Genomic DNA, 46,252 nt, shown 5'->3' on the forward strand with positions numbered 1-46,252 from the left:
CCGCCGGCCTGTGGCCCGGCAGGACCAGCCGTCACTTCGGGTCTTTAGCTCAGCTGGTAGAGCGCCACGTTTACACCGTGGATGTCATCGGTTCGATCCCGGTAGGACCCACACCAGAGAACCCCGTCATTCCAGGTTTTTCAGCCTGGACTGATGGGGTTTTTGCTGATCCGACCCTGCTCAGAGGTGGAATTCATGACCGGTGCAACCGCCGTCAGCATCAAGGACACCGGTCTCCTGTCGGCGGGAATCCGGCGTGGCATCTTCCCTGCAGCGATCCTCGGACTCGTGCAGTTCGTGATGACCCTGATCTGGATCGGAAGACCGTCGTACTGGGGTGACGAGGCGGCCACTATCGCCGCGACTGCCCGGCCGATCCAGGACCTGCCCCGCCTGGTAGCACATATTGATGCCGTCCATACGGCGTACTACCTCCTGCAGGGTTCATACATGTCGGTGGTCGGCACCTCACCGTCGCTGACCCGCCTCACTTCCGCCGCGGCGCTGGCGCTCACCGTCTCCGGCATCGTGGTCCTGGGAACCCGGTTGGGCGGCCGCCGGGTCGGCTTGTATGCCGGTGCCATTGCGATCCTCCTCCCGGGGCTCGCATGGACCGGTATGGAAGTCCGGTCATTCTCACTCACGGCGCTTCTCGCCGTCGGCACAGTCCTCGCCGTCGAAGCCGCCTCCCGGGCATCCGGTTGGCGCCTCTGGTCCGCCTACGCAATCCTGCTGGCGCTTTCCACCTGGATCTTCGTTTTCGCCGCGATGGTTGCCCTTCCGTGCGCGGTGCTCGCCCTGCAGCGGGGGCGCTTCCGTGCGTACGCAGGCGCGTCCGCTGCGGCTGCGCTGGCGTCAGCGCCGATCGTCATCGTCACCCAGGCCCAGGCGGGACAGGTCGGCTGGATCGAGAACAGTGCCGCGGGTCTCGCCTATGACGTCGCAGTGGGCCAGTTCTTCTTCGGCCAGCGCCCGTACGATGCCGAAGCCGGCATCCTGGGGTTGTGCGCCTTGGCCTTGGCGGCCATGGCGTGGGGCACGATCGCCGCCGGCATCGTCCGCGGGCACCGAAGCGGAATGGTGGACAACACTGCTGTGCTTGGAATCTGGGTAGTGGCTCCTGCGCTGATCCTCGTGGGCCTGACCCTGCTCGGTAAGCCCCTGTACCTCGAGCGGTATCTGACCTTCACGGCACCGGCGCTCTGTATCTGGCTGGGCGCCTCCTTTGCTGCCCTGAAACCCAGGGTGGGCATAGCCGCCCTGTGTGCTTTCGCGTTCCTGGCAGCGCCGATCCTGGTGCACCAGAAAACCGAAGGGGCGAAGCCCGACAACTATGCGGCCCTCGCTGAATGGGTGGCTGAGCGGAAGGAACCGGACTCGGCAGTCATCTACTCGACGATCAGGGCCCGGGGCGTGAGCGTGTCCTACCCGGAAGCGTTCGAGGGCATCGACGACGTTGCGCGGCTCACCGGTCCGGTCGACATGGGGACCTTCTGGGGGAGCGATCTCGCACCGGGAGATCTGCCCCTGGAGAAGGTGACGGGGAAGTCGGTGTTCGTCTTCAATCTCACGCAGTACCCGGGCGGCTACCCCGACGCGGCAGACCCCCTGGCGGTTGCGGCCGATGATCCGTACGTGACGCAGCTGACCGGCAGCGGCTGCAGGATCGAGGATGCATCCTCGGTGACCACCTTCACCGCCTACCTCCTGCGTTGCTGAGCCCGCGTCCGGGCACGGGCACATGCGCGCTTCGGGTCCAGCTCCACGACGGGAGATCGACAGACCCTGCCGGACTACTCCTCCGCGGCCAGCTGTCCGCAGGCTCCGTCGATCTCCTTGCCGCGGGTATCGCGCAGGGTCGTGGGGATGCCGGCGGCCCTTAGATGCTCGATGAACTCCGCTGCCACGTGCTTCTCCGACGCCGTCCAGATGGACCCGGGCGTCGGATTCAGTGGAATCGGATTGACGTGCACCCAGCCGCGCCCGCGCTTGTTGAGCTTCTTCGCGAGGAGATCGGCGCGCCACGCGTGGTCGTTCATGTCCTTGATGAGGGCGTACTCGATGCTGACGCGTCGGCCGGTGGTGCGGTAGTAGTTGTAGGCGGCGTCCAGGGCCTCGTCCACTTTCCACTGCGTGTTCACGGGAATCAGCTCGTCCCGGAGTTCGTCGTCGGGCGCGTGGAGCGACAGCGCGAAGGTGACGGGGACGTCCTCGGCGGCCAGCTTGTTGATGGCAGGGACGAGCCCCACGGTCGAGACCGTGATGTGGCGGGCGGACATGCCGAGTCCCTCCGGGGAATCGTCGACGAACCGGCGCAAGGCCGCCATGACGCGCTTGTAGTTGGCGAGCGGCTCGCCCATGCCCATGAAGACGATGTTGGTGACGCGGTCGGCGTCGTGCCCGCCGTCAGTTCTCAGGTTGCCGAGTGCGCCCTCCGCAAGTGCCCGGTTCGCTGCGACCACCTGATCCACGATCTCCGCAGTGGACATGTTGCGGGTCAGGCCGGCCTGGCCCGTGGCGCAGAAGGGGCAGTTCATGCCGCAGCCGCACTGGGAGGAGACACACAGTGTGACGCGGCCAGGGTAGCGCATGAGGACCGACTCAACGAGTGCACCGTCGAAAAGCCGCCAGAGGAACTTGATGGTGTCGCCGTTGTCGGTCTTCAACCGCTTGATCTCGGTGAGCAGCGGGGGGAACATCGCGGCAACCAGCTCGTCGCGGCCGGCCTTCGGGAGGTCGCTCATCGCGTCGGGGTCAGTGGTGTAGTGGCTGAAATAGTGGGTGGACAGCTGCTTTGCGCGGAACGCGGGGTACCCCAGCTCCTTCAGCTTCTCCTGCCGCTCGGTCAGGGTGAGGTCGGCGAGGTGCACCGGCGGCTGCTTGACCCGCGGCGACTTGAACTGGAGCAGGGGTCGGCCGTCGCTGGTGACAACCGGCTTCGCTCCTTCAACTTCAGGGCGCACCTGTGGTCGGCTGGATCCGGGCATGGGGGAGAGAATAACGTCAGACATCGCTACCATTCTTTCACGTCCGGCGCCATCCGACGACGAATAACCGCCTGGAGCCTACGCAGCCCGTGTGTTTCTGCTCTCCAGAACCCTCCGGCGACACACTGTCGCCGGAACCCAGGTTTCCCTGGCTCGTGAATACTCCACCCACTGCAGCAGCACCGCCGCAGAGGTCCAGGCCATCGCGAAACCCTTCACCGTCGCCCCTACGCCGTCGGCATACGTCACCTCCGCCCACACGGGAAGTGCCTTCAGCGGCTCGGTCACCTCGCCGGGGGCGGGCTTCGGAAGCCCGACGGGCGCAACGAAGCGGTCCGCGCTTGGGGGAATGCCGTGCCAACCCGTACCCATGCACCGCAGGCTATGCCGTGCCCCCGACATTGAGAACCGGGGCCGACATATTTCCCCGTGATCGGCGTCCGGATGGCCACCTGCTGCCCCGCGGTAATAGTGTGAAGCGGAGGAACCGGACGGCGCGCAGAGCGTTCCGGTCCAGCGAAGGCGCCCTGTGGGTTGCCGTGAATGAGGAGTGGAGATTTTCTTGAGTGCACAGATCGGTGTGACGGGCCTTGCGGTCATGGGAGCGAACCTGGCGCGGAATCTTGCCCGGAACGGGTACACGGTGGCCCTGCATAACCGGTCGGTGGAGAAGACCGACGCCCTGCTGGGAAAGCACGGGGACGAGGGGGATTTCATCCGGACCGAAACGTTGCGCGAGTTGGTGGATTCCCTGGAGAAGCCCCGCCGGGTGCTGATCATGGTCAAGGCCGGTCCCCCGGTGGATTCGGTGATCGATCAGCTCACGCCGCTGCTGGAGGCAGGTGACATCGTCATCGATGCGGGGAACTCCCACTATGAGGACACCCGGCGCCGGGAGGCGGCCCTGGCGATGAAGGACCTGCACTTCGTGGGGGTGGGGGTCTCCGGTGGTGAGGAGGGCGCCCTGCTGGGGCCTTCGATCATGCCGGGCGGATCCCGGGAGTCCTATGACTCGCTGGGCCCGATGCTGGAGAAGATCTCCGCGAAGTACGACGGCGTGGCGTGCTGCACCTGGATCGGGACCGATGGTGCCGGGCATTTCGTGAAGATGGTCCATAACGGCATCGAGTACGCGGACATGCAGGTCATCGGGGAGGCCTATGACCTGCTGCGCTCCGGGGCCGGTATCGAACCGGCCGAGCAGGCGGGAATCTTCGCTGACTGGAACACCGGGACCCTGTCCTCGTTCCTGATCGAGATCACCGCCGAGGTCCTGGCCCACACCGATGCGCGGACCGGGAAACCGTTCGTGGACGTCGTGGTGGATGCCGCCGGGCAGAAGGGCACCGGCCGCTGGACGGTCGTCTCGGCCCTGGAACTGGGCAGCCCGACCTCGGGCATCGCGGAGTCCGTGTTCGCCCGCGGCCTGTCCTCCCAGAAGGAGCAGCGTGTCCTGGCCCAGGGCATCCTGGCCGGCCACGAGGAGACCGTTCAGGTCCCGGAGTCCTTCGTGGAGGACGTGCGCCTGGCCCTGTATGCCTCGAAGCTGGTCAGCTACGCCCAGGGCATCGACATGCTCACGAACGCGGCGAAGGAATACGGGTGGGAGCTGAAACTCGATGAGATCGCGTCCCTGTGGCGTGCCGGGTGCATCATTCGCGCCGAACTGCTCGATGACATCATGAAGGCCTACGCCGAAGCCGACACCCGTCCGGCGAACCTGCTGCTCGCGCCCGCGTTCGCCGAGTCGATCGCCGGCGCCGTCCCGGCCTGGCGCCGGGTCGTGGCGACCGCCGTCCGGCTCGGCATCCCGGTACCGGTGTTCTCCGCGTCCCTGGCCTACTACGACGGGCTGCGCCGGCCACGCCTGCCCGCCGCCCTCACCCAGGGCCTGCGCGACCTCTTCGGAGCCCACACCTACCAGCGCATCGACACCGACGGCACCTTCCACACCCTCTGGGGCGAAGACAAAACCGAAATCCATGCCATCGACACCCACTGACGCCCGCTGACCCCGTGCACCTTTTTCCCCAGCAATCCCCGGGGAAGTTGCATGATTTACCGGACGTGGACGGGGCGGCCGGGTCGATAGCGTCGTTGTCATGAACCTACCTCTGATAGCAGGAAGCATCTCGACGATCCTTTTTGCACTGGCCACCCTGCCGATGCTCGTAACGGCGGTGCGCACCAGGGACATGGAGTCCTACAGCCTGGGCAACATCGCAACGAGCAACCTCGCCAACGCCGTCCACTCCGTGTACGTGTTCAGTCTGCCGGTCGGGCCGATCTGGCTGCTCCACAGCTTCTATGTCGTGGCGACGGCCCTCATGCTGACCTGGTACCTGCGCTTCCGGCGGCCGGCCGAACCCGGCCCTGCCCGGCCGCCGGCGCGCCTGGACGAGCTTGCGGGCGCTGCCGGATAAGGGGACCACTGTGGGTCCCGGAGGCGCCATCCGGGCTACCGTTAATGCATCGATGGACACGGAAATCAGCGCACTGATGCTCAGCTCCGGGCGGGCTGCCTACGCCCGGGGTGAGTGGCGTTCCGCCTACGAAGCGCTGCGCGGCGCAGCCCCGGTCTCGATGCTGGACATCGAGGACCTTGAAGCCCTTGCGAGCTCCGCCTGGTGGCTGGGCCTGGTGAAGGAGAATTTCGAACTGTCCGAGGAGGTCTTCCGCCAGCTCTGCGCCGGCGGGTCCAACGCGAAGGCGGCCATGAAGGCGCTTCAACTCGCGCTCCTCTGGGTGCTGCGGGGGGATCTGATGGTGGGTTCGGGCTGGCTGAGCAGGGTGCGGCGGATCCTGCGGGACGTTCCGCAGTGCCCCGCACACGGCTACCTCCTCTACCTCGACTCGATGATCGAACTCGAATTCTCGGGGGTACTCCCGACGCCCTCCTGCGCGGCGGAGCTGCGGGAAATGGGCCGGGGATTCGACGAACCCGCTCTCACGTCGCTGGGCCTGGTGCTCGGTGGGCTCGCCGATCTCCGGGGAGGCAACACGGCAGAAGGATTCGCCCAGCTCGACGAGGCGATGCTTCCGGTGCTGGCCGACCGGATACCGCTCGAATGGGCGGGCGACATCTACTGCACCGTGATCCACGTCTGCCATGAGCTCGCCGACGTCGACAGGATGCGAGCCTGGACCGAGGCGACGGAAAGGTGGTGCCTCCGCTTCGGCACCGCCGTGGTGTACAGCGGCGTGTGCCGGGTGCACCGGCTCGAGCTCAAGAGCATCGAGGGCGATTGGCCCGACGTCGAGCGGCTGATCGAGCTCGAAAGCGCCGACCTTGCCGACAAGAACGTGTGGGCGGCAGGCGAGGGCTTCTACCAGCTCGGCGAACTGCGGCGCCTGCGCGGTGAGGATGAGGGCGCGCGCGCCGCCTACGGTCGTGCCAGGAGGCTCGGCATCGATCCTCAGCCGGGCGAAGCATTGCTGGCGAGCGCGGGAGGGCACGCGGAGGAAGGGTGGCTCGCGTTGACGGCGGCGCTGGGTGGCAGGGACCGCGTGGGGCGTGCACGACTCCTCGGAGCCGCCGTCGAGCTGGCGCTCAGCACGGGGCGCACTGTCGAGGCGGAGAAGCTGTCCCGCGAACTCGAGGGCACCGCCCGGGACTACGCGAGCCCCGGGTTCGGCGCATGGTCGGCCCAGGCGCGAGGCCTGCTCCACCTCCACCGCGCCGAGGCCGCAGAGGCGCTTCAGGAGTTCGAGGCCGCGTCCCGGTTCCACAGCGGTATCCGGCCGCGGTACGATACGGCCCGCCTTCACGTGCTGCAGGCGCAGGCGCTCGAGGCGCTCGGCCGGGCCGACACCGCCGCCTGGAACTCCGCCACAGCACGGGCGACCTTCAAGGAGCTGGGCGCGCAGTCCTACCCCTTTCCGCCCAGTCCGGCGCCGCCGGAAACCGCGCCGGGCGGACTGACACCGCGTGAGAAGGAAGTCCTGGCCGCTGTCACTTCGGGTACGTCGAACCGGGATGTGGCCAGGCTCCTGTTCATCAGCGAAAAGACCGTGGGGCGGCACCTTGCCAACATCTTTGTCAAGATCGGCGTCACCTCGAGGACGGCGGCTGCCGCCTGGGCGAGGGATCAGTCCTGACCCCGTCCGGCCGCGGGTAGCACGTCAGATGTAGATGGCCGGATCAACGTACTCAGCCGGATCCACCGCGGGTTGCGTTTCCCGTAGCGAGTCGCGGTGCCGGAAGGTCGCGGGGATGCCCGTGACGATCGAATCCGGCGGTGTGTCCTTCACGACGACGGCATTGGCGCCGACCGCGCTGCCAGCGCCGATGGTGATCGGGCCGAGCACCTTCGCGCCGGCGCCGACGGTGACCCGGTCGCCGATGGTGGGATGCCGTTTCACCTTCTCGAGCGACCGTCCGCCCAGAGTGACGCCCTGGTAGAGCATGACGTCGTCCCCGATCTCGGAGGTCCCTCCGATGACGACGCCCATTCCGTGGTCGATGAAGAATCGCCGTCCGATCGTCGCTGCAGGGTGGATCTCGACGCCGGTCAGCGTCCTGGCGAGCTGCGCCAGGACGCGGGCGGGGAAGCGAAGGCCGGGCCTTCGCCACATGCGGTGGGTGAGCCGGTGGACCCAGATGGCATGCAGCCCCGAGTACACGACGGTGTTCTCGAAGGATCCTCGTGCTGCTGGGTCATGGGTGCGGGCGGTCTCAAGATCCTCGCGCAGTCTCGCTAGAAAACTCACCGACTACTTTCTGATGGGGACGGAACTAGCTGCGGATGTCGTCGAACAGGACGGTGGAGATGTAGCGTTCCCCGAAGTCGCAGACGATGGCCACAATGAGCTTACCGGCGTTTTCGGGCCGCTTAGCGAGCTCGAGTGCGGCCCAGACGATAGCTCCCGACGAGATTCCGCCGAGGATGCCCTCCTGCGTTCCGAGGTCCCGGGCAACCCGCACCGAGTCCTCGACGGTGGCATCGAGCACCTCATCGTAGGCGTCACGGTCGAGGTTCTCCGGAACGAAGTTGGCGCCGAGTCCCTGGATCTTGTGCGGTCCAGGCGCGCCGCCGTTGAGGATCGGGGAATCAGCCGGTTCGACGGCGACGATCTGGACGCCGGGCTTCCGCTTCTTGAGGATCTGTCCGACGCCGGTGATGGTTCCGCCGGTGCCGACACCCGCGACGAAGATGTCGACCTCGCCGTCCGTGTCCTCCCAGACTTCCTCGGCAGTGGTGGTCCGATGGATCTCAGGGTTGGCAAGATTGGCGAACTGTTGTGCCCAGATGGCGTTTTCGGTGCCGGCGACGATGTCCTTGGCGCGGTCGACGGCCCCCCGCATGCCTTCAGAGCCCGGCGTGAGGACGATTTCGGCGCCGTAGGCCCGCAGCATCACGCGGCGCTCAGTGGACATGGTTTCGGGCATGGTGAGGATGACGTTGTAACCGCGTGCCGCACCGACCATGGCCAGAGCGATGCCGGTGTTTCCTGAGGTTCCCTCGACAATCGTCCCGCCGGGCTTGAGCGCACCGGCTTTCTCGGCGGCGTCGATGATGGCGACACCGATCCTGTCCTTGACGCTGTTGGTGGGGTTGTAGAACTCGAGCTTGACGGCGACGCGCGCATCGAGGCCCTCGGTCAGGCGGTTCAATCGCACGAGGGGCGTGCGCCCTACCAGCTGGGTGACATCGTCGTAGATCTTTGCCATGGAAGCCTGTCTTCTTAAGGGTGAAATATTCTGGCTCCCCGGCGGAGCCGGGACTGATCCTAACCGCAGTGGTGCGGGAGAACTACGCGGCAAGCCACTCGGCGTAATATTTCCGCGCCTTGGCCAGCTTGGGATTGATGATCACCTGGCAATAGCCCTGCTCCGGATGCTTGCCATAGAAGTCCTGGTGGTACTCCTCGGCCACGTGGAACGTGGGCAGCCGGCTGACCTCGGTGACGATCGGGCTGGACCAGTTGTCCTGGTTGCGCCGAATCGAATTTTCGAAGAGAGTCTGCTGTTCGGTGTCCTGGTAATACATCACGGACCGGTACTGGGTGCCGACGTCGTAGCCCTGCCGGTTGAGTGTCGTGGGGTCGTGCGAGACGAAGAACATGTCGAGGACGACGTCCTCGGGGATCACCGTTTCGTCGAAGCTCACCGCGACGACCTCCGCGTGGCCGGTCATTCCCGAACACACCGAATCATAGTCGGGGAAGCGGGTATGGCCCCCGGTGTAGCCGGAAACCACCTCGGTCACGCCTCGGGTCTGCTGGTAGAGGGCGTCGAGGCACCAGAAGCAGCCACCGCCGAGTACAAAAGTCTTCATGCTCCATACAATGCGTGCGGGCACCGGAAGATTCCCGTGGTGGAACGGAGTGGTAGAACTGGAGCCATGGAGACTGACCAGCAAGGTGCCGGAGCCGGCCATGGCGGGAGCCTGGTTCCGAAGGTCCCGACCGTCGGTGACGTTCTAGGCGCCATCGAGGAACTGTGGCCCGAATCCCTCGCGGAGAAATGGGATGCCGTGGGGTTGGTGGCGGGCAGGTCGACCGCACCAGTGCACCGGATCCTGTTCGCCGTCGATCCAACCGCAGCTGTTCTTGACGAGGCGCTCGACTGGGGAGCGCAGCTGATCATCTCGCACCACCCGCTGTTCCTGAAGCCCGTCCACTCGGTGGCAGCGTCCGGGTTCAAGGGCGAGGCCGTGCACCGGCTGATCGAGAGCGGTTGCGCCCTGGTCACCGTCCACACCAATGGCGACAGTGCCGTCGGAGGGGTGTCCGACGTCCTCGCGGATGCACTCGGACTCCTGGACGTGCAGCCTCTCGTCCGGGCAGGGAACGGGCTGCCGGAGGAGGGCATCGGCCGCGTAGGCAACCTGGCGGACGCCACGACGCTCGGGGACTTCGCCGGAGTGGTGTTCTCCCTGCTGCCGGCGGTTGCGGGTGGAGTGCGGGTGGCCGGCGACAAGGACGGCCTGATCCGGCGGGTTGCCGTGTGCGGGGGCGCTGGGGACTCACTGTTACCCGAGGTGAGGGCCAGCCGGGCGGACGTGTACGTCACGGCCGACCTGCGCCACCATCCGGCGTCAGAGGTACGTGAGGCGGCGGGCAGCGGACGGCCCTACCTCATTGATGTCTCCCACTTCGGGAGCGAATGGTTGTGGCTGACACCGGCGTCCGCGGCGCTCGGAAACGTGCTCGCCGACCAGGGCTTCGGCGCCGACATCCGGGTCAGCGGCATCAATACCGACCCCTGGGACTTCGTCCTCACTCCCGGCTCCTGAACGGATTCCCCGCGGGGATCAGTTTCCGGCGGTGCAATAGGCTGAAGGGATCGTCATTCGTCCACAACGCGGAGGTAACCCGTGGCCAAGGCTGCACCAGAGGAACAATTGCGACTGCTCGATCTGCAGGCACTCGATTCACGGCTGAACCAGCTTCAGCGGCAGGCAGAAGTGGTGCAGAACAATCCGGAACTTGCGGCGCTCAGCGGACGGGTAGCCGCCGTGGACGGCGAGCTGATCCGTGCGAGCACGGAACTGGCGGATCTCGAGCGGGAGCTGACCCGTGCGGAGGATGACGTGCAGGCGGTGGTGGCGCGGATCGAGCGGGACGAGAAACGCCTCAACAGCGGCCAGGGAACGTCGAAGGATTTGACGGCACTCCAGAGCGAGGTGGCCTCGTTGACGCGGCGCCGGTCCGATCTGGAGGACGTGGAACTCGACATCATGGAACGCGCCGATACCGCGCGCGCCTCCCAGCAGACCGTCCAGGAGCGCACGGATACGGTGCGACGCGAATTGAAGGACCTTGAGGACGGGAGGGACGCGGAACTGGCCACCCTCGCCGGGCTGCGGTCCACGGTGCAGGCCGAGCGGGACGCCCTGGCGGCCACGATCGACGCCCCACTGCTCGCGATCTATGAAAAGACGCTTGCCCGGCGTGGAGTCGGTGCGGCACGGCTTTTCCACGGTACGTCCGAGGGGTCCGGGATGCAGCTCAGCCCTGGGGACCTTGCGGAAATCCTGCGCGCCGCACCGGATGACATTGTGATGTGCCCTGATTCGGGCTGCATCCTGGTGCGCTCCACGGAGTGGGGAAGCTGATCCCGGTGGTGGCTGACTACGAACTGTTCAACCCCCATGCTCCGGCCGAAGGGCAGGAACCCACCCGTGGTGGGCGGCTGATTGTCGAAGCCGACGGGGGCTCCCGTGGCAACCCGGGCCATGCGGGCTACGGAGCTCTGGTCCGTGATCCGGCGAGTGGGGCCATTCTCAGCGAAAGAGCGGCGTACATCGGCAAGGCGTCGAACAACGTGGCCGAATACTCCGGCCTCGTGGCAGGGCTGGAACTCGCGCTGGAAATCGACCCCGGAGCCCGGATCCACGTGAAGATGGACTCGAAACTCGTGGTCGAGCAGATGTCGGGCCGGTGGCAGATCAAGCACGCCGACATGCGCGTCCTGGCCGGCAAGGCACGCAAGGTGGTGGACCCGCGGAACGTCACCTATGAGTGGATTCCGCGCGAGCGCAACAAGGACGCCGACCGCCTGTCCAACGAGGCGATGGATGCGGGCATGGCAGGTGTGGACTGGGTACCGCGGAACACCGTCAGGTCCCCTGTGGGGGAAGTGGCCGAATTCCCGAAACTCGACGGCGACCCGCCCGTTGCCGCGGCCGGAAGGCCGAAGCTCTCCGGACGCCTGCACCATATCGAGATCTGGGTCGCGGATCTCGACGAGGGGGTCCGGAGCATCGGCTGGCTGCTCGAGCGCCTCGGTTTCCCCGCACGGGAGAACTGGAAGGACGGCGTCAGCTACGGAGGCGAGGGCTTCTACGTGGTGCTCGAATCCGGGCCCGATGTGGCTCCCGAAGGCCACCACCGACGTCGTCCCGGAGTCAACCACCTCGCCTTCGCCGCCGGTACCCGCAGCGAGGTCGACGTGCTTTCGCGGCGCGCAGCGAGCCACGGGTGGACACTCCTGTTCGCGGATCGGCATCCCTTCGCGGGGGGTCCCGGCCACTATGCCGCCTACCTTGAGAACGAGGACGGCTTCGAGGTCGAGCTCGTGGCCGACGAGGCCTAACCGGCCGGTGGCGCGAGGAGGACGTTGAGCTGGAAGCCCCTGCCGTTGCGGGCTGCCTCCAGCTCCGCGGTCCACCGCTCCTGAGCCGCCCTCAGCAACTGCGCGGGCGACTCCGGGGCCCTGCCGCGTCGGGTGATGAGATGCCGGACGAGTTCCCCTCGCGTGTGCTTCGCGAAGTGGGAGACGACGGTCCGCTCACCGTTGCGCTCCTGATAGACGTTTACCGCGACGGTGTTCCCCGGCGGCGGCGACCAGGCAGCTGCATAGGTGCTCGACCTGCAGTCGATGACGAGCGACGGCCCCGCGTGCGCACGGAGGGGCTCATCCAGAACGCGTTTCCAGAACGACGCGAGCCGCCCGGTCCCCGGGAGATCCACCGACATGGACAGCCGGTACGCGGGGATCGGATCGCCGAACCGTAGTGCGCCCCAGAGCGCCGAGACGATGACGATGTGCTCCCGCGCTTTCTCCTTCTGCCGGGGAGTCAGATGAGGGTAGTCGAGGGCGTCGTACAGCACGCCCGAGTAGACATCATGCGCCGGACCCGACGGCTCGACGTCGAGCCGGCGGTTCCGCTTCACGTCCTCCGCAAGCGAGGAGCCGACCCCGAGGATTCGATGCGCATCAGGATGGCCGCTCGTGTGGCGAAGGGCAGCCAGTACCTCCGTGCGGGCGTCGTTGAGCGCCGGGAAATGGAGGTTGGACAGGGAAATCGGGAGTCCCTCGGATACCGCCGTTTTTCCTTCGGAGGGGGGAAGCAGGATCAGCACCGCACCTACTTTACCGAAGGCACACCGCCGAACGGCACCGAGGGCGCAGTGCCGGCCTCCCCGGGCCTTCGGACGCCGTACAATCGAACTCGGATGGGTCGACCAGGCGGCCGCGTTGGAGGAGTGCCGTGCATTCGGCACGAAAACCACCGAGGAACGTCCGGGCTCCGCAGGGCAGGGTGGTGGGTAACGCCCACTCGGGGTAACCCGCAGGCCAGTGCCACAGAAAATAGACCGCCTTCCGCCGCATACCGGCAGGAGGGTAAGGGTGAAACGGTGGTGTAAGAGACCACCAGCGTGCCGGGTGACCGGCACGGCTCGGTAAACCCCACCCGGAGCAAGGCCAGACAGTGCGCGTGATCAGGGCTGCCCGCCCGAGTGCACGGGTAGGCCGCTGGAGGGCGTCGGCAACGGCGTTCGTAGATGGATGGCCGCCACTCCCGCACCGGCGACAGTGCGGGATGACAGAACCCGGCGTATCGGTCGGCCCATCCCCATTCCAAGTAGTCGAACGCAAAAGCAGGTAGCGCTTACTGTGTCCCTCGTGCAGCGCCCCCAGTAGTTTTCGGAGACAACGGAAACTAGTCATCTGGGGTGGCAATCGTGCAGAACTCACTCATCGGTCCGGTCTTGGCAATCAGCGGCATGCTTCTGGTGGCTCTCCTGCCGGGTACCGGCAGTACGATTCCTGGCGGGCAGTCTTCCCAGGGCGAACCGTCATCCGAGACCTCTCCTCCCGCTGCGGTTCCGGCCACTGCGCCAGCTGTGGAACCCGTGCCCGTTCGACCGGCTCCGGATACTGCAGCTGACGACGCGGGCAGTGCGATCGCTGGCGAGGCGGGCAGTGCGGTAGCAGAGGCGGGCAGCGCGGTAGCAGAGGCGGGCAGTGGAATGGGCGGCGATCTTCCTCCTGAGTTGCTTCCGAGCCCGCCCTACCCTTCCTGTCCCGTTACTGAACTGGGTAACTGGTGGACTGATCCCGCCGACCCGTATAGCTGCCTGCCTCCTGAGTCACGGGGTTTCTCCGAGCCGGTGCCGCCGGTGGGCCCGGGCGACTGGACACCCTGGGGCCCGGCGCCGGCCGAGCCCTCAGGGGATTGCCGGGTCGACGGCACGCAACGGTGTGAGGTGCTCATCATGGGGCAGACCTACGTAGTGACGTTCAGTGATGGCAAGCCCCTGCACGTCTATGAGGTGGCCCCCGGCTGAGCGGCAGGGCCCGTGCCCGTTGGAGGTCAGAATACCGTTGCCTAGGGGAACGGTCAACCCCTCTGCAGATTCTTCGTAGGAAACGGTCCTTTTGGTGAGGTGCGGTGCAACTGCTCCGCTACCCTGATCCAATGACCGCGAGCACCAGTGACACAACTCACCTTTTGGTGCGGAACCGGAACTTCCGGGCGCTGTTCATCTCGAGCACCGCGGGGATCTTTGGAAACGCCGTCGCTTCTGTTGCCCTCCCGATCATCGCGGCCGTGGAACTGCAGGCGGGTGACTTCGAGGTGGCGGCGCTCGCAGGGATGACGTTCCTTCCGTGGCTCCTGTTCGGGCTGGTCATCGGGGTCTGGGTGGACAGGCTTCCGCGCCGTCCGGTGATGGTGTGGTCGCTGGTCGTCCGCATCGCGGCCCTTGCAAGCCTTCCCTTCGCCTACTGGTCCGGTGCCCTCAGCGTCGCCATGCTGTTCATCGTTGCCTTCATCGCCGGAGTGACCTCGGTGTTCTTCACCCTAGCCGACCAGGCAATGGTCCAGCAGGCAGTCACCAAGGACGAGTTGATGGAGGGCAACGGCCTGATCACCGGGTCCGGCGCTGCCGCCGACGCGGCCGGACGTTCCATGGCGGGCTGGCTCACCAGTTCGGCGGGGGCATCCAATTCGCTCCTCATCGAAGTGGGAACGTCTGTCGTTTCGCTGCTGGCCGTGCGCCGTCTTGACGTAGTGGAGGTGGTGCCCGACAAGGCGGAGCATCGGATCCTCCGTGAGATGGCGGATGGTATGCGCTACACCTTCAGCACCGCGCCGCTGCGGGCTATCCTGTACAACGCCGCCCTGTGGAACCTCGGTGGCAATATCGCCGCCTCACTGATTGTCCTGCTGGTGCTGCGGACCCTCAACGAGTCGCAGGTCTGGCTCGGGCTGCTCCTTGCAGCAACCTCGGTCGGCGGAACCGTGGGCGGGATAACGGTCACCGCGCTGGGAAGAAGGTTTGGCTCCGGGCCGCTGTGGCGCTGGTCCATGGTGCCCGGTGTCCTGGGTTACGCCTCACTCCTCCTCATGACGCCGGGCTGGGGCATGCTCCCGGGTCTTCTCGGAATGTTCATCATGGGCGCGAGTGTCGCCTGGAACATCGTGATCGGCATCAGTTTCCGGCAGCGTGTGTGCCCTCCCGGAATGATGGGCCGCCTCGGTGCGGCGTCGAGGACGGTGAGCTGGGGCATGCTCGCCATTGCCTCCCTGGCCGCGGGAATCCTTGCCGAGCTATTCGGCGTACGGACCGCGATCCTCATCGGCATCGGAATCGCCCTTGCAGCGCCGGTGGTGGCCATGCTGGGACCTCTGCGGAATGTCCAGCGGCTGGAAGATCTCGACCAGGGACCCGACCCGGTCCGAGAATCGGTCGAGGTTCCGCCCGCACCGCGGTAACTGCCGTTCAGTGGCCGAACGGGTCGGGATCGACTCCGGGAAGCCAGGTGCGGCCCGGTACGCCCCATCCCCGGGCAGTGACCGATTTCCGTGCCTTGCGTGCATACCGCGCGTTCAACCGGTCCACGTACAACAGGCCGTCCAGATGGTCGTACTCGTGCTGGAGGCACCGGGCAAACCAACCGGTCGCCTCGAAAGCCACCGGGCCGCCGTCGCCGTCAAATCCCGAGATCTTCGCCCATTCCGCCCGCCTGAGCGGAAAGGCCTCGCCGGGCACGGACAGGCACCCCTCGGATTCCTCGGCGGGGTCGGGAGCCGAACCGGGCACCTTGGAGGTGACCAGGGTGGGATTCACCAGGACCCCGCGGGGCGGCGCGCCGTCGTCGTTCGCCATCGCATAGACGAAGATTCTCAGGCCCACGCCGATCTGCGGCGCAGCCAGGCCCACGCCGTTGGCGACGTCCATGGTTTCGAACATGTCGGCGATGAGGGCCCGGAGGTTATCGTCGAAGTGCTCGACGGGCAGCGCGCGCCGGTGCAGGACGGGCTCGCCGGTGATCGTGATGGGGTGAACAGCCATGGGTCCTTCCTGGTCCTCCGTAATCAGCCGGCGATGGAGCGGCCGACGCTCTCGCGCATGATCTCGCTGGTACCACCGAAGATGGTGAGCAGCCGGGCTGCGAGGAAGGCCTGCGCAACGGGATATTCAAGGATGTAGCCGTAGCCCCCGTGAAGCTGGAGGCACCGGTCGGTGATCGACTTGACCCGCTCGCTCGCCCACAGCTTCGCCCGGGCGGCCGACGCGGCGTCGAGCCTGCCGTCGTTGAACGCGATCATCGCGGCGTCGACGTAGGTTTCGGTCACCTCCACCTCGGTCAGGATGTCGGCCAGTGCGAAGCGGGTGTTCTGGAAGTCGATGACGCGCTCCCCGAACGCGTTGCGGTCCCTGGTATAGGCGACTGTCTGCTCATAGACTGCACGGGCTACCGCCGAGGACGCCACAGCGATCCCGAGGCGTGCCTGCGGAAGCTGTTCGAGGCTGTACCGCAGGCCCTGCCCAACCTCGCCGACGAGGTTGTTTCCCGGCACCCGGACGTTGTCGAAGAACAGTTCGGACGTGTCGGAGGCCTTGAGGCCCATTTTGTCGAGCTGGCGCCCCGTGGTGTATCCAGTGGTCTTTTCCACCATGAACAGGGAGAAAGCATCGCTCGACCCCCGGCCGGCGCTGCCGTCGGTCCTGGCCAGGACCAGCGACGCGTCCCCGCTGATGCCGTTCCCGATGAAGACCTTCTGCCCGCTCAGGAGCCAGTCGTCGCCGTCGCGCACTGCCTTGGTGCGGATCCCCCGCAGGTCGCTGCCGGCACCCGGCTCGGTCCAGGCACAGGAGGTGACCTTCTCCCCGGACACCATCCCGGGCAGCCAGCGCTGCTTGAGGTCCTCCGAGCCGTGGGCGAGGAGGTGGGGGAGGACGAGGTCATCGTGCAGATGGAAGGCGAGTCCGACGGCGAGGTGGTTGCTTCTGGCGAACTCTTCATCGAGCACTGCCCGGAAGCGGTAGTCCGCCATGCCGGCGCCGCCGAACTCCTCCGGAACCGCCATCCCGAGAAGTCCCTGTTCACCCGCTGCCTGCCAGAGGCGCCGCGGCATCAGGTGGTCAGCATCCCACTGGGCGTAATGCGGCGCCACCTCGCGGGCATTGAACTCCTGCGCAACCTCCCGGAAGAGTTCATGATCCTCCTCGAACACCGTGCGATTCATGCAGGCAGTCCTCTCCAACACTGTTCCTTGCGTACCGGACGGACCGGCACCCGACATTCCGGACGGGCAGTCAAACGTAAAGCCGCCCCGGAGAGTCTCCGGGGCGGCTTTACGTTTCGGCTGCCATGACAGCCGAACTCGACGGGTGAGTAACGGGGCTTGAACCCGCGACCTCCTGGACCACAACCAGGCGCTCTGCCAACTGAGCTATACCCACCATGCAATCCGCTCCGGCCCCACCCATTCCGGCCGGGGAATCCGGCGGGCATCGGCTTGGGGCAAGCTGCGAAAGGCAGCGGAAACAAGTTTACACACTTTTCGCGGTGCTTTTTCCACCATCCTCGTCCCGCTCCATGCGGGTCCGATCAATCAGGGAAACCCGCCTCCCGCGACGTGGGGTGGACGTCGTTGGCCACCTGCGGGCGCGGCTCACCCGGACCACGGGGTGTCCGGGCGCTCGATCAGCACTCCGTCCACAACGATGTCGACCCGCTCATTGAAGAAGCACGCCAGATCCCGGATCTTCGGGTTCTCCGGAATGGGATCGGGGTAGCTCCAGACCGCATCCCGGACGAGCACATCACCGACGCGCACGGACCAGTAGCGCGCCCGTCCCTTGTAGGGACACACCGATACGAACTCGCTGGCCTCGAGGAATTCGGTGCGTACGTCCGCGAAGGGCAGATAGTAGCGGGGCGGAAGCGGTTCCTCGAAGAGAAGGAGCGGCCGAATGCTCTCGGCAACCGCCTCGCCTGCCACCAGCACCTGCACCCGCCGGGAGCTGCGCACGGTGTCCACCCGCTTGTGGGGATCACGGGCGTGGGCGATAAGGCGTTCATCCTCCTCGTACCATTCCAGCTGCTGCCAGGAAAAGGTCACGAGGCCCGCAAGCGACTCCAGGGCACCCGTGGGGTTGGCGTGGGTCCATGCCGCAGCCTCCACTCGGGACCGTCCGCCCATTACGGACCAGGTCCGCTGGCCCTCCTTGCCGGCGGACTCATCCACGAGGACTCCCGGCCGCACGTCGTCGAGTGGAATGTAGTAGGTCGGCAGGCCTTTCGGACCATACTGGATCAGGAGTTGAGCACGGGAACTCTCGGCGATGACGGCGTCCCCCAGCCGCAGGCGTATCCGGCGGGGAGTGGGTTCCACAGAGGGCTCGGGCAACCGCATGAGCGTAATACTAGCGCTGCGGAAGGCGACATCCCAGAGCTCGTCCCGTATTCCCGGTCCCGTTTCAGCGGGGGCAGGCGGCTCCGCTCCCCGATCTTTTGCTAGTCGCCGAGTGCCTGGGCGATCGCCTTGCTGCTCGGCGAATCAGGGCCCGGACTGGGCACGAAAACGGCCTGCCGGTAGTAACGGAGCTCCCGGATGGAGTCCTTGATATCGCCGAGCGCCCGGTGGCCGCCGCTTTTCGCGGGGCTGTGGAAATAGGCGCGGGTGTACCAGCGGCGGGCAAGTTCCTTGATGGTCGACACATCGATGACGCGGTAGTGCAGGTGATCGACGACGGCGGGCATGTCCCGCGCCAGGAAGTTCCTGTCGGTGCCCACTGAATTGCCGGCGAGCTGCGCCTTCCGGGGCTCGGGAACCCACTCCTTGATGTACTCGAGGACCCGGGCTTCGGCGTCCTGCATCCCGATCCCGTGGGGAAGTTCCTCCAGCAGGCCCGAGGAGGTGTGCATCTGGCGCACGAAGTCGCCCATCTGCAGCAGGGCAGCCGGTTCGGGCGCTATGACGACGTCCACCCCGTTCCCCAGGACGTTCAGCTCCGAATCGGTCACGAGGACTGCCACTTCGATGAGGCCGTCCTTCTCCAGGTCGAGCCCGGTCATTTCGCAGTCGATCCAGACAATCGGTTCATTTGATATCGGCACCCGTCAAATGTACCGCGCACGATCCGGCCCGCCACTTCCCAGTATCCGCAGGAACCGAACTGCTAATATCGTCGAAGTCCGGCGCACTCGTTGACCCAGGTACGGCAGCCGCCGGAACACCCTCCCGCCGTACAAGGATTGGACGCACCGAGATGACCGCCCAGGTCCCTGTGACTGAGCCCTCGGCGTCGCGCCTCCAGCGCCCCAACGTGGCGATCATCCAGGGGTTTGCCGGGTCCATGCTGATGTGGCTCGGCTCCCTGGGCGTCGGCTGGCTGTCCCTGGCGTCAACCGAGCTGCGCCGGAATCCGGTCATCATCTGGCTGCGGTTCGAGCCCGAGGGAGCGGTCTTCTCCGTGCTCGTCCTGGCGATCGGCGGCATGCTGCTGGTGCGATCGTGGCTTCGCCTCGGACAGCGCCTCCGTGGCTGGGGTCCTGAGACGCGCCCCTTCGTGCTGAAAGCCGTTGCCGCGTGGGCGGCACCGATGTGCCTCGCGCTCCCTCTCTTCAGCCGCGACGTCTTCGCCTACATCGCCCAGGGCCAGGTCATGATCGCCGGACTCAACCCGTACCGTGACGGCTACTCGCAGATCTCCAACTATCTGCAGATCGGTGCCGACGACCTCTGGGCGCAGAGCCCTACGCCCTACGGTCCGGTTTTCCTGTGGATCGAGGAGGGGGTGGTGCGGATCACTGGGGGACAGCCCGATTTTTCCATCGCCCTGTTCCGCGTGGTCGCCGTCCTCGGCGTCGCCCTGTGCGTCTACTTCATTCCCAGACTCGCGGACCTCCATGGAATCAATGCAAACCGGGCGCTGTGGCTGACGGCCGCCAATCCACTGTTCCTGATCAATTTCATTGCCGCGATCCACAACGATTCCCTGATGATCGGGCTCGCTCTGGCCGGGCTGTACCTCGCGGCCACCCGCCGGCCGCTCTGGGGGATCATCCTCATCACGGCGTCGGTGGGCATCAAACCGATCACCCTGATCTTCCTCCCGTTCGTCGGGCTGATGTGGGCGGGCAAGGGCGCCTCATGGCCGCGGAAGTTCCTCTTCTGGGGTATCACGGCAGGCCTCTCACTCGGCCTCCTGTGGGTCATGGGCATGATCAACGGGTTCGGCTTCGGCTGGGTGGGCGCACTCAGCACGCCCGGCAGCGTATGGATCTGGTATGCGCCGGTGGGCTTCCTCGGGCTGATCGTGGCGACACTGGGCAACGCCGTCGGGCTGGATGGTTGGGGATTCGCCAACGCCATCCACACCCTCGCCCGCCTCGGCTCCCTGGTGATCATCGCACTGGAGATCTTCCGGGGAGACCACAGCCGGCTCGTTCGTCGGCTTGCGGTCGCCTTCGCGGCGATCGTCCTGCTGTCGCCCATGATCCAGTCCTGGTATGTGGTCTGGCTGATCCCGCTGTTCGCAGTAACCGGCATTCGAAATGACTGGCAGGTGAAAGCGCTGTACTTCACGGTGTCCTTCTTCATGGTCTACGCCATCTCGGACCAGCTCGACATTTTTCCCTACTTCGAGTTCAGCCTCATGGCAGCGCGCCAGATCGCGGCTGTGTGCGCCCTCGGCTTCGGCTTCTACCTGGTGTTCCTTGACCGCAGCACGAAGGTCCTCTTCCGTCGCAGGTTCCATAAACGGGCACCCGGGCAGCTGCACTAGCGGGAGGCGTGCCCCGCCTTTTCTCCTCCCGGGCGGCCGGACGGAAATGCACTTCCGGTCGGGCCGGGCGATACTGAGTAGATGACCGATGCAGCTGAACAGACATTTTCCGGCGAGTTCGACATCACGGAATGGGTCGCCGAGCCCTATTCCGAACCGGGCAGTACGGGCGAATTGTCGAGGGTTCGGGCCGTCAAGGTTTTTGAGGGCGGTATCACCGGGACAAGCACTGCGGAACTGCTGATGGCAGGGAACGACGTCGGCGCGGGGTACGTGGCATCCGAGCAGTTCACCGGCACCCTGGGGGAGCGCACCGGCTCCATGGTGGTGCAGCACTGGGGCGTGGCCGAAGGAACTGAAGCCGCGACCTCGGGCCACATCATCCCGGGCTCCGGCACCGGCGGCCTCGCCGGCGTGTCGGGAAAAGCCCTGTACTCGCAGGATCCGGACGGACAGCACCGCCTTGAACTGCGGGTCACCTTCACCCAGGGACCGGAGTAGACCCGGCTCGTCCCGGGGTGGCGGGGCCATAGTAAACTGGGCGAACTGCCTCCGTAGCTCAGGGGATAGAGCAGGGGCCTTCTAATCCTCTGGTCGCAGGTTCGAATCCTGCCGGGGGCACCACCGAAGCGGCTCCGGCTGACACAGCGTCAGGCGGGGCCGCTTTCTGCCGGCCGGGAACCCCGGGTAGGCGGATCGTCGACGGGCGGCCGGCTGCCCGTTCCGTGGGCATTCCTGCTCGAACGCTACGCTGGGACGATGACATGGCCTTCCCGTTCTGCACGGATTTCCTTCATCTGTGCTGCGGGTGCGTTCATCACCGCCGCGCGGGTGCAGGTGCTCTTCCGGGGCGAGGAAGGATTGAACGCCGTCGTGGTGACGGTCGGCATCACCGCCCTGGTGATCGGTGGGGTCGTTGCCCTGCTGGTCGGCATCCTCACCTATTCGCGCAGAGCCCCGTGACCGGCTTCCGCAGGCCGCCGCCTCGCGGCCGCTTGTCCACATAGCAGTGCCCGTCGATTCCTCCCGCGGCACCGGCTCCGAGACTTGAAGGAGAGCAGCGGTCCGCCGCTCGTATTCGGGTAGCCGAGGGAGAGGGAATTTCCATGAACGACATCATCACGGTCCGGGGGTACGTAGCCACTGAGGTGCGGCTGACACTTGCGCAGAGCGGGCTGCCGATCGCCGGGTTCCGCATGTGTTCCACCGATCGGCGCTTCGACAAGGAATCGAACGCCTGGATCGACGGGAACACCAACTGGTACTCGGTCTCCATGTTCCGCCAGCTCGCGACCAACGGCGCCGCGAGCCTCAGGAAAGGGGACCGGGTGGTCATCGCCGGTCGTCTCAGGGTACGACCCTGGATAAACGCCGAAGGAAGGACGGGCACCTCCGTCGACATCGACGCCGACACCGCCGGCCATGACCTCATGTGGGGCACGGCCAATTTCAAGCGGACCTCCACGGACCGCACCGATGTCCAGGGGCAGGTGCCTGCAGCGCTTGAGGACATGCCTGCCGGAGTGAATCCCGCGACGGGCGAGATGCTCGGCGCCGAGGAAACCGACTACCCCGTCGACCCGGATCCGGACGGAACTCCGGAAGGCGACGACGGGGCACACGGGGCGGCGGCGAACGCGAAGGAACTTGATGCTGCCGGCGCTCCCTTCTGATCGGTCATCACCCCGCAGGCGCCCGTACTGTACTGCGGCATGACGGTGACGGTGACGGTAGCGGTGGCGGTGGCGGTGACGCGGCCTGGGGCCCGGCGGCAGGGGAGCCCGAAATGTGAGTTAAGGGTGCGTACGCACTAGCCTTGATGGCATGGCGGAATTTATCTACACAATGACCAAGGCTCGCAAGGCTGTCGGCGACAAAGTCATCCTCGACAACGTCAGTATGTCCTTCATCCCGGGGGCGAAGATCGGCGTCGTGGGTCCGAACGGGTCCGGTAAGTCCACCATCCTCAAGATCATGGCGGGGCTGGACACGCCCTCGAACGGTGAGGCGCGGCTCAGTCCCGGCTACTCGGTGGGCATCCTGCTCCAGGAGCCACCCCTGAACGAGGAAAAGACAGTGCTCGGCAACGTCCAAGAGGGCGTGGGGGAGATCTACGGGAAGATCCAGCGCTTCAACGAGATCTCCGAGGAGATGGCGAATCCGGACGCCGACTACGACACGCTCCTTGACGAGATGGGAAAACTCCAGGAAGCGATCGACGCCGCAGACGCGTGGGACCTCGACTCCCAGCTCGAGCAGGCCATGGACGCACTTCGCTGCCCGCCACCCGACGCCGATGTGACAGTGCTCTCAGGCGGAGAGCGCCGCCGCGTCGCACTCTGCAAACTGCTGCTCCAGAAGCCGGACCTGCTGCTCCTCGATGAGCCCACCAACCACCTCGACGCGGAAAGCGTGCAGTGGCTGGAGCAGCATCTTTCGGCCTACGCCGGGGCCGTTCTCGCGGTGACACACGACCGGTACTTCCTCGATCACGTCGCCGAGTGGATCGCCGAAGTGGACCGCGGTCACCTCTACCCCTACGAGGGCAACTACTCCACCTACCTGGAGAAGAAGCGTGCCCGCCTCGAGGTGCAGGGCAAGAAGGACGCCAAGCTCTCACGTCGCCTCACCGAGGAGCTCGAGTGGGTGCGCTCCAATGCCAAGGGCCGTCAGACCAAGTCCAAGGCACGCCTGAGCCGTTACGAGGAAATGGCGTCGGAAGCTGACCGCACGCGGAAGCTGGACTTCGAGGAGATCCAAATTCCGATGGGACCGCGCCTCGGAAGCCAGGTCATCGAGGCGCGCAACCTGAAGAAGGGCTATGACGAGCGCGTGCTCATCGACGGACTTTCCTTCTCACTGCCGCGCAACGGGATCGTCGGGGTCATCGGCCCCAACGGTGTCGGCAAGACCACGCTGTTCAAGACCATCGTCGGGCTTGAACCTTTGGACGGCGGGGAGCTCCGGATCGGCGATTCGGTCAAGATCGCCTATGTCGACCAGTCCCGCGCCGGCATCGATCCGAACAAATCCCTGTGGGAGGTTGTTTCGGACGGGCTCGACTTCATCCAGGTGGGACAGGTCGAAATGCCCTCCAGGGCCTACGTCTCGGCCTTCGGCTTCAAGGGCCCGGATCAGCAGAAGAAGGCCGGGGTGCTCTCCGGCGGTGAGCGAAACCGGCTGAACCTGGCCATGACCCTCAAGCAGGGAGGCAACCTCCTCCTGCTCGATGAGCCCACCAACGACCTCGACGTCGAGACGCTGTCCAGCCTCGAGAATGCGCTGCTCGAGTTCCCCGGATGCGCCGTGGTGGTCTCGCACGACCGTTGGTTCCTCGACCGGGTGGCGACCCACATCCTGTCCTACGAGGGAACTGAGGACGACCCCGACGCCTGGTACTGGTTCGAGGGCAACTTCGACGCCTACGAACAGAACAAGATCGAGCGTCTGGGCCCCGACGCAGCCAAACCGCACCGGGTGACACATCGCCGCCTGACCCGCGACTGAGCCCGAACCGGTCGGCCGAGCCACGGAGGACCGCGCGACGCTGGTTCTTTCCCCTCATCGTGGGATGGAGTCGGGGGCGCGGGCCTGGTCGGCCTTCGCGAACTTTTGACGGACCGGGGCCGCGTGGGCGATGAGGGTGACGAGGATGATGGCCGCTCCGGTGACCTGCCCGGGGGAGAGGGTCTCGGAAAGGAGGGCCCACCCGCACAGGGTCGCGACCAGGGGACTGAGCAGCCCGAGGAGAGCTGTGGTGGAGGCCGGTAGGAGATGGACGCCGCGGAACCACAGCGTGTACGCGAGTGCAGTGCCGATGATGCCGAGGTAGGCGTAGCCGGCGATGTTGGATGGCGTGAGTGAGTCCGGCAGGGGACCTTCCAGGAGGAGGACGAGGGGGGCGAGGACGAGGCCGCCACCAATGAGCTGCCACGCCGTGGTCGCCAGGAGCGTATCCGGTCGTCCCCACTTCTTCGTGAGGACCACACCGCAGGCCATTGCCAACGCACCTCCAAGCGCTGCGCCGACGCCCAGCAGGTCCAGCCGTGCCTGGGCCTGGAGGACCAGGAGGGCGACGCCGGCCAGGCCGGCGAGCCCTGCTGCAACTTTCCTCACCGTGAGTTGCTCACCGATCCAGCGTGAGGCGAGCACCGTGATCAGGATCGGCTGGACGGCCCCGACGGTCGCCGCTACGCCGCCGGGCAGTCGATACGCAGCGATGAAGAGCAGGGCGAAGAACACACCGATGTTCAGAGCTCCCAGCAGGAGAGACCTCCACCACCAGCTACCGCGAGGCACCCGCCGGACGATCAGGAGCAGGACCAACCCTGCGGGAAGTGAACGCAGCACCGCGGCCAGGAGGGGCCGATCGGGTGGAAGGAGTTCGGCGGTCGCGATATACGTCGTCCCCCATACACCGGGGGCGACCGCCGTCAGAAGGAGTAGGACCCATCGATTACTAAGCACTTAGCTATAATAGCTTAGTGCTTAGCCAATTGGTAGGGTGATCGAATGACTGATCATGTGGAAAGCGTGCTGCAGCAGTGGAAGAGGGAGCGTCCAGACCTGGACGTTTCTCCCATGGCGGTGGTGGGTCGAGTCTCCCGTGTGGCGCGCCGGTTCGATGCACGATTGGGGCGGACCTTCGCCGGGCACAACCTGGATGCTGCGGCTTTCGATGTGTTGGCAACCCTGCGGCGACACGGGTCGCCCTACACGTTGAGCCCGAAAGACCTCACCAACGGTGCAATGGTGACGTCCAGCGCTATCGCCCAGAGACTGAACCGGTTGGAGGTCCAGGGACTCATTGCCCGTTCCCCGAGCTCCGTGGACGGGCGCGGGAAGAACGTCGTACTCACCGACCTTGGGAGGACGACCGTGGATTCGGCCCTGCCCGACCATCTCCGGACTGAGAATGAGCTACTGGATCCCCTCGACGATGCGGAGCGGCAAACCCTCGCCGCGCTCCTGGCCAAGCTCGACGTGCCCTAGGAATTCCGGTCCGCGATCGTCCCCAGCCGGGCGACGATTACACGTCAATCGCGTTCCAGTGAGGTGCAGATGCAGACCCGGTTCCCGTCGGGGTCGGCAAGAACGGTGAAGGATGGTGCGGCAGAGTCGTCGACGATGGACCCGCCGCCGGCCACCGCTGCTGCAATTCGATCGTCGGCAACCTCGGGGGCGAGCCAGAGGTCGAAGTGCCAGCGCTGGCGCGGAGTTTCGCGTTCCTCGGTGGTTTGAAACCACAGTACCGGGACCCGTCCGGTGGGATCGAGGATCGAGTCGCGGACTCTGTTGTTCGGGCTGCCGGTCAGCAGGACCGACCAGAAAGCTGCAACGCTGTGCTCATGCGCGGTGTCGAGCGCGATCTCGAGTTGGGCCACGCCTGTCGGCTGTGGCTCAAGCCCGTGCTCACGGGCAGTTTCGCTGATCTTCAGCGCCATGTCGATGTCCAGCCGTGTGACCCACCTACCGCCCTCATGGGTGCACAGTGAGACGTCGATGACGCCGTAGGTCAGCCTCAGGTCGGGGTGGTGGCCGTCGTTCTCCGCGGCCCGGGCCACGGCGGTGATGAACTCCGCCGCCTTGGTGTAGTTCCGGATCGAGTAGCGTGCGTGAAGGGCCTGGGCCAGCATGCGCCAGTCGCTGAGACCCGCATCGGTGACCTGCTGGTTGCTGAGCTTTTCCATAGCCAGACTCTGCCATAGGGGCCGGCCGGCCGGGGGTTTTCACTCTCCTGACCGGCCGCGGGTAGAACAGTTGCGCACGGCCGGCGATCAGGATTGCGTTCCCGGAACCCGGATCATTCCTTCCTGCGCCACGCTCGCCACCAGTTCACCCGCCCGGTTGTAGATGCGGCCCGCGGCCAGGCCGCGCGCACCCGAGGCGCTGGGCGAGCTCTGGATGTAGAGGAGCCACTCGTCAACCCGCACGGGACGGTGCCACCACATGGCGTGGTCAAGGCTCGCCACGCTCATTCCCGGGTGGATCCAGCTCAGCCCGTGCGGCCGGAGGATCGACTCCAAAAGGGTGTAATCGCTTGCGTAGGCGAGCGCCGCGCGGTGCACGTGTTCGTCGTCGGGCATGGGTCCGAAGGTCTTCATCCAGACGGCGTTCCGTGCCTCGCGTGAGCCGGTGTTCCCGACATACAGTGGTGCGTCGATGTGCCGCACGTCGAAGGGCCGCTGGTAGGCCCAGGCGCGGGCCACGGGGTGGTCGAATCCGCCCAGGAGATCGGCCGTGGTGGGCAGCGACTCCGGATCGGGCACGTCATGGGGCATCGGGTCCTGGTGCGCGACGCCGTCGTCCGGTTCCTGGAAGGACGCAATCATGGACAGGATCGGCACACCGTCCTGGTAGGCGTGAGCGCGGCGTGCCGAGAAGGACCGTCCGTCACGCAGCCTTTGGACACCGAAAGTGATGGGCTGATCCGCGTCTCCGGCACGCAGGAAGTACCCGTGCATCGAGTGCACCGAGCGGCTCGGCTCCACGGTCCGCATGGCCGCGATCAGGGACTGCGCAAGGACCTGCCCGCCGAAGACCCTCTTTCCCGGTTGCGGAGCGGAGTTGCCGACGAAGATGTCCTCATCGGTATGGGCGCCGTCGGCGCTGCTGAGGTCGAGGAGGCCCAGCAGCGCCTGGGTGGGATCCGCTGGAAAGCCGGTGGTACCGGTGGTGCTGGCGGCGTGCGGCTGATCGGCCATGGGTCTCCTTGCAGGGGTGGTCGCTGCGGAGCATCGGCTCCGGGAAAGCATTCTTCGACAGTAGACCGACACCTCGGTTCCCCTCAACACGCCGACGGCTCCCCGAGGGACCCGGGAGCGGCGGCCGGGCGAATCGCCTGGCGGCTGGACTTTTGAGAGGATTGGACCATGGCTCCCATGCTCACTGTCCCTCTTCAGCTGCGCTTCGGCGACGAAGATTCCTACGGCCACGTCAACAATGCGCGGTTCGTGCAGTTCCTCGAGGATGCCAGGGTGCGCCTCCTTTCCGAATCGGGCGGCGGCTCCACCTTCCTGCAGGTGTCCGACCCGGGCCACTACACGCTGGTGGGCCGCCATGAAATCGAGTACCTCGCCCCGCTGAACTTCAGCACCGAGCCCGCCGGCGTGGACGTATGGATCACCGCCGTCGGCTCCTCGAGCTTCACCCTGGGCTACGCGGTGCGCGACACCGACGCGTCCGATGCCGGCATCACCTGCGCAGTGGCGTCCACCACGATGATCCTGGTTGACCGGCAGTCCGGCCGGCCGGTCCGACTCAGTGCTGCCCAGAGAACTGCGCTGGATCAGTGGACCGGCGCAGGGGTGCCTTTCCGCCGCCCGCGCGGCGCCTAGGGGCGGACCGTGTCAACACCCGCCCCAAGCAGCCGGCTCGTGCTTGCCGATGCCCACGTGGCAGCCGACTTCCGGACCTTCACGGCGCGGGCGCGCGCCAACGACGACGGTGCCATCCGGCTCCAGGCGTCCGGTCCGGTGCTCGCCGCGTACGTCTGCACGCTGCGCGCTCTCACCCTGGGGGAGTCGACCCCTACCGTCCTCGGCCTGAGGACGATGCTCCTGGCGGAGCCGGCCTCCGTTGATACGACGGTTGGCCTCGGCTCGGTTGCCGACCGTCTGGCACACCTGAAGGACGACGGCGTCTTTCCGGTACCCACGGTCACGGTGACCGAGAGCTGGGCCGGTGTTCTTCCCCCGCGTGCTGGATGGGTGCGTGCGGGCGCCGTACCGCCCGGTCTCCTCGAGGAGGCAGCCCACAACGGAATCCGTGAGGTGGCAGCGCTTGTTCCCGACCGTGCAGGTGCCCCCGTGGTCGCCACGGCCCGGGGAGCCGTCTGGGGAAGACCCCTTCGAGGGCTGCCCGTCGAGCTGGCCTCCGGCGCGGCGTTCGGTGCCCTGAGCCTCGGTTTTTTGGTCGCGGCCGAAGCCCCGCTCCTGTTCACCAACGGACGATGGATCAGGTTGAGCACCAGCCGGGGCCACATCCTGGTGCGGGCGGCAGCGATCCTCTGACGGGCCGGCGCGGCACCAACTGATTGTCCTACCCGGTCCTAGCGCCGGATCTGGCGGTCCCAGCTCGTCGACGGCCGATCAACCCGCCGAGGAGCCCTGTCAGTGCTGCAGGCAGGGCGAGGAGGCCGGCGGCCTGAGGGATCAGTGTCAGGGGCATCAGGAAGAACAACCCGCCGGCGACAGCCGGAGCCGATACGCCTGCCGTGACCCAAATCGGGTGCCTCCGACGGTGCGACCAGAGGGCCGATATGACTGATGCCGCGGTGCCGGCCTGCAGCACCAAGGTACCGACCCGCAGTCTCTCGACGAGCAGGGGCTCGGGGGAGGACACGAAGAAGAGCGTCCTTTCCAGGCCGATGGCCGTCAGCGCGACAGCGGCAGACACCGTAGCCGCCCAGAGCAACGCCGCCCTCCACCACCGGCGGCGGAGAGCAAGGGGATCCTTCGGCATCCTCGAATCAGCAGAGACGCCGCGAGTCATTCCGACGCTGCATTCACCATCGATTGCGCAGCACGGTCCAGATAGTCCCACAGGGTTGCCTCGTGGAGCGGCGCCAGGTCCAGGGAGTCGACGGCCGCCCGCATGTGCCGAAGCCAGGAATCCCGCGCTTCCGGCGTGACTCTGAAGGGCATGTGGCGCATGCGGAGCCGCGGATGTCCCCGCGTCTCACCATAGGTCTTCGGGCCGCCCCAGTACTGCTCGAGGAAGAGCAGCAGCCGCTCCTTCGCGGGTCCCAGATCTTCCTCCGGGTACATGGGGCGCAGCAGCTCATCCTGGGCCACCCCCTCGTAGAAGACGTCCACGAGCTTCACAAACGTGTCATGGCCGCCGACCGACTCGTAGAGGTTGTACTCGGGCTGCACGAACTGCTGGCCCGCAGCCAGGAGCCGGTCAGCGGGCAATGGCGGACGTGCACGGCCCGTGCGCAGTTCAAGGGGCGCGCGCCCGACGGCGTCGTTCTCACTCATGATGCCTCCTCCTGGTGGGCGGCCGCCGGAACCGTCGCTGGAGCGGGTTCGACGTATGTTCCCTGGGACCGGTTGCCGACCTTCGTGATGTCGCCGTTGCGCACGTACCAGATGGTCCCGTTCGCGTCGATCATGCGGGTGATCCGGAGGCCGAGGGACTGCACTACTCCTACCGTTTCACCCACTTCGATGGTGTCACCCACCCCGTACTGGTCCTCGATGGTGATGAAGATCCCCAGGAAAGCGTCGCGGATGATTTCCCGGGCGCCGAAGCCGATGGCAATACCTACGATCCCCACGCTGGCGAGGATCGGGCCGATCTGGAACTGCAGTTGTTCAAGGGCCATCAACCCGGCGACAACGGCGATCGTCACGCCGGCCGTGCTGGTGAGCAGTCCGCCGATGGTCTCGGCGCGCTGCGTGCGCCGCGCGTGGTCCAGGGACCGCAGGACCGGCTGGGCCCACCGGAAGTGGGGCTTGCTGAAGACGCTGTACCCGTTCTGCACGCGTCGAACAGAGCGTGCCACGAGGTACCGCACCGCCAGCCAGAGGAGGAGGGCCAGTAGCAGGATAAGGCCTGCGCCGAGAATGTGGCTTCCGTAACCGAGCTCCGGAAAGAGATCCATGGGGGTACAAACTACTTTCTGACGCGCACCGCAAACGCACGACATCCCCGAGCCAGGATGGCGGCGGCGCTTATTCTAGGCTACATGCGCTGTGCTGCCGGCACCGATCACGGCAGGATCATCGGCTCGTGGAGAACGGGGAAGTTCACCGACCGTGCGATGAAGCAGGCCGCGGAGGCGTCGGCATGGATGCTGAGCGCTGCCTCGCGGTGTGCCGGGTCGGCGATGGCGACCACAGGATGGAGCACGGCCGAGGTGAACTCCCCACTGCCGTCCCGGTTCAACCGCAGAAACCCCTCCGCGGAGTCCGAGTAGGCGGTGACCACCACACCCGCCTTCACTGCCATGTGGAGGTAGGACAGCATGTGGCACTGCGCCAGCGCACTCAGGAGCAGCTGCTCGGGGTTCCAGCGGTCCCGCTGCCCGTGGAAGGTCGGATCCGCGGTTCCCGCCAGGAGCGGAGGCCCGGAGGCATGAACGTCGTTCGCGCGGCTGTACTCCCGGTAGCCGGACGTGCCGTGCCCCAGGTTCCCGGTCCAGGTGACGGTGACGTCGTAGCGGTGCGTCGACACGGGTTGCCCCGTCATCAGCGGTCGACGGCCTGCGCACGGAGGGCCCGCTGCACACCGTCACGGCTTTCCAGGATCAGCCGCCGCAACGAGGGGCTCGCGTTCCCGAGGCGTTCGAGGAAGCGGTCCGCCTGTTCCAGCGCCTCGGTGCTGATGAGGTGTGAGGGATACAGGCCCACCACGATCCGCTGCGCGATCTCGTGGGTCCGGGTGTCCCACACTTCCTGAACGGAGTCGAAGTACTTCGCGGCGTACGGCTCCAGCAGTGCGGGGTCGTGGACCCGGGCGAATCCGAGGATCGCCGCGCGCTGCGTGGCATTGGGAAGATCCGACCGGGTCACGATGGCCTCCCATGCCGCGGCCTTGGCCTCGGGAGTGGGAATGGCCGCCGTGGCAGTCGCCGCCGCGAGCTGGCCGGCCGACGTGCCGTCGCCGGCGAGTTCGACGTCGATCTCCGGCTGGCCGTAGCGCCCGCCGGTCACCAGGCTGGTCACCAGCTCCCACCGCAGGTCGGAGTCGATTCCCAGGCCCTCCAGAGTTTCGGTGCCGGAGAGCACCGCCTGCACCACGTCGAGGTGCTGTTCGCTGCGGGCCCGCACCGCGAAACCCCTGACGAACTGCAGCTGCGAATCTGAAGCCGCCTCTGCGTCACGGGCAAGGTCCAGCAGGCTGTCGGCGGCGGCGTCGCCCATTGCCGTGCTGTCCGCGGGGTTGACGTAGAAGGTCAGGGTCAGAGCCAGTTGCCTCAGCAGCACCAGCACCACCGACGAGTCGGACTCGGAACCGATGTTCTGGAGAACCAGGTCCACGTAGTTCCGCGCCGGCGTCTCGCCGTCCCGCGCCGCGTCCCACGCCGACGCCCACACCAGCGTGCGGGGCAGGGAGTCGGAGAATGTCCTGAGGTGCCGGACGGAGGTCCGCAGGGAGTCCGGGTCGAGCCGGATCTTCGCGTAGGCAAGATCGTCGTCGTTCAGCAGCACCAGCGCCGGGCGCTTTCTTCCGAGAGCTTCCGCGACGTCGGTGCGCTCGCCGTGGACGTCGAGTTCGATCCGGTGGACCCGCACCAGCCGGGCATCGCCGTCGAGGTCGTAGAAGCCGACGGCGAGCCGGTGCGGGCGAAGGGTCGGGTATCCTTCCGGGGCGGACTGAAGCACCGCGAATGCGGTGATGACGCCGTCGGCATCGGTTTCGATGTCGGGCCGGAGCGTGTTCACGCCCGCTGTCTCGAGCCATTGGGCTGACCACCCGGTGAGGTCCCTGCCGCTGGCCTTCTCGAGCTCCGAGAGGAGATCCCCCAGCTCCGTGTTTCCCCAGGAGTGCTGCGAGAAGTAGGCACGGACACCCTCCATGAATTTGTCCTGGCCCACCCAGGCGACAAGCTGCTTGAGGACCGAGGCGCCTTTGGCATAGGTGATGCCGTCGAAGTTCACCTGGACGTCATCGAGGTCCCGGATCTCGGCCACGATGGGATGCGTCGAGGGAAGCTGGTCCTGACGGTAGGCCCAGGCCTTCTCGATGGAGGTGAACGTGGTCCAGGCCTGGGTGAACTCCGTTGCCTTCGCGGCGGCGAGGGTCGACATGTATTCGGCGAAGGATTCGTTGAGCCAGAGGTCGTTCCACCACCGCATGGTCACGAGGTCCCCGAACCACATGTGCGCCAGTTCGTGCAGGATGGTGATGGCACGGCGCTCCACTGTCGCGTCCGGCACGCGTGAGCGGAAAACATACGTCTCGACGATCGTCACGGCACCCGCGTTCTCCATGGCGCCGGCGTTGAACTGGGGCACGAAGAGCTGGTCGTACTTCTCGAACGGGTAGGGCGTGCCGAACTGCTTCTCGTAGAACTCGAAGCCCTGCCGTGTCAGTTCGAAGATGTTCTCGGCGTCGAGGTACCGCATGAGGGATTTGCGGGCGAAGACCCCGAGCGGGATGGTGCGGCCGTCGGAACTCGTCACGTCGCTCCGCACCGACTGGTAGGGGCCGGCGATCAGGGCCGTGACATAGGAGGAAAGTACGGGCGTCGGTTCGAACGACCAGGTGGAGCGTGCCTCGTCCTCGGCAGCGGACCCGGCCTGCACCTGGGCGGGGGTGGGGGAGTTGGAAATGACGTCCCAGTGCGACGGCGCCGTGACAGTGAAGCGGAAGGTGGCCTTCAGGTCGGGCTGCTCGAAGACGGCGAAGACCCGGCGGGAGTCCGGTACCTCGAACTGCGTGTAGAGGTACACCTCGTCATCCACGGGATCCACGAACCGGTGGAGCCCTTCACCGGTGTTCATGTAGGGCAGATCGGACTGGACGACGAGCCGGTTGGACACCGCCAGGTTGTCCAGCCGGATACGGACGCCGTCGGACACCTCCGCGGGATCGAGGTCGACACCGTTGAGGCTGACGCGGTGCACCGTGTCGGTGACGGCATCGATGAACGTCGACGCGCCCTGTGCCGCCCCGAAGCTGACGACCGTGGTTGAGCTGAACTGGGTGTCCCCACGGGTCAGGTCGAGGGTGATGTCGTAGGACTGGACGGTGAGCAGGTCGGCGCGGGTGCGTGCTTCGTCGCGCGTCAGGTTCATTCCGGGCATGGATCGCCTCCGTGGTGGGGGATGTCGTTCCGTATTCTCTCACTGATCTCCGACGCTTCCAGTGCCCGGCAGCCCTGTGGCACCCGGTACTCTGGGGGAAACCTCTCCTGCTGCGAACGGAGCACCGATGCGCGTCCACCTGGCCACCGACCATGCGGGGATGGAGCTCAGCGCCCACCTGCTGGAGCACCTCACCCGGGCGGGCTACGACGTCGTGGACCACGGGCCCCGCTCCTATGATCCGGAGGACGATTACCCGGCGTTCTGCATCAACGCAGCGCGCGCCGTGGTGGCCGATCAGACAGCGGGGGTGGAGGCGCTCGGCATAGTGCTGGGCGGCTCCGGAAACGGTGAACAGATCGCCGCGAACAAGGTACGGGGAGTGCGCGCAGCCCTTGCCTGGAGCCTCGACACCGCACGCCTGGCACGCCAGCACAACGACGCGAACGTGGTCGCCGTCGGGGGCCGCCAGCATCCGGTCGCGGAGGCCACCGGAATCATCGAGGCCTTCCTGTCCGAACCCTTCAGTGGCGCAGGACGCCATGTGCGCCGCATCGGCAAGATCGCCGCCTACGAAGCGACGGGAATTGTTGACGAGTAGGCGTTCCCCGTCCCGGAGAGCGGACGGCAACCGTGCCTGAGGGCCATTCGATCCACCGGCTCGCCCGGCAGTTCACCGCGCTTTTCGTCGGTGAGGAACTTGCGGTCAGCAGTCCCCAGGGCCGCTTTCTCGCCGGCGCCTCCTGTCTCGACGGACACACCCTGGTCAGCGCCCGGGCCCACGGCAAGCAGCTTTTCCTGCACTTCGACTCCGACCTCATCCTGCGGGTCCATCTTGGACTCTATGGGGCATGGACCTTCGGTGGGAACTCCACTTTCAGCGGCTCCTCGAGTATCGGAGCGCCGCGGCGCAGCAGGGGAACGCAGCCGGGCGCGGTTTCCCCACAGCCGTCCTATACGGGGCCGCCCGCGCCGGTCGGGGCGGTTCGCGTCCGCCTGGTGTCCGGCTCCGGCTGGGCCGATCTTCGGGGTCCCACCGCGTGCGTGGTCATCACACCCTCCGAGGAGGCGGTGGCCCTGGCCAGACTCGGCCCGGATCCGCTCCAGGAGGGAGCGGATGCACCGGCCTTCATCGCCAGGCTCCGCTCCAGCGCCAGGGCGACCGGCGTCCAGCTTATGGACCAGTCGGTCATTGCCGGCATCGGGAACGTCTACCGGGCGGAGCTGCTCTTCCTGCAGCGCATCCACCCGTGGCGTCCGGGCAAGGCAGTGCTGGAATCCGAGGCGCTGGCGCTTTGGGAGGACGCAGTGCGGCTCATGGGGGACGGGGTGCGTGAGGGCAGGATCATCACGACGACGACGGAGGCGCGGGACGGCCGGACGAAGAAAGCTGCGCCGCACTACGTGTACCGGCGGACAGGGGAGCTGTGCCGCAGGTGCGGTACCGCCATCTCCAGGGCCGACCTGGCAGCACGTACCGTCTACTGGTGTCCGCAATGCCAGCAGGATTGAGGAGCCGGGTCGGGCTCGGGGCTCCAGACGCACAACAGCCGGTCCCGAAAGGGAACCGGCTGTTGGATCGGAGGGGATGACGGGAATCGAACCCGCATCATCAGTTTGGAAGACTGAGGCTTTACCACTAAGCTACATCCCCGGACGCCTCAGGTTTTCGGCCCTCGGAACGCCTATAACTACACCACAGGGCGCCGGAAATCGCCAAATGTGCAACCGGCCTGAAAAGAACGTACAGTTACAGCTGCAGTTACGGGGTGTAGCTCAGCTTGGTAGAGCGCCTGCTTTGGGAGCAGGAAGTCGCAGGTTCAACTCCTGTCACCCCGACTCTGAAGTCACGGCATGATTTTGTCACTACAGAAACAATCCCAATTATTTCAGGAGTCCTACGCTGTGAAGAGCGCTGTCGAAAACCTTTCCCCCACTCGGGTGAAGCTGAACGTCGAGGTTCCCTTCGAGGAGCTCAAGCCGAGCATCGACAAGGCCTACAAGACCATCGCCTCGCAGGTGCAGGTCCCCGGTTTCCGCAAGGGTAAGGTTCCACAGAAGCTGATCGACCAGCGGGTGGGCCGCGGCTACGTCATCGAGACGGCTGTCAACGACGGACTGAACGGTTTCTACCAGAGCGCCGTGCAGGAGGCTGGAATCCGCCCACTGAGCCGGCCCGAGGTGGAGATCACCGAGGTTCCCGATCCCTCGGCCGAGAGCGGCCAACTGCTGTTCACGGTCGAGCTGGATGTCCGCCCGGACATCGACCTTCCCGACTACTCGGGAATCGAAGTCACCGTCGAGGCCACGGAGGCGTCGGACGCCGACGTCGAGAAGTCACTGGACGAGCTCCGCAGCCGCTTCGGCACGCTCGTCGCCGTCGACCGCCCCGCCAAGGACGGCGACTTCCTGACGATCGACCTCACGGCAACGGTCGACGGCGAAGAGGTCGACTCGGCCCAGGACCTTTCCTACCAGATCGGTTCAGCAACCATGCTCGAGGGCATGGACGAGGCCGTCACCGGTCTGAGCGTCGACGAGACCGCAATCTTCGACACGAAGCTTGCCGGCGGCGAGCACACCGGCGCCGACGCCCAGGTGAACGTACTGGTCAAGGCCGTCAAGGAGCGCGAGCTTCCCGAGGTGAACGACGAGTTCGCCCAGTTGGCGAGTGAATTCGACACCGTTGCCGAGCTCCGCGAGGATCTTACCAAGCGCGCCTCCGAGAGCAAGCTCATGGACCAGGGCGTCGAGGCCCGCGACAAGGTCCTGGACAGGCTCGTCGAGATGATCGCCGTGCCGGTGCCCGAGAGTGTCATCGAAGAACAGCTCGAGCAGCACTTCAACGGTGAGAACTCACACTCCGCCGGTGAGGGCCACGACACGGAGGAGCACCGTGCGGAGATCCGCACCAACACGGGGCGGGCCTTCCAGAACGAGGTCATCCTTGACGCAGTGGCGGAAAAGGAGGAGGTCGGTGTCAGCCAGAGCGAACTGATCGACTACATCGTCTCCACCTCGAGCCAGTACGGCATGGAGCCCAACCAGTTCGCGCAGATGCTCGATTCGAGCGGACAGGTACCGATGATCGTCGGGGAAGTTCGCCGCCGCAAGGCCCTCGCCAAGGTGCTTGAACTCGCGACCGTGACGGACACCGCCGGTGCGGTGGTCGACCTCAGCGAATTCGTTCGCGCCGAGGACGAGGACGCCGAGACCATCACGGCCGACGACGTCGTGCAGTCGGACCAGGCGGTCGAGGAGGCTCCAGTCGACGAAGCTCCAGTCGATGAGAACGCCGGAAACGACACCGCAGGTGGCGACACTCCTGCCGAGAACACCGACGACGAGGCAGCCGCCCGCGCCTGATCCACGGACCGGAACACAAAGTACGCAGCAACGAAAGCACCGCCGCCCGCCCGGGCGGCGGTGCTTTGTCGTTGACGCTTTGTCGTTGACGCTTTGTCGTTGACGGTCCGCTCCGGACGGAGTGTCCCTGACGCTCGGTCCCTGACGGTCCGCTCCGGGGACCGAGCAGCCACCGTTACGGCGGCCCCACCGCTGGTGCGCCGTCAGCGAACAGTGTCCGGAGCGGGAGCAAAACAGTTCCGGCGCGGGTTAGTGTCCAGTGAGAGATAAACGGCCGGGCGGTTCCCCCGGGAATCGGCCCGCCAGAGTGAGAGGTCAATGAGAATGCCTACCGAACCAACCACACCCAGCATGGCCAGCCCGGAAGCGGCCGGCCGTGACGACTACATCTACAACCGGCTCCTCAAGGAGCGCATCATCTGGCTTGGTTCAGAGGTCCGCGACGACAACGCGAACGCCATCTGTTCACAGCTGCTGCTGCTCTCGGCGGAGGATCCCGACCGCGACATCTTCCTGTACATCAACTCGCCCGGTGGCTCGGTGACCGCGGGTATGGCGATCTACGACACCATGCAGTTCATCCCGAACGACGTCGTCACGGTGGCCACAGGCCTCGCCGCCTCCATGGGACAGTTCCTCCTGTCCTCGGGAACCAAGGGCAAGCGGTACGCGACGCCCCACGCCCGTATCCTCATGCACCAGCCGTCCGGCGGCATCGGCGGAACAGCCACCGACATCCGTATCCAGGCCGAGCTGATCCTGCACATGAAGCGGGTCATGGCCGAGCTGACCGCAGAGCAGACAGGTCAGACCGTGGAGAAGATCCTGGTCGATAACGACCGCGACAAGTGGTTCACTGCGCAGGAGGCCCTCGACTACGGCTTCTTCGACCACATCTCAGCCCACGCCGGATCGGTTTCCGGCGGCGGCGGCACCCAGAGCGCCTAGGCCTCGCACCAGCTCCTCCCTCCTCCACCAGGCTTTCCACCAGGAGACATCATGAACCACGATTTCCATGCGGCCGCGGGCTCCCGGGCAATCAACCTGCCCACCGATCGCTACATCCTTCCCCAGTTCGAGGAGCGCACGCCCTACGGCTTCAAGCGCCAGGATCCGTACACCAAGCTGTTCGAGGACCGCATCATCTTCCTCGGCACCCAGGTCGACGATGCCTCGGCTGATGACGTGATGGCCCAGCTCCTCGTGCTCGAATCCACGGACCCCGAGCGCGACATCACCCTGTACATCAACTCGCCGGGCGGATCCTTCACCGCCATGACCGCCATCTACGACACGATGCAGTTCATCCGGCCCGAGGTGCAGACGGTATGCCTCGGCCAGGCCGCGAGTGCCGCGGCCGTCCTGCTGGCGGCGGGTGCACCGGGCAAGCGCCTGGCGCTTCCGAACGCCCGTGTCCTCATCCACCAGCCGGCGCTGTCCGGCGGCCAGGGTGGACAGGCGTCCGACCTCGAGATCCAGGCCAATGAGGTCATGCGCATGAGGACCTGGCTCGAGGACACGATCGCCCTGCACAGCGGGCGCGATGCGGAGCAGGTCAACCGCGACATCGAGCGCGACAAGATCCTCACCGCGGCTGATGCGGTGGAGTACGGGCTGGTGGACGAGGTCCTCGCCTCACGCAAGATGGTCCCGCCGAAGATCAACACCCCGTAACGGACCCTGCGGGGGACACCCCGCCGGGCACGTTCCCGGGGAAGGCATTCCCCGCAGGGGCGGAAAAACCGCGCTGGAGTGCCCGTGGTGCCGATCGGACCCACGGGCACTTCGTTACTGATTCGCTCCGGCATGTGGCCTAGAGTGGACGTAGCAACCACGTACCACGTAAGGGGACTGACACATGGCTCGCATTGGTGAGAGCACAGATCTGCTGAAGTGCTCTTTCTGCGGAAAAAGCCAGAAGCAGGTTCGCAAGCTGATCGCAGGTCCCGGAGTTTACATCTGCGACGAATGCATCGAGCTGTGTAACGAGATCATCGAGGAGGAGCTGTCCGAGGTGGCCGACCTCGGGACTTTCGAACTTCCCAAGCCGCGGGAGATCTTCGACTTCCTGCAGGAATATGTGGTGGGGCAGGAGCCGGCGAAGCGTTCTCTGGCCGTGGCCGTCTACAACCACTACAAACGCATCCAGTCCGGCAGTGCCCCCCGCGCCGCGGGCACCCTGGCCGACGTCGCCGAGGCCGAGGACGTCGAAATCGCGAAGTCGAACATCCTTCTGATCGGCCCGACGGGTTGCGGCAAGACGTACCTCGCGCAGACGCTGGCACGCAGGCTCAACGTGCCCTTTGCTGTCGCCGATGCAACCGCCCTCACGGAGGCCGGCTATGTGGGCGAGGACGTCGAGAACATCCTGCTCAAGCTCATCCAGGCTGCGGACTACGACGTCAAGAAGGCCGAGCAGGGCATCATCTATATCGACGAGATCGACAAGATTTCCCGCAAGAGCGAGAACCCCTCGATCACCCGCGATGTGTCGGGGGAGGGCGTGCAGCAGGCGCTCCTGAAGATCCTCGAGGGCACCGTTGCGTCAGTTCCCCCGCAGGGCGGACGGAAGCACCCGCACCAGGAATTCATCCAGATCGACACCACGAACGTACTCTTCATCGTCGCGGGAGCCTTCGCCGGGCTCGAGGAAATCATTGGGTCCCGTGCAGGTCGCAAGGGCATCGGTTTCGGTGCCCCGTTGAGTTCCCTCAAGAATGAAGAGGCAAGCTACGGCGACGTGATGCCGGAGGATCTTCTGAAGTTCGGGCTGATCCCGGAATTCATCGGACGCCTTCCCGTCATCACCACCGTCACTCACCTGGATCGGCCGGCACTGATGCAGATCCTGACCGAACCCAAGAACGCCCTGATGAAGCAGTACCAGAAGATGTTCCAGCTCGACGGCGTGGAGCTCAGCTTCGACCCGAAGGCACTTGAGGCGATCGCCGATCTCGCGTTGGAGCGTGGCACCGGAGCGCGAGGCCTGCGCGCCATCATGGAGGAAGTCCTTCTGCCGGTCATGTTCGACCTGCCGAGCCGCAGCGATGTGGCCTCGGTCGTCATCACCGCCGACGTCGTCGCCAAGAAGGCCGACGCAACGCTCATCTCCCACGAGGTCGTCGCCAAGCGCCGCACGAAGTCCGCCTGACCTGAGCCGATCGATCGCCACCCGGCGGTAATGCCCCGAAATGGAATAGGTTGCTCCCCGCCCCGGTTGCACCTATCAGAGGCATATCGCCTGACCGACGATTACGAGGAGTTCCTTCATGAGCGAGTCAACCGCTGTTGAGAAAGCCGATTTCTGGTTCGACCCCCTGTGCCCTTTCGCGTGGATCACGTCCCGCTGGATGGGGGAGGTGGAGCAGGTCCGCAGCATCAGCGTCGATTGGCACGTCATGAGCCTCGCCGTCCTTAATGAGGGGCGCGACCTTCCTGCTGACTACCAGGAGCTGATGAGCAAGGGCTGGGCACCGGTGCGCGTCATCGTCGCGGCCCAGGAGCTGCACGGCCCCCAGCACGTCAAGAACCTGTATGACGCCATGGGCACCCGCATCCACGATGAGGGCAACAAGGACTTCGACGCGGTGATCGCCGAGTCCCTCGAGGAGGTCGGCCTGCCCGCGGAACTTGCTGCGTTCGGATCGACCGATGAGTACGACACCCAGCTCCGCGCGTCGCACCAGGACGGTATCGACCGCGTGGGCGACGACGTCGGTACCCCCGTGGTGGCGTTCAACGGGACCGCGTTCTTCGGCCCGGTCCTCACGAAGATTCCCCGCGGCGAGCAGGCCGGGCGGATCTTCGACGGCGCCGTCCTGATGTCCGAGTTCCCCGAGTTCTTCGAACTCAAGCGGTCACGCACCGGAAGCCCCGAGTTCAACTGACGGGAGCGGCCCCGCCGATCCGGCGGGGCCGCTTTTTCCTGACGATAGTCCGCCGCCTTACTCCACCGGTTGCGGTGCCAGCTCCACGTCGCTGACCCTGAGCTCTCCCGACCCCTCGGCAAGCAGGAGCGCACGCACGTTCCCCGCGGCCTTGAGGTCCTCCAGGCCGGCGGCAAGCTGCGCCATTTGCTGCGGAGATGCGGCCACCAGGGCGGACAGGACCTCTGTCCGCTGCTTCGTCCTCGCCTCGGACTTCGCCTTGCGGATGCCGCCGAGGGCGAGTGCCACGGAGGTCAGGACAGCAGGGTCAGTCCCGGCAGGAAGCCCGTCCAGCGCCGTCGACGAGGGCCATGCGGCGGTGTGCACCGAGCCTGCACGCCACCAGCTCCATACTTCTTCGGTAGCGAAGGGCAGGAAGGGTGCGAAGAGTCGGAGCAGAGCGTCGAGCGTGGTGGCCAGCGCCGTGAGGACCGACTCCTTGCCCGCCTCGCCCGCCGCTCCGTAGGCGCGGTCCTTCACGAGTTCCACGTAGTCATCGGTGAAGGTCCAGAAGAATGCTTCGGTCAGCTGCAGCGCCCGGGCGTAGTCATAGCGCTCGAAGGCCGTCGTGGCCTGTGCAGTGACGTCGCGCAGTTGCGCCAGGAGGGCATGGTCGAGGGGATAGGTGACCAGTGCCAGCGCTTCCGGTGCGGCCGAACGCTCGGTGGCGCCGAGATTCAGCACGAACTTCGAGGCGTTGAGCAGCTTGATGGCCAGCCTGCGGCCGATTTTCATCTGGGCGACCTCGTAGGCAGTGTCGACGCCCAGTTTGGCGGATGCCGCCCAGTAGCGCACGGCGTCCGCCCCGAACTGCTCCAGCACGTCGGTCGGCACCACCACGTTGCCCTTCGACTTCGACATCTTCTTCCGGTCGGGGTCGAGGATCCAGCCGGACAGGGCCGCGTGCCGCCACGGGGGCGAGTCCTGCAGCGCATCGGCACGCACCGCCGTGGAGAACAGCCAGGTGCGGATGATGTCGTGTCCCTGGGGACGCAGGTCGAACGGGAACACTTTGGCGAACAGGTCCTCGTCCCGCTCCCACCCGCCGACGATCTGCGGCGTCAGCGAGGAGGTGGCCCAGGTGTCGAAGACGTCGCTGTCACCGATGAAGCCGCCCGGTCGGTTCCGTTGGCCCTCGTCGAAGCCGGGTGCGGGCTCGGCAGCGGGATCGACAGGTAGGGTTTCCAGGGCCGGAACGATCGGCGCCTCGTAGTCGGGCTCGCCCATCCCGTCGAGGCGGTACCAGACGGGCACGGGGACGCCGAAGAAGCGCTGTCGGGAGACAAGCCAGTCCCCGTTGAGACCCTCGATCCAGTTCTCGTACCGGGAGCGCATGAAGGGCGGGTGGAACTCGATCTCCCGGCCGCGCTGGATCAGGCGTTCGCGCTTCATGGCGTCGCGCCCCCCGTTGCGGATGTACCACTGGCGGCTCGTCACCACCTCGAGCGGCTTATCGCCCTTCTCGTAGAAGTTCACGGGATGCGTGATCTTCTTCGGTTCGCCGTCGAGGTCGCCGCTGGCGCGCAGGAGCTCGACGGCGGCCTCCTTGGCACTGAAGATGGTCTTGCCGGCCAGCGCTTCGTAATTCCTGCGGGCCTCCGCCGTTTTGATCCACTCCGGGGTTTCGCTGCGGATTCGCCCGTCGCGGCCGACGACGGCGCGCGTTGGCAGCTGGAGTTCCCGCCACCAGGTGACGTCCGTGGGGTCACCGAAGGTGCAGATCATCGCGATACCGCTGCCCTTGTCGGGCTTGGCGAGGGGGTGCGCCTTGATTTCCACCTCGACGCCGAACAGGGGGGTGGTCACCGTGGTGCCGAACAGCGGCTTGTAGCGTTCGTCGTCCGGGTGGGCCACCAGGGCCACGCACGCCGGCAGGAGCTCGGGGCGCGTGGTCTCGATGTGGACCTGCCGGCCGTCGGGGGCAGAAAACGCGATCCGGTGATACGCCCCGGCCTGCTCACGGTCCTCGACCTCGGCCTGGGCCACCGCAGTGCGGAACGTGACGTCCCAGAGCGTGGGCGCTTCGGCGAGGTACGCGTCTCCGGCGCTGAGGTTGTCGAGGAAGGCCCGCTGTGACACGGCACGCGAGGTGTCGTCGATGGTGCGGTAGGTCAGGTTCCAGTCGACGGAGAGCCCCAGGGTGCTGAAGAGGTCCTCGAAGACCTTCTCGTCCTCGACCGCGAGCTCCTCGCACAACCCGATGAAGGTGCGCCGGGAGACGGCGTCGAAGTCGCGCTGGTTCTTCGCCGGCTCGGCGGGAGGCCGGTAATCGGCGTCGTAGGGAACCGACGGGTCGCAGCGCACACCGTAGTAGTTCTGGACCCGGCGTTCGGTGGGCAGGCCGTTGTCATCCCACCCCATCGGGTAGAACACGTTCTTGCCCTGCATCCGGTGGAAGCGGGCCAGAACGTCGGTCTGCGTGTAGGAGAACATATGACCTACGTGAAGTGAACCGGATGCCGTGGGAGGAGGGGTGTCGATCGAGTAGACGGCGTCCCGCGTGGTGTCCCGGTCGAAGGAGTAGGTGCCGTTATCCCGCCACTGCCGGGCGAGCCGGTGCTCGAGACCTTCCAGGGCGGGCTTGTCGGGAACGGTGACGGGCGGGGAGGAGGGCGTGTCTGTGCCCTGAGTAGGATCGGCCATACCCGCCATTCTGCCATTCAAACCGTGCGGTACGAGGCGCCCGATCCTACGTCGGGGGATTTTCCGCCTGCGGCACGGACGCGGCACGGGATGCTGCACGGATGCGGCACGGACGCGGCACGGGATGCGGCGCTCGCGCTAGGAGGCTCGTCCAACGGCACGCGCAGGCAGTCCTCTGGCTAGAGTGGATCCATGACCCAGTCCCAGTACTCGTCCATCGGTTCCCCCGCGCCGAACGCGCCGAAGGCACTGCGCGCCGTCGTGACCGGTGCCAGTTCCGGCATCGGTGCTGCCACGGTGCGCGCGCTGCGGGCGGCCGGCTGGGAGGTCATCGCGGCCGCACGCCGCGCGGACCGCCTGCAGGCACTGGCGGAGGAGACCGGCGCCACGGCCGCCGTCGTCGACGTCACCGACCAGCAGTCGGTCGACGCGCTGATGCGCACCGTGACGAAGGCGGGAGCGGTGCACGCGGTGATCAACAACGCCGGGGGAGCGTTCGGCGCCGATACCGTCTTCAGCGGGAAGGACGACGACTGGGACTACATGTACAACACGAACGTGCTCGGCTCCATGAGGGTGACGCGCGCTTTCCTCCCGGCCCTGCGCTCGGGCGGGCAGGGCAGCGTGGTGTTCCTGACGTCGACGGCGGCGCTGGCCGCCTACGAGGGCGGGGCGGGGTACTGCGCCGCGAAAGCGGGCCAGCAGGCGCTGGCGCGGGCGCTTCGGCTCGAGGAGGCTGCCCACAACGTCCGGGTCATCGAGGTGGCTCCGGGCATGGTGCACACCGAGGAATTCGCGCTGAATCGGCTGGGCGGGAATCAGGACGCGGCGGACGAGGTGTATGCGGGCGTTGCCCGGCCACTCAGCGCGGGCGACGTCGCAAGTGCGATCGTCTTCGCCCTGAACGCCCCGCACCACGTCAACATCGACCAGATCGTCCTGCGCCCGCTGGCCCAGGCGGCCAACCACAAGGTGCTGCGCGGCTGAGGCGCGCCTCAGCCCTCCCCGCGGGGCGAGGGCGCGAAGCGCAGGGAGTAGTTGTCGAGGGTCCCCGGGAGCCTGCCCTGCGGGTCCAGGCGGTGCCGGCTGGTCAGGTGGAGGTCGGTTCTGTCGATCAGCTGCGCGAGGGCCGCGCTTGTCAGGAGCAGCACCAGCTGTTTCCCCGGGCACACGACGGGCCCGTCGCTGAAGGGCACCAGCGGCCAGCCGTCGGAATCACCGCCGTCGTCATCGAGCCACCGTTCGGGCGCGAACTGGTGTGCCCGGGGAAGGTTGCGCTCGTCCCGGTGGAAGTACGGTGCAAAGATCAGCACCCCGCACTTCGCGGGCATCATCCCGTCCTCCCACTCCACGGGCCGCGTGGTCTGCCGAAGGATGAGCGGGGTGGTGGGCCAGAGGCGGAGGGCCTCCAGGACGCAGGAGCGCAGGTAGGGCAGGAAGGAGCGCGACGACCCGTCGTCGTGCAGCTCCTGGCGCGCCCGGCTTCGAGCTTCCGGGTGCGTTGCAAGGACGGCCAGCGCGCGGAACGTGGCCATGCCCGCGGGGTCGAAGGCGAAGAGCCATTGCGGAACCTGTTCGGCGGGCGCGGCGCCCTCGAACCGCGGGGCGCGCGCCGCCATCACGGAGGCGAGGCTGCCCTCCTCCGCCCGGGCGAGTTCCTCGGTGATCCGGGCGAGGAACTTCGCCCGGAGCTTCTTCTGCTGCGGCCGGAGGAAAGCCCAGTTGCCGTTCCTGCGCAGCTGCACGATCATGTCCGTCAGTTCCGAGTCATCGCGCGCATGGTCGCCGAAGACCACGCGGCGCACCACGCGGTACCAGGCGGCGAGGAAGTCCTTCCAGATCAGTTCGCCACGCTCCGCCGCCGTAGCCAGGAGCTCGTCCATCTCCTCCCGCACCACCGGAAGGAAAGCGTCCGCGAGGAGATGGATGGGATGGTCGGTGTCCAGGACCTGTTCCTGGAGGGCCCGGCGGACGCTCCGGATCGGACCCGTGGAGATGAGCACGTTGTTGGGCTGGAAATGGGTGAGCGCGGCCCGTTTCTCGGCACTCGCCGGGGAGAAGGGGTCAGGTGACATGTTCAGGACGGTGTCCACATGGCCCGGGGCGAGGATCAGGGCCTGGTGGCGGAGCGGCAGGCGCAGGAGCAGGGGACCTTCGGGGTTCCTGGAGTGGATCCTGCACACCGCGTCGACAGCGCGGTCATCGAGCCGGAAGCGCTCCACGAGGGCAACCACCCGGGGCCGCCGGATGATCGGGCCTTTGGCGAAGGTGGGAAGGAACACCGCTCCCGCGAAAAGTGCCGTGTCAAGAAGTGAGGCCTTCGGCAGCCTGGAAATTCCCATGCCGTATACCGCCTGTCGGGAAGTGGGGAAGAAATCGGGTCCACCCCCACACTGCCAAGGGAAGCCTTCCGGCACAATGAAAAGCTCAACGGGACATGGATTCTGTGCTGTGCAGGTCCTCCCGGCTCAGCCGTCCCCACCGCCCACCGCCCAGGAGAGAAAATGAACACCAACGCAGATGCCCCGGTGGAACGCTGGCTCCGGTTCCGGAAGGCCCGCAACACCGACCTGGCAGCCGAACACGGCTGGCTGACGCTGACGTCCTTCGAGTGGCTGGAAAGCAGGCCCTCCGCCGTCGGTTCCGTTCCCGGACTCTGGTCCTCGGACGGAGCGACGGCGCTGCTGACCGCGGCGGCGGAGGACGGGCTGACTGTCGTGGGAAGCGGCGAGCCGGTGACCGGGACGGTTCCCGCGACCCTCGAGGAGGGGGAGTCATTGATGTGGGTCCGGTATGGCGGCGCCGGCAACCGGGTGATGGT

The 46,252-nt window shown here is 66.3% G+C and carries 45 protein-coding genes, 5 tRNA genes, 1 other RNA gene and 1 pseudogene; 30 read left to right on the forward strand and 22 right to left on the reverse strand.

The features are described from left to right. Positions 1–38 precede the first annotated feature (38 nt). Positions 39–111 (forward strand) — tRNA-Val (locus Y704_RS0104170). An 84-nt stretch (positions 112–195) separates the two neighbouring features. Continuing rightward, positions 196–1,719 (forward strand): glycosyltransferase family 39 protein, encoded by a 1,524-nt coding sequence (locus tag Y704_RS0104175; RefSeq protein WP_026549174.1) that lies wholly within the window; start codon positions 196–198, stop codon positions 1,717–1,719. A gap of 74 nt (positions 1,720–1,793) precedes the next feature. On the opposite strand, the gene rlmN is transcribed toward Y704_RS0104175, so the two are convergent. After that, positions 1,794–3,011: a dual-specificity RNA methyltransferase RlmN gene (rlmN, locus tag Y704_RS0104180; protein ID WP_026549175.1), complete on the reverse strand. Its 1,218-nt coding sequence runs from the start codon at positions 3,009–3,011 to the stop codon at positions 1,794–1,796. Positions 3,012–3,065: 54 nt separating this feature from the next. Continuing rightward, positions 3,066–3,359 (reverse strand): hypothetical protein, encoded by a 294-nt coding sequence (locus Y704_RS0104185; protein WP_026549176.1) that lies wholly within the window; start codon positions 3,357–3,359, stop codon positions 3,066–3,068. Between the two features lie 190 nt (positions 3,360–3,549). Here Y704_RS0104185 and gndA point away from each other — a divergent pair, with 190 nt between their 5' ends. The 3 genes from gndA (at position 3,550) to Y704_RS0104200 (ending at position 7,085) form a co-directional block, all read left to right on the forward strand. Continuing rightward, a complete protein-coding gene (gene gndA / locus Y704_RS0104190) occupies positions 3,550–4,989 on the forward strand; it encodes an NADP-dependent phosphogluconate dehydrogenase (RefSeq protein ID WP_026549177.1) in 1,440 nt (479 codons plus the stop codon). A gap of 100 nt (positions 4,990–5,089) precedes the next feature. Continuing rightward, positions 5,090–5,410 carry a hypothetical protein gene (locus Y704_RS18885; RefSeq protein ID WP_035771601.1) on the forward strand — a complete coding sequence of 107 codons (321 nt, stop codon included), beginning with the start codon at positions 5,090–5,092 and terminating at the stop codon, positions 5,408–5,410. Positions 5,411–5,462: 52 nt separating this feature from the next. Further along, positions 5,463–7,085 carry a LuxR family transcriptional regulator gene (locus Y704_RS0104200; RefSeq protein WP_026549178.1) on the forward strand — a complete coding sequence of 541 codons (1,623 nt, stop codon included), beginning with the start codon at positions 5,463–5,465 and terminating at the stop codon, positions 7,083–7,085. 24 nt (positions 7,086–7,109) lie between these two features. Here Y704_RS0104200 and epsC read toward each other — a convergent pair whose 3' ends face one another. The 3 genes from epsC to msrA all read right to left on the reverse strand — a co-directional run bounded on the left by epsC (position 7,110) and on the right by msrA (position 9,265). Further along, a complete protein-coding gene (epsC, locus tag Y704_RS0104205; RefSeq protein ID WP_026549179.1) occupies positions 7,110–7,697 on the reverse strand; it encodes a serine O-acetyltransferase EpsC in 588 nt (195 codons plus the stop codon). 25 nt (positions 7,698–7,722) lie between these two features. Then, a complete protein-coding gene (cysK, locus tag Y704_RS0104210; RefSeq protein ID WP_026549180.1) occupies positions 7,723–8,658 on the reverse strand; it encodes a cysteine synthase A in 936 nt (311 codons plus the stop codon). Positions 8,659–8,740: 82 nt separating this feature from the next. After that, complete coding sequence (msrA, locus tag Y704_RS0104215; protein ID WP_026549181.1) at positions 8,741–9,265, reverse strand: peptide-methionine (S)-S-oxide reductase MsrA; 525 nt, start codon at positions 9,263–9,265, stop codon at positions 8,741–8,743. A gap of 66 nt (positions 9,266–9,331) precedes the next feature. Here msrA and Y704_RS18890 point away from each other — a divergent pair, with 66 nt between their 5' ends. From Y704_RS18890 to Y704_RS0104230, 3 genes are all read left to right on the forward strand, one after another. Beyond that, a complete protein-coding gene (locus Y704_RS18890; protein WP_051476682.1) occupies positions 9,332–10,225 on the forward strand; it encodes a Nif3-like dinuclear metal center hexameric protein in 894 nt (297 codons plus the stop codon). Positions 10,226–10,306: 81 nt separating this feature from the next. Further along, a complete protein-coding gene (locus Y704_RS0104225) occupies positions 10,307–11,047 on the forward strand; it encodes a zinc ribbon domain-containing protein (RefSeq protein WP_026549182.1) in 741 nt (246 codons plus the stop codon). A gap of 23 nt (positions 11,048–11,070) precedes the next feature. Then, a complete protein-coding gene (locus Y704_RS0104230; RefSeq protein WP_051476688.1) occupies positions 11,071–12,027 on the forward strand; it encodes a reverse transcriptase-like protein in 957 nt (318 codons plus the stop codon). Here Y704_RS0104230 and Y704_RS0104235 read toward each other — a convergent pair. After that, positions 12,024–12,797, reverse strand: a complete 774-nt coding sequence (locus Y704_RS0104235; protein WP_026549184.1) for a YaaA family protein — start codon at positions 12,795–12,797, stop codon at positions 12,024–12,026. The genes Y704_RS0104230 and Y704_RS0104235 overlap by 4 nt on opposite strands. Before the next feature lie 94 nt (positions 12,798–12,891). Between Y704_RS0104235 and rnpB the strand changes: the two genes are divergently transcribed. From rnpB to Y704_RS0104240, 3 genes are all read left to right on the forward strand, one after another. After that, positions 12,892–13,292: RNase P RNA component class A (rnpB, locus tag Y704_RS22625), an RNA gene on the forward strand. A 279-nt stretch (positions 13,293–13,571) separates the two neighbouring features. Beyond that, positions 13,572–14,006, forward strand: a complete 435-nt coding sequence (locus tag Y704_RS23895; RefSeq protein ID WP_155850208.1) for a hypothetical protein — start codon at positions 13,572–13,574, stop codon at positions 14,004–14,006. A 131-nt stretch (positions 14,007–14,137) separates the two neighbouring features. Then, positions 14,138–15,436: an MFS transporter gene (locus Y704_RS0104240; RefSeq protein WP_155850209.1), complete on the forward strand. Its 1,299-nt coding sequence runs from the start codon at positions 14,138–14,140 to the stop codon at positions 15,434–15,436. A 7-nt stretch (positions 15,437–15,443) separates the two neighbouring features. Here the strand turns inward: Y704_RS0104240 and def are convergent, their stop codons facing one another. The 5 genes from def to orn all read right to left on the reverse strand — a co-directional run bounded on the left by def (position 15,444) and on the right by orn (position 19,071). Next, complete coding sequence (gene def, locus Y704_RS0104245) at positions 15,444–16,016, reverse strand: peptide deformylase (protein ID WP_026549186.1); 573 nt, start codon at positions 16,014–16,016, stop codon at positions 15,444–15,446. Between the two features lie 23 nt (positions 16,017–16,039). Beyond that, the gene (locus Y704_RS0104250) at positions 16,040–17,194 is read right to left on the reverse strand and encodes an acyl-CoA dehydrogenase family protein (protein ID WP_026549187.1); all 1,155 of its coding nucleotides are present in this window, start codon (positions 17,192–17,194) and stop codon (positions 16,040–16,042) included. Positions 17,195–17,338: 144 nt separating this feature from the next. Continuing rightward, positions 17,339–17,411: transfer RNA gene (locus Y704_RS0104255), tRNA-His, on the reverse strand. Between the two features lie 212 nt (positions 17,412–17,623). Further along, entirely contained in the window at positions 17,624–18,367 is a 744-nt protein-coding gene (locus tag Y704_RS0104260; protein WP_051476683.1) for a DUF427 domain-containing protein, read from the reverse strand. 101 nt (positions 18,368–18,468) lie between these two features. Continuing rightward, complete coding sequence (gene orn / locus Y704_RS0104265; RefSeq protein WP_081747394.1) at positions 18,469–19,071, reverse strand: oligoribonuclease; 603 nt, start codon at positions 19,069–19,071, stop codon at positions 18,469–18,471. Between the two features lie 152 nt (positions 19,072–19,223). Here orn and mptB point away from each other — a divergent pair, with 152 nt between their 5' ends. From mptB to ettA, 6 genes are all read left to right on the forward strand, one after another. Then, a complete protein-coding gene (mptB, locus tag Y704_RS18895; RefSeq protein WP_035771603.1) occupies positions 19,224–20,741 on the forward strand; it encodes a polyprenol phosphomannose-dependent alpha 1,6 mannosyltransferase MptB in 1,518 nt (505 codons plus the stop codon). An 81-nt stretch (positions 20,742–20,822) separates the two neighbouring features. Next, positions 20,823–21,242: a DUF3224 domain-containing protein gene (locus Y704_RS0104275; RefSeq protein ID WP_026549190.1), complete on the forward strand. Its 420-nt coding sequence runs from the start codon at positions 20,823–20,825 to the stop codon at positions 21,240–21,242. Positions 21,243–21,289: 47 nt separating this feature from the next. Beyond that, positions 21,290–21,365 (forward strand) — tRNA-Arg (locus tag Y704_RS0104280). Between the two features lie 135 nt (positions 21,366–21,500). Continuing rightward, positions 21,501–21,704, forward strand: coding sequence for a hypothetical protein (locus Y704_RS23235; RefSeq protein ID WP_026549191.1), 204 nt, complete (start codon positions 21,501–21,503; stop codon positions 21,702–21,704). Between the two features lie 143 nt (positions 21,705–21,847). Then, positions 21,848–22,414, forward strand: coding sequence for a single-stranded DNA-binding protein (locus Y704_RS22615; RefSeq protein ID WP_051476684.1), 567 nt, complete (start codon positions 21,848–21,850; stop codon positions 22,412–22,414). Positions 22,415–22,565: 151 nt separating this feature from the next. Further along, positions 22,566–24,248, forward strand: a complete 1,683-nt coding sequence (gene ettA / locus Y704_RS0104295) for an energy-dependent translational throttle protein EttA (protein ID WP_026549192.1) — start codon at positions 22,566–22,568, stop codon at positions 24,246–24,248. Positions 24,249–24,302: 54 nt separating this feature from the next. On the opposite strand, the gene Y704_RS18910 is transcribed toward ettA, so the two are convergent. Then, positions 24,303–25,208: an EamA family transporter gene (locus tag Y704_RS18910; protein WP_035771607.1), complete on the reverse strand. Its 906-nt coding sequence runs from the start codon at positions 25,206–25,208 to the stop codon at positions 24,303–24,305. 45 nt (positions 25,209–25,253) lie between these two features. On the opposite strand from Y704_RS18910, the gene Y704_RS0104305 reads away from it, so the two are divergent. Beyond that, positions 25,254–25,733 carry a MarR family winged helix-turn-helix transcriptional regulator gene (locus tag Y704_RS0104305; RefSeq protein WP_026549193.1) on the forward strand — a complete coding sequence of 160 codons (480 nt, stop codon included), beginning with the start codon at positions 25,254–25,256 and terminating at the stop codon, positions 25,731–25,733. Between the two features lie 44 nt (positions 25,734–25,777). Here the strand turns inward: Y704_RS0104305 and Y704_RS0104310 are convergent, their stop codons facing one another. Together Y704_RS0104310 and Y704_RS18915 are read right to left on the reverse strand one after the other, a co-directional pair. After that, on the reverse strand, positions 25,778–26,431 hold the full coding sequence (locus Y704_RS0104310; protein WP_026549194.1) for a 4a-hydroxytetrahydrobiopterin dehydratase: 654 nt from the start codon (positions 26,429–26,431) through the stop codon (positions 25,778–25,780). Positions 26,432–26,518: 87 nt separating this feature from the next. Next, positions 26,519–27,445, reverse strand: a complete 927-nt coding sequence (locus Y704_RS18915) for an acyl-CoA thioesterase (RefSeq protein WP_051476685.1) — start codon at positions 27,443–27,445, stop codon at positions 26,519–26,521. Between the two features lie 168 nt (positions 27,446–27,613). Here Y704_RS18915 and Y704_RS0104320 point away from each other — a divergent pair, with 168 nt between their 5' ends. Beyond that, a complete protein-coding gene (locus Y704_RS0104320; protein ID WP_026549195.1) occupies positions 27,614–28,078 on the forward strand; it encodes an acyl-CoA thioesterase in 465 nt (154 codons plus the stop codon). Between the two features lie 9 nt (positions 28,079–28,087). After that, positions 28,088–28,753, forward strand: coding sequence for a DUF8185 domain-containing protein (locus Y704_RS0104325; protein WP_173401121.1), 666 nt, complete (start codon positions 28,088–28,090; stop codon positions 28,751–28,753). Between the two features lie 28 nt (positions 28,754–28,781). Here the strand turns inward: Y704_RS0104325 and Y704_RS22620 are convergent, their stop codons facing one another. The 5 genes from Y704_RS22620 to pepN all read right to left on the reverse strand — a co-directional run bounded on the left by Y704_RS22620 (position 28,782) and on the right by pepN (position 33,487). Beyond that, positions 28,782–29,204, reverse strand: coding sequence for a hypothetical protein (locus tag Y704_RS22620; RefSeq protein WP_051476686.1), 423 nt, complete (start codon positions 29,202–29,204; stop codon positions 28,782–28,784). Positions 29,205–29,230: 26 nt separating this feature from the next. Beyond that, positions 29,231–29,722 (reverse strand): globin, encoded by a 492-nt coding sequence (locus Y704_RS0104335; RefSeq protein WP_173401122.1) that lies wholly within the window; start codon positions 29,720–29,722, stop codon positions 29,231–29,233. Further along, positions 29,719–30,348 carry a mechanosensitive ion channel family protein gene (locus Y704_RS0104340; protein ID WP_026549198.1) on the reverse strand — a complete coding sequence of 210 codons (630 nt, stop codon included), beginning with the start codon at positions 30,346–30,348 and terminating at the stop codon, positions 29,719–29,721. Before Y704_RS0104340 ends, Y704_RS0104335 begins: the two co-directional genes overlap by 4 nt. A gap of 107 nt (positions 30,349–30,455) precedes the next feature. Further along, complete coding sequence (locus tag Y704_RS0104345; protein ID WP_035771610.1) at positions 30,456–30,935, reverse strand: OsmC family protein; 480 nt, start codon at positions 30,933–30,935, stop codon at positions 30,456–30,458. Beyond that, entirely contained in the window at positions 30,935–33,487 is a 2,553-nt protein-coding gene (gene pepN / locus Y704_RS0104350; protein ID WP_026549200.1) for an aminopeptidase N, read from the reverse strand. The genes Y704_RS0104345 and pepN overlap by 1 nt, the downstream gene beginning before the upstream one ends. A 136-nt stretch (positions 33,488–33,623) precedes the next feature. Here pepN and Y704_RS0104355 point away from each other — a divergent pair, with 136 nt between their 5' ends. Both Y704_RS0104355 and Y704_RS0104360 read left to right on the forward strand, forming a co-directional pair. Then, positions 33,624–34,097 carry a ribose-5-phosphate isomerase gene (locus tag Y704_RS0104355; RefSeq protein ID WP_026549201.1) on the forward strand — a complete coding sequence of 158 codons (474 nt, stop codon included), beginning with the start codon at positions 33,624–33,626 and terminating at the stop codon, positions 34,095–34,097. Between the two features lie 32 nt (positions 34,098–34,129). After that, positions 34,130–35,008 (forward strand): Fpg/Nei family DNA glycosylase, encoded by an 879-nt coding sequence (locus tag Y704_RS0104360; protein ID WP_026549202.1) that lies wholly within the window; start codon positions 34,130–34,132, stop codon positions 35,006–35,008. A gap of 71 nt (positions 35,009–35,079) precedes the next feature. On the opposite strand, the gene Y704_RS0104365 is transcribed toward Y704_RS0104360, so the two are convergent. Continuing rightward, positions 35,080–35,150: transfer RNA gene (locus Y704_RS0104365), tRNA-Gly, on the reverse strand. A gap of 111 nt (positions 35,151–35,261) precedes the next feature. On the opposite strand from Y704_RS0104365, the gene Y704_RS0104370 reads away from it, so the two are divergent. From Y704_RS0104370 to Y704_RS0104395, 6 genes are all read left to right on the forward strand, one after another. Then, a tRNA-Pro gene (locus tag Y704_RS0104370) sits at positions 35,262–35,335 on the forward strand. A gap of 66 nt (positions 35,336–35,401) precedes the next feature. Beyond that, positions 35,402–36,862, forward strand: a complete 1,461-nt coding sequence (gene tig / locus Y704_RS0104375; RefSeq protein ID WP_026549203.1) for a trigger factor — start codon at positions 35,402–35,404, stop codon at positions 36,860–36,862. Between the two features lie 351 nt (positions 36,863–37,213). Next, entirely contained in the window at positions 37,214–37,810 is a 597-nt protein-coding gene (locus Y704_RS0104380; RefSeq protein ID WP_026549204.1) for an ATP-dependent Clp protease proteolytic subunit, read from the forward strand. Between the two features lie 51 nt (positions 37,811–37,861). Continuing rightward, entirely contained in the window at positions 37,862–38,536 is a 675-nt protein-coding gene (locus Y704_RS0104385; protein WP_026549205.1) for an ATP-dependent Clp protease proteolytic subunit, read from the forward strand. Between the two features lie 184 nt (positions 38,537–38,720). Beyond that, positions 38,721–40,013: an ATP-dependent Clp protease ATP-binding subunit ClpX gene (gene clpX / locus Y704_RS0104390; RefSeq protein ID WP_026549206.1), complete on the forward strand. Its 1,293-nt coding sequence runs from the start codon at positions 38,721–38,723 to the stop codon at positions 40,011–40,013. A gap of 118 nt (positions 40,014–40,131) precedes the next feature. Beyond that, positions 40,132–40,749: a mycothiol-dependent nitroreductase Rv2466c family protein gene (locus tag Y704_RS0104395; RefSeq protein ID WP_026549207.1), complete on the forward strand. Its 618-nt coding sequence runs from the start codon at positions 40,132–40,134 to the stop codon at positions 40,747–40,749. Between the two features lie 57 nt (positions 40,750–40,806). Here the strand turns inward: Y704_RS0104395 and valS are convergent, their stop codons facing one another. Further along, a complete protein-coding gene (gene valS / locus Y704_RS0104400; RefSeq protein WP_026549208.1) occupies positions 40,807–43,431 on the reverse strand; it encodes a valine--tRNA ligase in 2,625 nt (874 codons plus the stop codon). 192 nt (positions 43,432–43,623) lie between these two features. Here valS and Y704_RS0104405 point away from each other — a divergent pair, with 192 nt between their 5' ends. Continuing rightward, positions 43,624–44,418: an SDR family oxidoreductase gene (locus tag Y704_RS0104405; RefSeq protein WP_026549209.1), complete on the forward strand. Its 795-nt coding sequence runs from the start codon at positions 43,624–43,626 to the stop codon at positions 44,416–44,418. Between the two features lie 8 nt (positions 44,419–44,426). Here the strand turns inward: Y704_RS0104405 and Y704_RS0104410 are convergent, their stop codons facing one another. Beyond that, on the reverse strand, positions 44,427–45,773 hold the full coding sequence (locus Y704_RS0104410; RefSeq protein ID WP_026549210.1) for a cytochrome P450: 1,347 nt from the start codon (positions 45,771–45,773) through the stop codon (positions 44,427–44,429). Between the two features lie 162 nt (positions 45,774–45,935). On the opposite strand from Y704_RS0104410, the pseudogene Y704_RS24345 reads away from it, so the two are divergent. Then, positions 45,936–46,252 (forward strand): annotated as a pseudogene (locus Y704_RS24345) (DUF1684 domain-containing protein); the annotation flags it as partial.

Origin of the sequence: Arthrobacter sp. Br18, assembly GCF_000520555.1 — a bacterium.
In the GTDB taxonomy this organism is placed as follows: domain Bacteria; phylum Actinomycetota; class Actinomycetes; order Actinomycetales; family Micrococcaceae; genus Arthrobacter_D.

What these genes read in the sequence shown, in the direction of transcription:
- Y704_RS0104410 (WP_026549210.1), bottom strand. Translation starts at nt 45,773, where the DNA reads ATGGGAATTTCCAGGCTGCCGAAGGCCTCACTTCTTGACACGGCACTT.
- Y704_RS0104185 (WP_026549176.1), bottom strand. Translation starts at nt 3,359, where the DNA reads ATGGGTACGGGTTGGCACGGCATTCCCCCAAGCGCGGACCGCTTCGTT.
- Y704_RS0104310 (WP_026549194.1), bottom strand. Translation starts at nt 26,431, where the DNA reads ATGGAAAAGCTCAGCAACCAGCAGGTCACCGATGCGGGTCTCAGCGAC.
- Y704_RS0104200 (WP_026549178.1), top strand. Translation starts at nt 5,463, where the DNA reads ATGGACACGGAAATCAGCGCACTGATGCTCAGCTCCGGGCGGGCTGCC.
- rlmN (WP_026549175.1), bottom strand. Translation starts at nt 3,011, where the DNA reads ATGTCTGACGTTATTCTCTCCCCCATGCCCGGATCCAGCCGACCACAG.
- Y704_RS0104385 (WP_026549205.1), top strand. Translation starts at nt 37,862, where the DNA reads ATGAACCACGATTTCCATGCGGCCGCGGGCTCCCGGGCAATCAACCTG.
- Y704_RS0104305 (WP_026549193.1), top strand. Translation starts at nt 25,254, where the DNA reads ATGACTGATCATGTGGAAAGCGTGCTGCAGCAGTGGAAGAGGGAGCGT.
- ettA (WP_026549192.1), top strand. Translation starts at nt 22,566, where the DNA reads ATGGCGGAATTTATCTACACAATGACCAAGGCTCGCAAGGCTGTCGGC.
- valS (WP_026549208.1), bottom strand. Translation starts at nt 43,431, where the DNA reads ATGGCCGATCCTACTCAGGGCACAGACACGCCCTCCTCCCCGCCCGTC.
- cysK (WP_026549180.1), bottom strand. Translation starts at nt 8,658, where the DNA reads ATGGCAAAGATCTACGACGATGTCACCCAGCTGGTAGGGCGCACGCCC.
- Y704_RS0104395 (WP_026549207.1), top strand. Translation starts at nt 40,132, where the DNA reads ATGAGCGAGTCAACCGCTGTTGAGAAAGCCGATTTCTGGTTCGACCCC.
- Y704_RS22615 (WP_051476684.1), top strand. Translation starts at nt 21,848, where the DNA reads ATGAACGACATCATCACGGTCCGGGGGTACGTAGCCACTGAGGTGCGG.
- Y704_RS0104260 (WP_051476683.1), bottom strand. Translation starts at nt 18,367, where the DNA reads ATGCGGTTGCCCGAGCCCTCTGTGGAACCCACTCCCCGCCGGATACGC.
- pepN (WP_026549200.1), bottom strand. Translation starts at nt 33,487, where the DNA reads ATGAACCTGACGCGCGACGAAGCACGCACCCGCGCCGACCTGCTCACC.
- Y704_RS0104355 (WP_026549201.1), top strand. Translation starts at nt 33,624, where the DNA reads ATGCGCGTCCACCTGGCCACCGACCATGCGGGGATGGAGCTCAGCGCC.
- Y704_RS0104340 (WP_026549198.1), bottom strand. Translation starts at nt 30,348, where the DNA reads ATGGATCTCTTTCCGGAGCTCGGTTACGGAAGCCACATTCTCGGCGCA.
- Y704_RS0104405 (WP_026549209.1), top strand. Translation starts at nt 43,624, where the DNA reads ATGACCCAGTCCCAGTACTCGTCCATCGGTTCCCCCGCGCCGAACGCG.
- Y704_RS18890 (WP_051476682.1), top strand. Translation starts at nt 9,332, where the DNA reads ATGGAGACTGACCAGCAAGGTGCCGGAGCCGGCCATGGCGGGAGCCTG.
- Y704_RS18885 (WP_035771601.1), top strand. Translation starts at nt 5,090, where the DNA reads ATGAACCTACCTCTGATAGCAGGAAGCATCTCGACGATCCTTTTTGCA.
- def (WP_026549186.1), bottom strand. Translation starts at nt 16,016, where the DNA reads ATGGCTGTTCACCCCATCACGATCACCGGCGAGCCCGTCCTGCACCGG.
- Y704_RS0104335 (WP_173401122.1), bottom strand. Translation starts at nt 29,722, where the DNA reads ATGAGTGAGAACGACGCCGTCGGGCGCGCGCCCCTTGAACTGCGCACG.
- Y704_RS18915 (WP_051476685.1), bottom strand. Translation starts at nt 27,445, where the DNA reads ATGGCCGATCAGCCGCACGCCGCCAGCACCACCGGTACCACCGGCTTT.
- Y704_RS0104250 (WP_026549187.1), bottom strand. Translation starts at nt 17,194, where the DNA reads ATGAATCGCACGGTGTTCGAGGAGGATCATGAACTCTTCCGGGAGGTT.
- Y704_RS0104345 (WP_035771610.1), bottom strand. Translation starts at nt 30,935, where the DNA reads ATGACGGGGCAACCCGTGTCGACGCACCGCTACGACGTCACCGTCACC.
- Y704_RS0104380 (WP_026549204.1), top strand. Translation starts at nt 37,214, where the DNA reads ATGGCCAGCCCGGAAGCGGCCGGCCGTGACGACTACATCTACAACCGG.
- Y704_RS22620 (WP_051476686.1), bottom strand. Translation starts at nt 29,204, where the DNA reads ATGCCGAAGGATCCCCTTGCTCTCCGCCGCCGGTGGTGGAGGGCGGCG.
- msrA (WP_026549181.1), bottom strand. Translation starts at nt 9,265, where the DNA reads ATGAAGACTTTTGTACTCGGCGGTGGCTGCTTCTGGTGCCTCGACGCC.
- clpX (WP_026549206.1), top strand. Translation starts at nt 38,721, where the DNA reads ATGGCTCGCATTGGTGAGAGCACAGATCTGCTGAAGTGCTCTTTCTGC.
- Y704_RS0104320 (WP_026549195.1), top strand. Translation starts at nt 27,614, where the DNA reads ATGGCTCCCATGCTCACTGTCCCTCTTCAGCTGCGCTTCGGCGACGAA.
- mptB (WP_035771603.1), top strand. Translation starts at nt 19,224, where the DNA reads ATGACCGCCCAGGTCCCTGTGACTGAGCCCTCGGCGTCGCGCCTCCAG.
- Y704_RS0104275 (WP_026549190.1), top strand. Translation starts at nt 20,823, where the DNA reads ATGACCGATGCAGCTGAACAGACATTTTCCGGCGAGTTCGACATCACG.
- Y704_RS0104240 (WP_155850209.1), top strand. Translation starts at nt 14,138, where the DNA reads ATGACCGCGAGCACCAGTGACACAACTCACCTTTTGGTGCGGAACCGG.
- Y704_RS23235 (WP_026549191.1), top strand. Translation starts at nt 21,501, where the DNA reads ATGACATGGCCTTCCCGTTCTGCACGGATTTCCTTCATCTGTGCTGCG.
- Y704_RS0104175 (WP_026549174.1), top strand. Translation starts at nt 196, where the DNA reads ATGACCGGTGCAACCGCCGTCAGCATCAAGGACACCGGTCTCCTGTCG.